This window comes from Pseudomonas sp. BMS12, from assembly GCF_001592875.1.
GTDB lineage: Bacteria > Pseudomonadota > Gammaproteobacteria > Pseudomonadales > Pseudomonadaceae > Aquipseudomonas.
On sequence record NZ_LSOF01000005.1, the window covers coordinates 63,912 to 121,582 of the forward strand.

Consider the following 57,671-nt stretch of genomic DNA (forward strand, 5'->3'; position numbering starts at 1 on the left):
AGCGGGCGCTGCCGCCGCCTGCTGGGGCGCCGAAGCCGCGCCCGGCGGCTGGTTGCTCAGCGCCCCCGGCACTCCCTGCGGCGGCAGGCTGCTGGAGCGCTGTTCGTTGACCTGCTGCTCACTGCGCAGGGCCGGCTGGTCCGGGTTGAACATCTCCGAGGTGGACTCGACGGCGCTGAAATCGACATCGGCGGAAACCTCGGCCTTGTAGCGACCGTTGCCCAGCACCGGCTGCAGGATGTTGTGCACGCGCTGGGTGAACAGGCTCTCCATGCGCCGGGTGTAATCGAATTGCTTGCCGGCCATGGTCAGCTCGGACAGCTCCTGCTGATCCGACAGCAGATTGCCCTTCTGGTCGACCACGGTGACCTGCGACTTGGTCAGTTCGGGGACGCTGGTCGCCACGAGATTGACGATGGCCATTACCTGGCTCGGTTCCAGGGCGCGCCCTGGATACAGCTCAACCAGCACCGAAGCCGTCGGCTTGCGCTCGTCACGGACGAACACCGAGCTCTTCGGAATGGCCAGGTGCACACGAGCCGCCTTGACGTTGTTGAGGCTGGACACGGTTCGCGCCAGCTCGCCTTCCAGGCCACGGCGATAACGGGTGGCCTCCATGAACTGGCTGGTACCCAGGCTCTGCTCCTGGTCGAGGATCTCGAAGCCGACGTTACCGTCGCTCGGTGCAACGCCCGCGGCGGCCAGTTTCATACGGGCACGCCCCAGCTCGTCGGACTTGACCAGCAAGGCTCCGGAGTTCGGCTCCACGGTGTAGGTGATGTCGGCAGCGTTGAGCACCTCCATCACCTGATTGGTGTCCATGCCGGCCAGGTTGCCAAGCAGCGGCTTGTAATCCGGTTGTTGCGACCACAGGACCACGGCGAAACCAATCGCCACGCTGGCAGCCAGACCAACCAGCAGGCCGACCTGACGCAGCATGGTCATGTCGGAAAGGTTTTCCAGGAAAGACAACCCGAACAGCGGTTTTCTCTCTTCGGTGGCGCCAGTGGTGGCGGGTACGTTTGCAGCGACTGCCTCAGCCATGACTCAAATCCGCCCTGTTAAACCGGCATCTGCATGATGTCTTGGTAGGCCTGAACCAGCTTGTTTCGCACCTGGGTCATGGCCTGAAAGGAAACGCTGGCTTTCTGCGAAGCGATCATCACATCGGTGATGTCGACACCCTTTTGCCCCATCTCGAAAGCGGTGGCCAGCTGGGTGGAGGCCTGCTGAGTCTCATTCACCTTGCCAACTGCCTGACCGAGCATATCGGCAAAGCTCGGCGCGCCCGGCTGCGGCGCCTCGGCCACAGGCTGCTGCTTGGCCATGGCCTCCATTTGCATGGAACGCATTTCCAACATCAGGCGATTGAATTCGACACCCTGGCTCATGACCTTTCCTCCAACGACCGCAGCTTTTTGACGCTACGCGGTTCTTTGCGAAGGTGATTGCAACAAGGATGCCAAGCCTGGAGGCTCGGGATTCAGGCCTCTCCAGCCAGCAAAAGCCTGAGGTTATGAGTTCTCAAGCCGCGAAAGACACTCAGCACCCCGGGTCATTCGCGACCTGCCACCCAAGCAGACCACAAGGGCAGCGTTGTCTTGGCCCCACTTGATCAGGGGCAACAAAAAAGCCCGCCCGGAAGTACCGGACGAGCTTGTTGTTGGCGTGAGTCCCACCCCGTTCAACTGGCGTAGAGGTAAGCCTCCACATCCATGCCGGCATCGCGCATCTGGGCCAGCTTGTAGCGCAGGGTACGAGGGCTGATGCCCAGGCGCTCGGCGGCTTCCTTGCGCCGCCCGCGCTCGGCACGCAGGGTATCGATGATCATCTGGAACTCATGCCGGCGCATGTCCTCGCCAAGGGCGCCAGCACTTTCCGCCGTAGTCATTTCCTCGCGCGGCATGGGCGCACTGGATACCAGGCTCACGGTCGGCGCAGCCGGCGCCGGAGCCATGCCGATCGGCGCCGTCAGGCACAGGTCATGAGGCTGGATCAGACCACCCTGCTGCAGGATCAGGGCACGCTGGATGGCGTTATCCAGCTCGCGCACGTTGCCCGGCCAGGCATGTGCCAGCAGAGCGGCACGCGCCTGCGGCGAGAGCTGTACGGGGGAATGGTTCATTTTTTTGACGTGACTGGCCAACAGACGCTCGGCCAACGGCAGAATATCGGCGGGGCGCTCGCGCAATGCGCGCCAGGCCAGCGGGAAGACCGACAGGCGATAGTAGAGATCCTCCCGGAAACGCCCCGCCGCCACTTCGCCGGCCAGATCGCGGTTGGTGGTGGCCAGCACGCGGATATCCAGATTGATCGGCTTGCGTGCACCCACCCGCTCCACTTCGCGCTCCTGCAGCACACGCAACAGCTTGGCCTGCAGGCTCAGCGGCATCTCGGAAATCTCGTCGAGCAGGATGGTGCCACCATCCGCCAGCTCGAACTTGCCGGGCTGAGCAGCGATGGCACCGGTGAAAGCGCCCTTCTCGTGACCGAACAGCGTGGCCTCGAGCATGTTGTCCGGGATCGCCGCACAGTTGATGGCGATAAAAGGACCGTCGGCACGCGACGACTGCTGGTGGATGTAGCGAGCCAGCACTTCCTTGCCGGTACCGGACTCGCCGGAAATCAGCACGGTGGAGTCACTGCGCGCTACCCGCGCCGCCAGTTCCAGCAGTTGCTGGCTGGCCGGTTCGCAGGCGACCGGCCCCTGCCCTACGGCCAGCCGTCCCTGGGCATGCCGCCGCACCAGCTCCAACAAAGTACGGGGCTCGAAGGGCTTGACCAGATAATCGGCCGCCCCTTGACGCATCGCCTCGACCGCACGCTCGACCGCCCCATAGGCCGTCATCAGTAATACCGGCAACTGCGGGTAGCGCGTACGGATCAGAGCAAGCAACTGGTGACCGTCCATGCCCGGCATGTTGACGTCGCTGATCACCAGCCCGAACGCCTCCTCGCCGAGCGCGGCAACCGCATCTTCGGCGCACTCGACCGCGCGGAAGTCATGGCCACCGAGCAGCAGCGTGTCGGACAGGGCTTCGCGCAGCGCGCGGTCGTCTTCGACTAGCAGAACCTTGGCAGTCATGGGTTTACTCCTGGGGAACAGTTTGCGCCGCCTGGGTCAGCGGCAATACGAGGATGGCGCAGGTACCACGCCCGACCCGCGAGCGCAGACGCAGCTCGCCCTGGTGGGCACGCACTACAGCCTGAACCACCGCCAGGCCAAGGCCGGTGCCGGTGGTTTTGGTGGTAAAGAAGGGCTCGCCGAGGCGCGCCAGGGTGGCTTTGTCGATACCCGGCCCGTTATCGCTGACGCACAGATACAGATTGCGCTCGCGGACATACAGGTGAATTTTCAGACTGGCCTCACGCCCGCCGGCCTGAATAGCGTTCTCGATCAGGTTGAGCACTGTGCCGACCAGCGTGTCGCGGTTGCACAGCAACTCGCCCAGCCGTGCGTCGCACTGCCAGCGCACATTCATACCCAGCACATGGGGCTCCGCGGCGCTGCGTAGCGCGCTGAAAAGCGCTGTCGGCGCGATGAGATCCGGCAACGGCAGTTCGCCACGGGCGAAGATCAGCATGTCGCGCACCTGGTGTTCCAGCTCGTGCAAGCGCTCCTTGATGCGCCCGGCAAAGCGCTGTTGCTGCTCGAATGGCAGTTCCTGCTCGCTGAGGTGGCTGGCATAGAGCAGCGCTGCCGACAGCGGCGTACGCACCTGATGCGCCAGGGAAGCAACCATGCGCCCGAGCGCGGACAGACGCTCATGACGCGCCAGCTGATCCTGCAGGCGGCGGGTTTCCGTCAGGTCGGTCAGCAGAACCAGCTGCCCCGGCTCGCCCTGCAGGGAACGGGTCGCAATGGACAGGCGGCGCCCGTCCTTGAGGGAGATTTCGTGACCGTCATCTTCGCGTGGAGCAAAGTTGCGCGCGATCACTTCACGCCAGAGCATGCCGACCAGAGGGCGCCCGAGCAGGCTGCGGGCCACAGGATTGGCCTCGCGCACCACGCCCTGGCCATCGATGACGATGACTCCGCCCGGCAACAGATCCAGCAGGCTCTGCAGACGTTGCGCTAGGCGCTCTTTCTCCGCCAGCTCCTGCATGCGCTGGGCGCTGACCAGGGCCAGCTGCCCCTTGAGCTCGCTCACCCGGGCCTCGAGCATGCTATAGGAGCTGCTCAGCTGGGTGGACATCTGATTGAACAGTGCGAACGCCTGCTCCAGGCTGGCTCGACTGGCCTGCTCGACAGGCGCAGCAGGGCTGGCTTCGGGGATGTCGTGCTGGGGGGCTGCTTGATTCATGCTCTTCTCTCGCGTGTCGAACCGTCAGCAAACGGTCGGTCGAAAGAGTCATAGCAATCGCCGTGCCTAAAAAATAACCCTTATTATTCAGCAAGTTAAAAAACAAAGCCGGAGCTTGTGTCAAAGCTCCGGCTTTATTCGTAGTGCGCCAGCGAGATTCAATCCTCGTCGGGTGCCTCATCGTCACGACGGCTCATGCCGTACTTGCGCATCTTTTCCACCAGGGTGGTACGGCGAATGCGCAAGCGTTCGGCGGCACGTGCCACCACGCCATTGGCATCATCGAGCGCCTGCTGGATAAGCCCTTGCTCGAGATTGCCCAGGTAGTCCTTCAGGTCCAGGCCTTCCGGCGGCAGCATTGCAGTATTGGAGATGCCCGGCAGACTCGCGCCGATGGCCGCGCGCTCGTCGAGCTCCTCGCGCAGACTGATGGCCAGCTGCTCGTCTTCGTCATCGACGTGGCGGAACTTCTTCGGCAGCTCGCCAACACCGATCACCCCGTAGGGATGCATGATCGCCATGCGCTCGACCAGGTTGGCCAGCTCACGCACGTTGCCCGGCCAGTCATGCCGGCACAGCGACATGATGGCGGCGGAGTTGAAGCGGATGGAGCCACGCTTCTCGAACTCCATGCGCGAGATCAGCTCGTTCATCAGCAGCGGGATGTCTTCCACGCGTTCACGCAGCGGCGCCATCTCGATGGGGAAGACGTTGAGGCGATAGTAGAGGTCCTCGCGGAAGGTGCCCTCCTCGATCATCTTCTCCAGATTCTTGTGGGTCGCAGCGATGATGCGCACATCGACCGACTGGGTCTTGTTGCTGCCGACACGCTCGAAAGTACGCTCCTGCAGCACGCGCAGAAGTTTGACCTGCATCGGCAAGGGCATGTCACCGATCTCGTCGAGGAACAGGGTGCCGCCATTGGCCAGCTCGAAGCGCCCCGCGCGAGTGGTGATGGCCCCCGTGAAGGCGCCTTTCTCGTGACCGAACAGCTCGCTCTCCAGCAACTCCGCCGGAATCGCGCCGCAGTTGACTGGAACGAACGGCGCCTCACGGCGCTTGGAGTGGTAGTGCAGGTTGCGCGCTACGACTTCCTTGCCCGTGCCGGACTCGCCAAGGATCAGCACGCTGGCCTCGGTATCAGCCACCTGCTGCATCATCTGACGCACCTGGTGAATGGCACGGCTGGTCCCCACCAGGCTACGGAACAGGTTGGGCTCACGCTGGCGACCACGCTCGCGAGCCTGGTCGTACATCTCGCGATAGACCTGAGCGCGGTGCAGGGAGTCGAGCAGCTTGTTGTAGCTGGGCGGCATTTCCAGGCTGGCCAGCACACGGCGGCGCAGATCGTCAGCCCAGTCCTGCGGAATCGGCTCGCCGATCAGCAACAGCGGCAGATTTTCGTCCCAGGCACCAATGTGCTTGATCAGGTCCAGAGCACCGCCCTTGGCGGTGACATCCCCCAACAGGACATTGAGCACTTCGCGACTGGATTCCAGCTGGTCGACCGTCTCACGCCAGTCGTTGCTGCCACAGGAAAGGTGATCTTCACCGAGGAAACCCAGAATCACCGACAGATCGCGGCGACGCTCGGCATTATCGTCAATCAGAAGAATCTTGGTTTCGCGCCACATCTTGTTCTGGTCTGGCTCGTAGGCTGGAAAGAAAGGCCGCCAAGCGGCAACGGCAATTGGCCACTAGTAAAGTCAAAAAACAGACGAGAGTCAATTTTATGGCGTAACTTTTTCTACAGTTACCGAGAGAGTTTGAACGCCTGCGGTGTCAGGAAGACACTTCCAACCAGGTGTTTAGGTAAACAGCTGATATACCTTGGCGCCTTGCTGGGATTGGTTGAGCTGAACCAGCTCGCCAGCGAGACGGCGCTGCTCGGCCTGGCAGGTAGTGACCAGCTCGCGATAAAGATCCAGCAGCTCCTGCATACGCTCACGCAGCTGCCCTTCATCACGCACGGCCTCGACCATAGCCTCCTCGACAGCCTGACGGCACTGCACATCGAGTTCGCCAATAGCTGCCCAATCGCGGCGCACCAAGGCATCGCGCAAGGCAAAACCAGTGGTTTCGAGAAGCTGTACAGATGAACTCATGGAGATTCCCTCAGGGCCACAGCGGCCATCAATGGCTGATGGCGTCCCAGCCGGATTTCACATTGCGCAGCAGGCCTGCGACCTCATCGAGCATGTCCGCATCATTGGCGATATTTGCCTCGACCAGACGCGAAACCATGTACTCATAGAGGCGGTCAAGGTTGGCGGCCAGCTCGCCACCCTGCTGTAGATCAAGCCCCTCACGCAGACCGCCGATGATACCAATTGCCTTGCTGATCAATTCGCCTTTTGCAGCCTGCTGGCCATGCTGCATAGCACCCTTGGCCTGAGCCAGGCGCGACAAGCCACCTTCCATCAGCATCTGGATCAACCTATGAGGACTGGCTTCACCGACCTGGGCATGGGTATTGACGGTTTGATACTGCTTGAGGGCCGCCATCGCGTTCATGATCACTCCACTGGATATTGCCTAGATACAGTCCTTGTATCGGCAAACGGGAGTGCAGCTTTAGTCGATTGACGGGCAAATTACCGATTACTGCTCGGCAGCAGTCGGCTCGACCTCAGGACCGATAGCGTCCCAAGCCGACTTGATCTGCGACAGCAGCTTATGCACTTCATCCAGACCGCGCGGTGTATCGTCCAGCGCCACACCACCCAGACGGCGGGTCATGTAGTCGTAGAGCGCATCGAGATTCTCGGCGATCTCGCCACCCTGATCCTTGTCCAGGCTGGACTGCAGCACACCCAGGATGGTGATGGTGCTACCGACAGCCATACCACGAATCTCGACATTGCCTTCGCATTGCGCCTGACGAGCCAGCAGTACCCGCTCCAGAGCGCCGTCGAGAAGCATCTGCACCGCCCGATAGGAACTGACATCATGCGCTGTCTTGACCTGTTTGTAGGTGTCGATGGGTTTCTTGCTCATGGATCAGGAGTCCTTCTTCACAAAGCCTGGCAAGCTCGCCAGCTGGTTGGTCAATGCTTCACTGGTGCGCGTGAGGTTGGCTACCAACTGATCCATAGCTGTGTACTGAGCAACCAGACGCGCTTGAACCTTCTCAATGCGTAGATCAAGTGCCTCGCGCTGGTCGTCGATATTCGTCAACGTACCTTGCAGCGCCTTCGTGCGCTGATCGAAGACACCATCAGTTTTCAGATACTCATTAACGCTGGCATTCAGGCGTACCATCAAGCCATTGTCACCAGTGAAATACTCGGCTATGCCCTCGAAGTTGCCGTCCAGAGAGGATGTCAGCTTGCTGTCGTCGATCGCCAGCGTGCCGTCTTTTTGAGTGGTAATCCCTAACTCAGCAAGGGCTCTAGCACCCTCGCCACCAGTCATTTTTACCAGCTCATTACGCAGCCCGGAGAGCAGACCGCGTACAGTGGCATCACCAACCAGGGCTCCAGCGACGGGCTTCTCACCCTCGCCCACCTGAACCACCGCCGTCTGCTGGGCCGCAGTCTTGATCAGACCGTTATAGGCATCGACAAACTTCTGGATATTGCTCTTTACAGTGCCCTTGTCGACCCCGATGGTGATATCGACCGTCTTACCTGCAGCCAAATCGCTACCGCTCTGAACGCTGGCCAGATTCAGGGTAACGCCATCAATGGCCGAGCTGACCGAATTGCTGTCACTTACAACCTTGAGTCCATCAACAAACAGCACCGCCGATTGCGCCTTGTTGATGACCCCAGCCGCCCCCGTCGTAGAGTTAGGTCCCACGGAAGTGGCTGCCACACCACCCTCTGGATTGAGCGCCGTCAGAGCGTTGCTGCCAATAGTGCCACCGGATGCGGTCGCACTAGCAGTCAACGCAGTTCCGTTAGCGGAGCTAAGCACCAAGCGAGCACCTGAAGCATCCGTCTCGATGCTGGCGGAAACACCCTGACCAGCGCCGGCAGTGTTGATAGCGTCACGAATACTTTCCAGCGAATCACCGTCAGCTACCGCGATATCAAGATCGACACCGCCAGCCGAGATAGCCAGATTGCCACTTTGGAAAGTAGAGGTCGAACCACCAGCGAAAGTCGGCAGCGTTAGGCTGGCCGACGGCTGGAAGGCCTGAGTGACAAGAGCCACGGTACCGCTGGTAACGCCATCCTCACTGACGGCGACCTTGATGTCGTTACCCTCACCCGATTTGCTAGTGCTGAGCACCAAGCGCGAGCCAGAGGCGTCGGTTACTATGGTCGCACTGACCCCTTGCCCCTTGCCCTCAGCATTGATGCTGTCACGAATACCACTGAGGCTATTGTTGGCTGCCGTTACATCCACATCGAAGCTGGACGCCCCCACAGAGATGGTCATGGTGCCGCTGTTGAAGGTGGTCGAAGCATCAGCCGATACGGATTGCAAACCGATCTTGCTGCTGGTCGCCAACTGCTGAACTTGAACGCTGTACTTGCCAGCCACAGCAGTCGAATCCGCTTTAGCCGTCAAAACACTACTACTCGATGTCGCCGTGCGCGTAGTGAACATGGAAGGCTTGTTCAGATTCTGGATTGACGTCTGCAGGCTACTCAACGAGCCCTTGAGCGTACCAAGGGCCGAAAAGCGTGAGGTGGTAGACTTTTCCAGGCGATCCAACTGCAAAGTCTTAGGCGCTTTCTCGGCGTTAACCAATGCAGTTACGATGCTGTCGATATCGATTCCCGACCCGACCCCTAGTATTCCAGCCATGCTTCACCTCGCCAAAATTATGACTTTCAACGCTTTGTAAGCGCTTACCAGTCAAAAGCCATGCCAATGCCTCGGTCAGGCCTCGGCTTTGAATAGCAGGCTGCGCACGTCTTCCAGTCTTTCAGCCAGCTGCAATGCTTCTTCAGATGGGATCTGCCGAATTACATTCCCCGAGGAGCCATCTGTCACCTTCACCACAATACGGCCGGAGCCATCGTCAACGCTGAAGTTGACATCACGGCGAACCGATTGCACAAACTCCTGGATGGTCGACACTGCCGACTCGAGCTGCTCCCGGGTGGCAGCCTGAGTCTCATTGTCTACTGCATTAACTGCCTGCTCCTCAGCAGCATTAGCCTGTTGCTTAGGGACTTCTGCAGCTGCGGGACGCCCGGTTGCAAGCACCGGATTCAGCGAATTCTTGATTGAGCCGACGTCCATAATTTTCTCCTCACAAAGAGGTAGCGGGGAGAAGAGCTAAGCCCTTCTCCCCGCAGTCTAGCGCTTCTGACCTTAACCGAGCAGGCTGAGCACAGCCTGCGGCAGCTGGTTGGCCTGAGCCAGGATCGCAGTACCGGCTTGCTGCAGGATCTGATTCTTGGTCAGCTCCGAAGTTTCGGCAGCAAAGTCGGTGTCACGAATGCGGCTACGAGCAGCAGAGGCGTTCTCGGAGATGTTCTGCAGGTTCGAGATGGTGTTCTCAAAGCGGTTCTGCACCGCACCAAGTTGCGCTCGCTGGGAATCGATGTTGGAAATTGCGCCGTTGATGATACCCAGAGCATCCTGTGCACCAGCGGAGGTACTGATATCAATGCTAGCCACAGAGTTCAGCGAACTGAAGCCAGCATTGCCGAGAGATGCATCGATACCGGAGATCGAGAAGGCGTCTGCTGCTTCGATCTGCACCCCACCATCGGCGCGTGCACTGCCGCCGGAGAGAGCCGCACCAGAGGCAATTTCACCTGCATCAACGTCGAAGCCCCAAGCATAGAGCGCCGCAGCAGTACCCGAGCCTGCCGAGTCAGTATAGCCATCGATGATCACAGTCTCGCCACGATCGCTGACCAGTTCGATGTAAGACCCGTTGGACTTGGCCGCGATACCAGTGGTGCCTGTTTCCTTGTTGATAGCGTCAGCCAGACTGGACAGATCGCTGGCGTCGGTAACGTTGGCCGAAATTGCCACGCCAGCACCGGCTGTATCGTTGGCACCATAAAGAGTGAAGGACACGGTACCGGTAGCAACGCCATCCAGGCTAGCAACGTTGCGGGAGTTGGCGGTCACGCCAGTGCTATCCGAAACCTTGTTGATGGCGTTAGCTACATCACGAGCAGAAATCGCGCCACCAGAGGCACTGTTGTAAGTAAAGTTTGCAGTACCCAACTTACCTACAATCGTACCGCTAGTACCTTGATAGCCCTGAGTACCGGAGCTCAGCTCGGTGAAACCACTAGTGCCAGCAACCGAGGCGATACCGCTGGTATCGAAACGGTTGATACCAATACGGCTGGCATCGGAGGAACCGATAGAGACGTTGATGGTTTCGTAAGCGTTAGCACCGACCTGGAAGCTCTGCGAGCCAAAGGTACCGTCAAGAATCTTGCGACCGCCGAAGCTGGTGGTATCAGCGATACGATTCAGTTCCTGCTGCAACTGAGCAACTTCGCCTTGCAAAGCAGCACGTTCGGTAGCGCCATTGGAACCGTTGGCAGCTTGCAGGGACAGGTCACGCATACGCTGCAAGATACCGGTGGACTGTTGCAGGGCACCTTCAGCGGTTTGCGATAGAGAGATACCATCGTTGGCGTTGCGAGTCGCCACGTTCAGACCGTTGATCTGGCTGGTCAGACGGTTGGAAATCTGCAGACCAGCAGCGTCATCTTTGGCGCTGTTGATACGGAAACCAGTGGACAGGCGCTGGAGGGAGGTATCCAGGCCTTTGGACGAGGTATTGAGGTTACGCTGAGTGTTCAGCGAAGCGACGTTTGTGTTGACTGTCAGGGCCATGGTGTTTGCCTCCAAAGGACCGTGCTACTGAGTTTGTCTGAGCCTGCGAGCTTCGGGCCTGCTTTGCTCAGACGCCCCATAAAGTTCGCATTCGGTATTTGTATCGGCGTACCAGCTTGGACCTTTAGAGTTTTTTAGAGCTTAAATGAGATTTTTTTTCTACAACAAAAACAAACACTTGAAAAAATGAAAAGCTCAAAAAAAGGCGGCTGCCGGATTTCCGCCAGCAAGCCAACCTGCCGAGGGAGCTAGTTCAGTGCCCAGGCCTGTCGCCAGCGCTCGAGATTCTCGCCATCGAGCATCCACTCCGCCTTAACCTTCGCATGTAACTGGTCACCAAGCTTGGCGGTAGCATCCAGATCGCTGATATGCATGCGAATGGCGTCCACCCAGTCCTTGAAACGATTCTTCACCCGGGTTACTGGCAAGTCACCCTGGTAGCAACGGATGTCACTGCACACCACGGGAAAGCCACAGGCGCCATATTCCAACAGACGCAGGTTGCTCTTGCATTCGTTAAACAGGTTCTGCTCGACCGGAGCCAAGGCCAAATCCAGATCCAGCCTGGCCAGCGCTTGTGGATATAGATCGATGTCTACCCCCGCGTGGATCTCTTTGACATAGGGAAGTATCTCCGCTGGGCACATGCCGAAGAACACCCACTCCACTTCATCGGCCAGCTCTTTGACCACATCCACTATCAGCCCCAGATCGCCTGTATGACTGCTGCCTCCGGCCCAACCAATACGGGGCTTCTGTCCGCGTCGGCGCTGACTGGAAAGATTATCCCACCACTCCTTGGGCAGGCAGTTCTTGGCGACAACGATATCGTCGTGCAACCCACCAAAAGCCTCGGCCAGAGCATCAGTGGACACCACGAAGCGATCCACATAACCAAGCCCTCGACGCAGTGAGCGAAGAATATCCTTCGGCATGTTCTCCCGATGCACGCTCTTCATCGGCAGGTTGGGCAGGTAGTCGTCCAACTCGTAGACCTTAAAAGCCCTAGAGAATGCCTTGATACGACGCATGGCCTCCAAGCGATCATCGCCAATCTGGCGCTGCAGGATGATGACATCCGGGTCGTACCTCTGCAGGTCTACAACCTGCAACAGACCGTGGGACAGCATGCCGTCGATCTGCCCACTGTCGCGCAAGGCTCGAAACGGGCGCATCACACGATAGTTGCCGCAGCCCCAGGGATCAGCAGGATGAGCAAGAACCACAGGCACGGGACGCCAAGTCAGCGGCCGCCAAGTCAACTGGACATCGGGCTCTAGCTCGAAAGCCCGGCCATTGAGCGACAAATTGCGGTTGTACGCCGGGTCATTCGCCAGGGCCGGCAGCCATTTCTCGTACATGAGATCCTGCTCACCAGCAAAACGCTTGCGTTTGGCATCGGCGGCCTTGGGGTCGATGCGCGTCTGGCTGACACTACCTTCGTGCATCACCACTGCGTGCGGTGTCCAGACGATGAGATGACCAGCCTCGCGCACTTTCAGGCACAGGTCCACGTCGTTATAGGAAACCTTGAAGCTCAACTCATCCAGGCCGTCGACTTCTTCATAGACAGACTTGCGGATCATTAGACAGGCCGCGGTCACCGCGCTGTAGTTCTGATCAACCTGCAAACGCTGCATATAGCCAGGCGCATCCATTGGCTCGCCGATAAAGGGGTGATCCGCCGGTCCGCGCAGCCCCAGCACTACACCAGCATGTTGAATTTTGCCGTCCGGATAGAGCAGCTTGGCTCCGACCACCCCGACCTCAGGACGCTGGGCATGGTTAAGCAACTCATCCAACCAAGTTTCACTGATGATTGCCGTATCGTTGTTCAGCAGCACCAGATACTCGCCACGCGCCTCACGCGCAGCCATGTTGTTGATCGCGGAATAGTTGAATGGGTGCGGATAACGCAGCACCCTGACCTTGTCCTCACCCATCTGCTCGACGGCTGCTAACCAAGACAGAGCCTCAGGAGTCTGACTGGCGTTATCGACAATCAGAACCTCATAGTTCGAGTAGTGAGTCCTCTCCAGCAAACTCTCCACACAACGCTGCAATACCGGCAGCTGATCCTTAGTCGGAATAATGATGGAAACCAACGGCTGCTGTGGATGCCCATAACTCACACGATAACGGCCTGGAAGGCTTGCACGCAGCTCAGCGTTGACATAGCCGCGTCGTTGCAGATGCTCCAACAGAGCGTTCTGCTCATCCACGCTGTCGACCAGAGCCGGGGCCGCTGTAATCAACAGCGGCTCGTCAACGTGACCCAGCCCGCTCATGCCTTCACGCTCGATCAAGCGCAACAGCAGCTCGAACTCTAGAGCCCCAGCGAAGCGCGAATCGAAGCCTCCCGCCTCGATAAATACCTTCCGGCTAAACAGCCAGTGACGCGCCATCAACGCTGGGAAGCTGAGCAGCAGATCCAAGTTGAAACCTGGACGGAACGCAGCACCCAGCGAGCCATCTGGTAGACGCTGCAGCTCGTCACCATAGACAGCCCGGCATCCGCTGCCGCCTAACAACTCCAGAGCCATCATCATCAACCCACTGGGGGCAAACTCCTCGCCCGCATCGACCAGCATCAGCCAGTCCCAGTCTGCACTTGAGACCAAGCTGTTCATGGTGGTGACATAACTGCAGGCATCCACACATACGAAATGCAGCTTGGAATCGGAGTGAGTCACAGGCACCTCGCCGACGGTCAGCACGACTATCTTCAGCGTGGCGTACAGTCCTCGTTCCAGTCCCAGACTACGTATGGTGGCCATTAGCTTCTGGGTGTCACCCTGCAGATCAAGCACCATGATACCTAGCCTGGGGCCGCCATCATGCCGACAGAGATAGTCGTTAATCATCCGATTCTGCACCGGTGTTGGTAGCCGTGCCTCGAACCAGCGCTGCAACTCCGGCTTGGCCGGTTCAGGCAGAGGAACGCCGCCTGCATCGCATTGCGACGGAAAAGCTTCTACCGATGACTGTGGCGCTTCCTCCACCAGCTTGAGTCGCTCAGCTTCTTCGGCCAGGCGTAGCCGCAAAGGGAACAGATTCCAGTCTTCATCCGGCCCAGAGAGTGCACGGCAGAGCACCTGCCCCTCCGATTGTGGGCGGTAGAGCCCCATGCTTCTGATCTGGGAAGAGAAGACCTGCACACCCTTGCGCCACAACGGTAACATATCGCCCTGCTGCTGACGTTGCTCAGCATGTTTGCGGAAACAGGACAGCGCGTCGCATAGATAGGCCATGTCGCCGTGTCGCAAGACATTGACATACATAGCAAGGTCATTGATGGCCCGCACCGTCTGTCCATCAAGGCAACAGACGTTGGGTGTGATATCAGCAAGATGCTCACGGCGGAACATCACAGTACTAGGCTCGCCGATGAAGTTCATGGGCGAATTAGCCAGGTAGGAGATCAGGTCGCTTCCGCGGACCACAGTATCCTGCTTGAACGGGTTACAACTGGCGGGCATGTCCGGTAGCGGTAGGCCGGACTCGTCGATCAACAGGCGGCGAGATGTCACCAATGTGACTCCGGGGTTCGCCAGAAACACGTCGATCATGCGCTCAACGCAGTCGCCCAACAGTATGTCGTCGTCGTTGAGAAACTTGACGAAGTCCCCTCTGGCCTCCACGACACACTGGGTGTAGTTCATCAACCCACCTAAACCCGGTTGATTGCGAATTACCCGGATATCTCGATTATTGCGGCCGAGATGACGCGCCAGGATCCGCTGAATATCGTCCGTTGGGCAGTCATCGCTAACCAGAATTTCCAGTGCCTGATAGCTCTGGCTGACTGCACTGAGCAGCGCGGCCTCAAAGTGGCGGGGCTTGAAGGTAGGGATGACGATGCTGACGAGTGGCAGTTTGCTCACGTGGCGATTCCTGAAGAGTCGGCGAGATGGCTATACATGCTGGCTCAAGCCTCAATGATTCGGGCATTGCGGAACAGTGCTTCACGCACTGTCTGTGGGGGATTCCACATCAATACATCCAGGATTGATAAACCCGGTTCGTAAACGTAGGGCGCCGTGTCATAACGAAATTCGGAAAACTCCAGGAATTGCAACTCCACGCTATGCAGGGAGAACTCCTTCGAATCAAACAGAGCTCGCCCCCCCATGGGGTTGATATAGGTATCAGCCCCGAGCTGTCGACTAATGGCCGGTGCCCATGCTCCCGGATGGTCAGGCACCTGCGGATCCAGCGCCAATTCCGAACAGATCGAATACTCGAATGGCAGCTCGAGATAGCGGCAAACTGCGGCCAAACCACGAGTATTCAGCCTAACCAGTGAGTCGTCACCGGCCGAGGAAAAAACGTCACTTACCAGACCAGTCACCTGCTGGTAGAAAGGAGCCTTGCGTCGATAGTGAGTGAGTTTGCCGAGGATGCTGGTACGACTTTTTTCCATACTCTGAACGCGAGCTTCCCTGGTCAGGATGGAAATCGAAGAGTTGCTCAGTGGCAGGTTGACATAGTTCCAGCCTGATTGCGGATGCAGTACCCGATTACGGCTCATCCAGGATTTTGGCGTGTATTGCGTAACATCGAATACCACCCAGCGATCTGTATGAGCGATGAGCGAAAAATGCCCCAAGTAAGGGAAGAAATAAGGCTGCATGATCCCTAGCTTCACGCCTGCCCCTCCAGCACAGCACGTATCTTGGCAGCACACTCTCTTGCCAGCCTGATCAAGCTGGCGATATTACGAGCAGCCTGGGGATCAACCAACTGGCCGATAGGTAACTGCAGTACCTTGCCACATAGCGCCTCGGTAACCGGCAAGTGCTCGGAGACTGCAGGAAACATTTCGATATAAGGTGGACAGCGATGGATTCCTGGATAGAAATAACGCCGAGCCAAGATATTTTCCGCCCGCAAGACGGTCTGTAGCTGGTCTCGGTTGAGACCGAACTGCTCAGCGTCCACTTCACACACCACATACTGATAATTGGTGACGCTAGCCAAACGCGGCTCGAGTAAACGCAAGCCGGGCACCCCCTCGAGACCCTCCTTGTATTCCGCATATATCTCTTGGTTACGCTCGATGATTCCAGGAAAAGCTTCAAGGCTAAGCAAGGCTATTGCCGCCTGCGCCTCAGACATTCGGCCATTGGCCGTACGGCTGACCGACACAAGTCGACCCGCACCATAACTGCTACGAATGTTGCGCAGGCGAGCCGCCAACTCGTCATCGTTGGTGCAAACGCACCCCCCTTCTGCGGCACTAAGCACCTTGGTCGCATGGAAAGAGAAAACTTCTACGGTGCCGATTGAGCCCACTGCCCGCCCTTCCAGCTCGCAGCCGAACGCATGTGCAGAGTCGTAGTAAAGAGGCACACCGCGCTGCTTGGCCAGCGAGCTCAGAGCCCGGTGATCGCAAACATCTCCCCACAAATTAACAGCCAAGATCGCACTGACACGATCATCGTCGAGGAGTAACGCAACCTTCTGTGGATCAAGCTGATGGGTCAGCGGATCGACATCACAGAAGAGTGGTTCGAGCCCCGCCCAAGTCAAGGACTGAGAGGTCGCCACAAAAGAAAATGACGGAGTAATTACCCGCCCACTGAGCTCCAAGGCATCGGCAGCCATGAGCAGGCCGATGGTTGCATTAGTGACACAAATGGCATGGCGGACGCCAAGCCGCTCCTGCAACACAAGCTCAAGCTGTTGGGTCAATGGCCCTTGGTTGGTGTAGTACTGGCGCTCGAAAATTCCACGCATGGCAGTCTCGTAAGCCGACCATTCGGGAAAATACAGCTGCCCTACCGGCAAAGGATCAGAGAAGTTCGCCGCCCCTCCTAGAATGGCAAGTTGAGCAGTGCTCATGCACCCCTCCTGTTATTAAGCTCGACGGCGTTGTCGTGAAGGAAGCGCATGAGCTGGGCGACCTGACTGATATCACTCTCGTCGACGAAGTGTCCGCAAGGCAAAAGCATGAACTGCTCAGCAAGATGCTCGGTCAGCGGCAACGGCCCAGAAATGGTTGGATAGTCACAAGGCTTAAGATGCAAAGGTGGAGAATAATAGGCTCTGGCCAGCACCTTCTCGGCATTCAAGACGGCAAGAGTCTGGGCGCGGGAGAGCGGCCAGTCATCAAGCAGTTCAACTAGAATATTCTTAAATCCGCTACGCTCGCTTTCATCGAACGGCACCAGACGCACACCCGGTAAGCCCGCTAGCTCGCGCTGATAGGTACGATAGCGCTCAGTATTACGAGTGACTTGCGTACCAAGCTCGTCAAGTCCAGCCAGAGCCATAGCTGCATGCACCTCATTCAACTTGGCGTTCATACCGAGCTCTTGGACATTATCAGGGGTGTAAAAGCCAAATCCGCGAATCTGTACCAGACGTGTTGCCAACTCCGAGTCGTTGGTAGTGATGTAGCCTCCCTCGAAGCCATTGAGTAGCTTACTGGCGTGCAGGGAGAAACACTCGGCTCGTCCGAAGCTGCCGACCTTGCGTCCAGCATAGGTCTCATAAACCGACTCAACCGCATCGATGAACAATGGCACGCCGCTTTCTGCTGAAAGCAGCTCAAGGGCTGAGACATCACAACAATTGATAATCGGATGAACCCCCAGGAGCAAAGCTGTGTGCTCGTTGACATGTTCACGCATAGTTTCAGCACTGACGGCCAGACTCTGCCGGTCGACCTCGCAGAAGCGAGGTACCAGGCCTGCCCAAGCGGCTACATCAGCCATCCGTCTATAGGTGAGCGAAGGCATCAGTAGCTCACGCCGACCCGGTAAGGCCAGAGCCTTGATGGTTAGCACCAGTGCCCAGAATCCGCTGCAGAACGTGACGCAGTGTTCGGCACCATGGAACTGAGCCAACCGTTGCTCCAACTGTTGAACCAAGGGACCGCTATTGGAGAATTGATGCGCGTCGAAGAAAGTGCGGGAGTACTCGAGGAAACGCTCGAACGATGGTCGCACCAAACTTGACGTTGATTTGGGAGCAACAAACAAGGGCTTGCCACCGTACAGAGCCAGATCATCACAACCCGTTTTGACAGCCATAGTCAGCTCGCTCGAACCAGCAGTACGTCATAGCGATAGTGCGCAGCATAAAAACCTTCCGGCATACGCTGGATCTGCGCTTGCCAGCCGCAATCGGCGGCCAATTGCATGAACTCGTCCTGACTGCGCCAGATACCTATTTTGGAGTTGTGTTCTTTGAGCTCGGCAGAGTGATCCAAACCATCGGTATAAAACTCTGTATTCCGTTCGATATCCGGCAGGTTACCGATAAACACCCGCTGTACATTTCTAAAATCAGTGTTGAGCGTACTCAGCACCAGACGGGCAGTTTGTTCGGGAAAATAGGGGAAACTTCCATAGCAAAGCACCTTGGTGAATCGCATCGGATCGCCCTCCGCCACGATGTAGTCACCCACATCGGCCACGTCGAAACGGCGCGCTGGAGGCTGTTCGAAGTAACGCTTGGCTACATCGATCAAAACCGGTGAATAGTCCACACCATAAAGCTCGTCGCAACAGTCGAAAAAATAACGGGAAAGAGCGCCATTACCACAAGCTAGATCAAGCAAACGATCTCCCACCTGGAACTGTAAGGCCTGATGAATGGTGGCGACGATCAGTTGGATCTGCTCCTCGGATACGGGCTGCCCATTGACCGTTCGCTTTACTTGCCCCCAGAAGTCATCCGAGGCAAGCGTTTTCGGGTATTCCTTGAAATCTGATTCCACGACGAATGGCTCCTGCTCGATATCTTTAGATTAGCCCTTGCGGTGCTGGCACAGCTACTTGCGAGCTATATACAGAATGCTGGTGTCCTTGAGTCCCAGAGAGGAAAAAACCTCCTCCCCGAAATAGTCGATGCCCAGTTGCTCCACGCTGAATCCGTTGTCCTCTATGTTGCGCACATAGTCATCGTGCGCATACAGACGCACATGATCGTTCTGCCCATACAGACGCCAACGTCCCGCTTCATCGACCACACTAGGGTCCTCCAGTGTTTTTTCTAGGTCGACGATGATCGGTGCCATGAGGATTCCACAGCCGCCCGTCCGGGTAATCCTGCAGAGCTCTCGCACGGCTCTTGAGTCATCCGGCACATGTTCCAACACATGGCTGCAGATGAAGAAATCACAGGACTCATCGGCGAATGGAATGTCCATCAGATCGACCTGAAAGTCGACGCCCTTCATTGCCAGATCAGCTGTCGAATAGTCGAAGAAACGGCTACCTCGTATCAGGCGAGACAGCGCCGCCTCGGGGGCAAAGTGAATCATTCTGCTGCCTTTACGCAGACGACCTGCACCGACCTCCTGCTCAAGCCAGTGGACATACAGACGCTCACGGTCAGATGAGCCGCAGCGGCTACAGGAATAGGTGTCATGGGCAGTCATCTCACCTTTTCCATAGTGCACAAAGCCATGCCGGCGGGCATTCTCCCGATAGAACTCGGGAATCGGCAGGAACTGCACATCAGGCTGCTTGCAAATCGGGCAGTAGTTGGCCGGCGAAACGACTTTCGGCTGCGGAGTTGGGTCGACCTTGTCCAAGATGGGGGCAGATGGTGCCACTTGGGACTCAGGACGCTGGGACTGCTGTTCGAGAATATCCAGCAAGTTGTTGGCTATGAGATGCTCGGCCTCCCCTTGCAGGGCCAAGGCCTTGCGGAACAGCTGCAACGCCTGGTCGAGATGTCCGAGCTTGTAGTTCACCACCGCCAGATTGTTGGCCAACTCGGCGTGCAGGCCGATCTGTTGCTCCAACTGTTCCAGCAGTGCCAACGCCGTGGCGAAATCACCGTCACCAAAGGCCTGATAGGCCCCGGCTTGCAACGCCTGCATCTCAGATTTCATCGAACCCCCGAGCTTGCCTGCCTGAAACTGCTGTTCAGGCATAGAAGGATGGTGTCAAAGACTTGGCTACAGAACCGCCTTTACGCAGTTCAGCAAGAAGCCGGCCAATCCGCCATCCCACCAGCACGACGGTCAACGCAACTGGTTGAACAGATTCAACCCGGCGATCTTCACATAGCTCTGCTGCGCGGCTTCGAGGATGATGGTCTGAAACGACAAGCGTGACAAAGCCTCGGCGTAGTCAAGCTCGCTCAGATCAGCCTGCACAGCCTTGTTCACCAGGGTGACGTCCTCGTTATCGATCTCGGTGGTTTCGACCAGGTTAAGGCGCGCGCCGATCTCGGTCTGCACCTCCAGTACCTGGCCTATACCGTTATCGAGGTTCTTCAGCGCGATGGACACTTCATCACGAATCGCCAGATTTCCGACGGGTGATGTCGGCGAAGACTCCAGCGACTGGCGCAACTGGGAGATGGTGTTGAGGATACTGCGCTGTTCCTGGAACTGCGGCTTGACGCCAAACTCGTCTCCGGCAGCTGCGGCAGCACTGAGGCTGAAGTCGACACCGAACACGGTGAAGTTGGAGGGATAGGGCCCCGCCGCTGTGCCCGTGGCGATCGGCGTGCTGCTAGGGCCGACCGGCTGGGCATAAACGTCATAGTCGGTGGCGTTGGTAAAGCGCAGCACCACGCCTGATGTAGGGAACTGCGAATTGAAGGTGGCCTGGTTGCTGATGGTGCCACCACTGACCACCGCCGTAGAGGCGTTGGTCGAGGAGCGGGTTACCGCGAACTCAGTTGGAGAGGCCTGCAACGTGAAGCTATGGGTACCGATGCCTGGAGTGCCTGGGGTTGCAGTATCGGCCAGTAGAGTGTCGAGGTCCTGCTCGTTGTCACCCTCCTGCAGCACCACATCCAGTTGAAAGCGCATGCCACGGAAGTTGATGGTATTGCCGCCATTGGCCAGCGGATCGATCTGCCCACCTCCTGGGATCTCGGACGTCACGTCGGCGCCGGCGCCATCGTAGAGGCGGAATTCGTTGCCGCTGACAAACACCAGCGAGTAAGGTTCGCCCGCACGAAAGTTGCTGTTGAAGGCATCCTGGTCTTCAACCAGGCCCTGAGACATGAACACCCGCTGGTCAGCAGCGGCTACCGGAGGAATGGTAGTAGCCGGCAGCGGCGGTACCTGCCCGGCGAGCGCCGCATTGTTGACGCCGGCGGTTTCCAGCACGCGGTCGGCGTTGGTCACATCCTCGAACAGCCGCTTGCCATTGTCATTGATCGGCACGGTGGTCGAGCCTGCCACCTGCAGGCTGCGCTGCCCCTCATCGCCAAAGTAGGAATAGGTGCCGTCGGGGTTGCGAGTAAAGGGCTCGGTCTTGCCGAGAAAGCCCGCGAACAGGTACTCACCCCGCGCGTTGCGGCTGTTCATCAGGTTGAGCAACTCACCTTCGCGCTCACCCAGTTCCTTGGCGATGGACTTGCGGTCCTCCGCAGAGAGGGCGCCACCGCCGGCCTGCACCGCCAACTCGCGAATGCGCTGCAGCACGGTATTGACCGAGTTCAGGGTGGTCTCTTCCTGGGTCAGGCTGTTCTTCGCCGCGGTCAGGTTGTCCTTGTATTGCCCAAGCAGGGCCTCCTGCTGGGACAGTTGCAACAGACGCACGGACGCCACCGGATCATCAGCAGGCGTGAGGATGCGCTTGCCACTGCTGATCTGCTCCTGGGTGCGGATCACGTTGGAGTAGTTGCGACCGATGCCATTCACGCCGTTGTTGAACGCCTGGATGGAGGAGATACGCATGACCATGTTGGCTGTCCGGCTTAGAAGGTGTTGATAAGGGTATCGAACAACGAACGGGCGACTTGAATGATCTGTGCCGACGCCTGGTAGTACTGTTCGAATTGAATGAGCTTGGCCGCCTCCTCATCGAGGTTCACCGCCGAGATCGAATCGCGGTTGTCGGTCGCTTGCTTGAGGATGGCGCCAGTGGCCTCACTATCGACCCGCGCCTGGCTGGTCAAGGTGCCGACCCGCTCCACCAGGTCGCCGTAGGAGTCAGTGAAACTCGCGCCGGTGGTGTTGGGGAAGTTCGGGTCGATACCGATCGTCGCCTTGTTCTGCAGTTCAGCCAGCTTCAGGGCATTGCGGTTGTCCGACACGCCATTGGTGTTGAAGGCGATGGTGAAGTTGTCGCCCGTGGTCGGACGGCCACTGATGGTGAACTCGAAGGTGAAATCATTCGGAGGCGTACCGGCCGTGATCTGCTGAGTGTTGTTCTGCCCCGGCACTATGGTGTTGCTGCTCAGCACCGCGCCCGAGGTATCGACCACGTCGTAATCAGTGGCAGACGTAAACACGATACGCATTGGCGGCGCAGTGCGCAGACTGTTTTCCATGGCGGCTTGAGCCACGGGATCATAGATATCGATCTGGGTGATCATGCTCGGCTGAGTAATCACGCCAGTACCGATATTGCCTGGACTGGTCTCGCTCTTGAGCGGCGAGGCGAAGGCCAGCTCCTCGGCGTTCTTCAGGTCGGCGCGAATATCACTGCCAGCGGTACGGGTCGGCATGATGCGGAAACGATCACCGGCGGCAAAGGTGCCGGAGGCGACATTCATCGAGAATCCGTCGAACACCAGCGGCGTGCCGCTGGTGATGTCGTAGGGCGACGGTGCGGCTACCAGCGGGGTGTCAGGATCGCCATCGTCGTCATACAGCGCCGACACCGTCTGCCCATCGGAAACCCGACGCACGGTGTACTCGGTAGCACTGGTGAACTCAACCTCGTAGTCACTGGTGGTCAGCGCCGTAGTGTTCTCGATCAACACGTTGAGATTGGCCAAAGGGTCGCTGTTGCCAACCCGGGCCAGGCTACGCTGGCCGATCAGCAGCGGATCGTTGATATCGCGAAACAGCGGCTTGCCGAAGTTGCCCTTGAGGTCCAGACCCTGACCCAGCTGGGAGTTGATCTGGTCGGAGATGGACAGCGCCAGGCGCCCCACGGCATTGAGGGACTCGTCCAGCACATCTTCGCGATAGCGGATCAACCCGCCCATTTCGCCGCCGGTGATCAACGAGGTGATGCCCTGGCGCGAGTTGCCGCTGACAAACTGCACTTCGGCGCGCAGAGGATCGGCGGTGCCGGGCACCACCTCCAGGCGCGAGGCCGTGGCGCCCACCACCAGCGGTTGGCCGGAGCCGATGAACAGGTTGTAGGTGTTGTCGTCCTGCGCCACCACGGTCACGCCGATGAATTCGGAGAGCTGGCGTACTGCTTCCTCGCGGGCATCCAGCAGGTCATTCGGCTGCTGACCATTGGCGCCGGCGATGGCAATGGCGTTGTTGTAACCGGCAATCGAGGTCGCCAGTTGGTTGACCTGGTCAGTCACCGCCTCCAGCTGTTTGTTGATGAAGGAGTTCTGTTCGTACAAGCGGTCATAGATGGTGTTGAAGCGCTTGGCCAGCCCCTCAGACTCGGACAGCACCAGTTGCCGCGCCGGGATATTGGCCGGGTCTTCGGCGGCTGTCTGCAGGGCCGCGAACACCTTCTGCAGGCCCGGAGTGACCCCTGTGGTATCACCAGCCAGCAGCGAATCAAGCTGGCCGATCTGGCTGAGGTAGGCCGACACGTCGCTGTTCAGTGCGGTGCTGCTGCGCACCTGGGTGGTGAGGAACTCGTTGTAGATGCGCCGTACGTCGACCAGGGTGGTTCCCGAACCGATATAACCCGCCCCACTGAACTGCGGGATACGCGTGGCCTGCACCGTGTCCTGCCGGCTGTAGCCCGGTGTATTGACGTTGGTGATGTTGTGGCCGGTAACCGCCAGCGACGTCTTGTTCGCTGCCAGGCCCGACAGGCCAATACTCAGAAGGTCAGCCATGATTCAGCTCTCAGGTCCTTGTGGTCGGGCTATCGACCGCGGCGATGGCCTGATAGGTCTGCATCTTGCGGGCGATCTGACCGATCTTGCGGGCATAGTTGGGATCGCTGGCATAGCCGGCCTGTTGCAGCTCACGCACGAAGCGCTCCGGATTCTCGACCGAGGCCAGTGCCTCCTGGTAACGGCCGTTGCCCTGCAGGAAGTTCACGTAGTCGTTGAAGCTCTGCTGATAGGAGTCATAGGTACGGAATGCCGCCGCCTCCTTGACTGCCTTGCCACCCTTGTACTCGGTAGTCAGCACTCGGGCGGACTCCCCATCCCAGCCACGATGGGCCTTGATGCCGAACAGATTGTGGCTGCTGGAACCATCGGACTGACGGATGATCGACTTGCCCCAGCCGGTTTCCAGCGCGGCCTGAGCCACCAGATAGCGGGCATCGACACCGATCTTCTGCGCGGCTTCCTCCGCCATCGGCAACATGGTCTCGATGAACTCGGCGGCCGAAGCGAATGCCGACTTGCCCTTGGCCAGCGGTGGCTGGGCGATACGCCGGCCAGTGCCGACCTCGTTCTCGGTGTCGGCCATAGACTTGCCGGTCTGTGGCGCACTGGCCACCTTGGCCGTGGCCGGCACCCAGTCGGCCGCCGCCAATGGCTGGCCTTCAGCGGCAGCAGGGACGATGCCGGCGAGCAGGCGGTCGGTCAGCTTGCTCGGCAGAGCCAGGCGACGCTGGTTGAGCAGCGCCGAATCGTCACGCACCGCCACAGCGCCCTCACCCGCCGCCTTGAAGGCGCCAGCCCTGGCAGGCGCCTCGACCTGGGCAAACGGATTGACCCGCTTCGGCCCGCTCTTCATCTGGCTGAGCTGGCGCTCCAGCACCGAGGCCAGGCCGATACCGCCATTGTTCTTCGACAGGGTCACGGCCAGCTGCTGGTCGTGCATGTCCTGGTAGGTCTTGCTCTCGTTACTGTTCATGAAGTTGCCTTCGCCGAACACTTCGTTCGCCTTGCGCATGGCCTTCATCATTTCGTTGAGAAACAGCGACTCGAACTCCTGAGCCACCTTCTTGATGTTACCTTCGCTGTCGCCGCCGACCTTGAACTGGTTGAGGCGGTTCAGGTCGGTATAGGCGCCGCTGTCGAGGCCGGCTGCGAGTCTGGAATCCATGGTCGCCTCCGTCAGATCACGATCAGGTCGGCCTGCAAGGCGCCGGCTTGTTTCAGCGCCTCGAGGATGGCCATCAGGTCAGAAGGTGCGGCGCCCACCTGGTTAACCGCACGCACGATTTCGTCCAGGGTGGTGCCCGGGCCGAACTTGAACATCGGCTTGGCCTCCTGCTCGGCATCCACCCGCGAGCGCGGCACCACCGCGGTCTGGCCGCCGGATAGGGCTTCCGGCTGGCTGACGATGGGGTCCTCGGTGATGGTTACCGTGAGGCTGCCGTGGGTCACCGCCGCCGGCTGCACGCGCACGTTCTGGCCGATGACGATGGTGCCGGTGCGCGAGTTGATGATGACCTTGGCCGCGGCCTGACCGGCCTCGATCTGGATATTCTCCAGCACCGCCAGATAGTCGACGCGCTGGTTCGGATCGAGCGGTGCACTGACACGGATCGAGCCACCATCGATGGCCTGCGCCACGCCTGGGCCAAGCATGCCGTTGATCTGGTCGACTATGTTCTTCGCCGTGGTGAAGTCCGGACGATTGAGGTTGAGCGTCAGGCTGTTGCCCTGGTCGAAGCCGCTCGGCACCGGACGCTCGACCGTGGCGCCGGCAGGAATCCGCCCCGCCGACGGCACATTGACGGTAATGCGCGAACCGTCGCTGCCACTGGCATCGAAACCGCCCACTACCAGGTTGCCCTGGGCAATGGCGTAGACGTTGCCGTCGATCCCCTTGAGCGGAGTCATCAGCAGGCTGCCACCGCGCAGGCTCTTGGCGTTGCCGATGGAGGAAATGGTCACGTCGACCACCTGCCCCGGCTTGGCGAAAGGTGGTAGTTCGGCATGAATGGACACCGCCGCAACGTTCTTCAGCTGCACGTTACCGGAGTTGGCTGGCACCTTGATGCCGAACTGCGCCAGCATGTTGTTGAAGGTCTGCAGGGTGAACGGCGTCTGCGTGGTCTGGTCACCGGTACCGTTGAGGCCGACGACCAGGCCATAGCCGATCAGCTGGTTGGAGCGCACGCCCTGGATGCTGGCCAGATCCTTGATCCGCTCAGCTTGCACGACAGCGCTGACGAGCAGCAGGCAGAGCATGGAAATCAGTCGTTTCATGATCGGCTACCTGCTCAGAACGGGAACAGCGGGCTGAGGAAGAAGCGATCAAACCAGCCCGGCTGACTGGCATCGGCGAAGGCACCGGTACCCGAATAGGTGATGCGGGCATTGGCGATACGGGTCGAGGCCACCGTGTTGTCGGTGGCGATATCGTCAGCGCGAACCAAACCGGCAATACGTACCAGCTCATTGCCAGTGTTGAGCGTCATCCACTTCTCGCCACGCACGGCAAGAATGCCGTTGGGCAATACCTCAGCCACGGTCACGGTAATCGAGCCACTCAGACTGTTGCTCTGATTCGCAGAGCTGTCGCCCTTGGTCGAGCGAGTGCCGCTGTAGCCGACATCCAGGCTGAGGTCATCTGTCTGCAGCGGATTGAGGCTGCCGTTGGGGTTGTTCAGCGACACGCCGCCACCAAACAGTGAAGTCAGGCCCAGATTGGCCGTACTGTCCTTGGCCATATCCGAACCAGCCGATTTGCTGGCCTGGGTGCGTTCGCTGAGCGTGATGGTGATGATGTCACCCACCCGGTAGGCCTTGCGGTCGTCGTACAGATTGGTTTCGAAGCCAGCCTGATAGATCGCGCCGTTATTTTGCGCAGCCGGCAGCGGAGTGCGCGGCAGGACCGGGGCGTAATAGGGATCGTCCGGCTTCGGCGGGGGCGTGACGCAGCCGCTCAGGACCACGCTCCCCAGCAGGGGAAGAATCATCATCAGCCGGTTCATAACCACTACCTCACGGCGTTCTTGTTGCTATTGGCCAGCGCCTGGGGCGCCCGCGAAATTAAAGGTTCTGCGTAATGAACGAGAGCATCTGGTCCGAGGTGGAGATCACCTTGGAGTTCATCTCGTACGCACGCTGGGTAGTGATCATGTTGACCAGTTCTTCCACCACGCTGACGTTGGAGTTTTCCAGGGTGTTCTGCAGTACGGTGCCGAGTCCGGTCAGGCCCGGAGTGCCAACCTGCGGCGCACCACTGGACGCGGTCTCGAGGAACAGGTTGTTACCAATGGCCTGCAGACCGGCCGGGTTGACGAAGTCGGCGGTCTGGATGTTACCGATCACCTGCGCGGCCGGGTTGCCAGCGGTGGTTACCGAGACGGTACCGTCCTCGCCGACGGTGAAGGTCTGCACCTCGGCCGGAAGAACGATGGCTGGCTCCAGCGCGAAGCCCTGGGAAGTGACGATCTGGCCATCGGAGTCGAGATGGAAGCTACCGTCGCGGCTATAGCCGATGGTGCCGTCTGGCAGCAGGACCTGGAAGAAACCGCGGCCGTTGACGGCCATGTCCAGCGGCTGTTCTGTGGTTTGCAGGCTGCCGGCGGTAAAGATCTTCTGGGTGCCGACCACCCGTACACCGGTACCCAGCTGCAAACCAGTGGGCAACTCGCTGTCCTGGCTGGACTGGCCACCGGGCTGGCGACGGATCTGGTACAGCAGATCTTCGAACTCGGCACGATCGCGTTTGAAGCCGGTGGTCGAGACGTTGGCCAGGTTGTTGGAAATGGTGGTCAGGTTCATGTCCTGAGCGGACAGGCCAGTCTTGGCGACCCACAGAGCCGGAAGCATATTCTTTCTCCTCGAGCGCCAGTTTCATGGCGCTTCGCGTTGGTGATTAGCTAAGTTGCATGACCCGTGCCATGGCCGCCGCATCGTCTTCGGCGGTGCGCATCATCTTCACGTGCAACTCGAATTGACGGGACAGGGAGAGAATCGCGGTCATCTCCTCGACGGCATTGACGTTGCTCGACTCGAGAAAGCCCGAGGTCAGGCGCACATTGGCATCGACCAGTGCCGGCGCTTCGCCTTCCTTCACGCGGATCAGGCCGTCGGTGCCCTTCTCCATCGTTTTCAGATCCGGGTTGACCAACTTGATGCGATCCACCTCGGCCATCACGCTCGGCGCCTCGCCAAGCGCACGAATGCTGATGGTGCCATCCTGACCGATCTCGACTTTCTGCTCCGGCGGTATCGCAATAGGCCCGCCGTTGCCCAGCACCGGCAAACCGTTGCCGGTACGCAGCTGCCCCAGGGCATCGATCTGCAAACTGGCGGTACGCACATAGGCCTCACTGCCATCGGCGGCCTGCACGGCAACCCAGCCCTGCCCCTCGACGGCAACGTCCAGCTCGCGGCCGGTTTCCTGTAGGGATCCAGGAGTGAAATCGGTGCCGGGGCGCTCGCTCATGGCATAGACCCGCGCCGGGTAACTGTCGCCGAATACCGGCATGGAACGCGCCTGCTCGTAATCCCGGTGAAAACCGGTAGTCGAGATGTTCGCCAGGTTGTTGGCGTGGGCGCGCTGGGCCAGGGTGTTCTGGCTGGCTCCGGTCATGGAGATGTACAGCATCTTGTCCATGGTCTGCTCCGCGGGGTCGGCAATCTGCCGCTCTTGACTCTGTTGCTGGATATTCAGCAAACCCCGTGCCAGCCCTTAAAAATCATCACAACCAGTTGATTTAAAAGAACTTTAAAAACAATAAAAGCTCCCAGAGGAGCTTTTCCAAACAATGAACGGCGAGGCCTTGCCGCCGATGGCAAGGCCCCTCCTCCGGCATTAACGCAGGTTGATGATGGTCTGGGTAATGGCGCTTTCGGTCTCGATGGTCTTGGCGTTGGCCTGGTAGTTGCGTTGGGCGACGATCAGGTTCACCAGTTGATCCGAGAGCTCCACGTTGGAGTCCTCCAGCGCGCCGGCCTGCAACGCACCCAGGGTGCCCGAGCGCGGCGTGCCAACCACAGGCTCGCCAGACTGGAAGGACTGTACCCAGGCCGTCTTGCCCACCGGCGTCAAGCCCTGCACGTTGGCGAAGTTGGCCAGCACCACCTGCCCCTGGATCAGCGACTGACCGTTGGTGTAGCGCGCGAAGATCACCCCGGTATCGTCGATTTCCAGGCCTGACAGCTCGCCAGTGGTGTAACCGTCCTGACTGACCGCCGTCACGGCGAAGGCACTGGCGAACTGGGTGGCATCACGCAGGTCGAGAGTCACGCCAGCCGCAGCAGCCGTGGCCCCGTTAGCGGCCCACACCGGCGGTACCGAGCTATCTGCGGCAGCCGGCACCCAGTTGGTCAGGCTCAACGTGCCATCGGCGTTCACGGTGAAGTCGGTAGAGGCCAGCGCAGCGGTATCCAGCTGCCCAGCTGCAGTGAAGCTCAGGTCTACAGCATAGGGCGTGGTCAGGGTCGGGTCGTTGGGGTTACGCCCGTCGATCAGCACGTTCATGGTCCAGGTGTTCGCCGCAGTCTTGACGAAGTATTGGGTGAACACGTGGGCATTGCCCTGAGAGTCGTAGATGTTGGTCGAGGTTGACGAGTTGTAGGTGGTCGGATCGGTCGGGTCGAACGGCACCGTGGTCGGCACCGTATTGTTCGAGTTGAGATTGAAGGTCTGCGTCATCTCTTCGGTAGCCCGCGGCGACTGGGCGGCGGTGCGTATCTGGATATCGTCGACAATGCCGTTCTGCAGGTTGCCGGCAGCATCCACGGCATAGCCCTGCAGCCGATAACCGAAGTTGTTGACCATGTAGCCGTCACGGTCGGTGCCAAAGTAGCCGGCACGGGTGTAGCTGATCTCGCCGTTGTTACTGGTGACGAAGAAGCCGTTGCCGTTGATGGCCAGGTCCAGGGCGTTCTGGGTGTAGTTGATATTGCCCTGGTTGAACAGCTGCGACACATCGCCCAGCAGCACGCCACTGCCCTGCGGGTTGGAGCCGGTACCAAGCACCGAGGCCGCATAGACGTCGGCAAACTCCGCGCGCGACTGTTTGAAACCCGCCGTACCGGCGTTGGCGATGTTGTTGCCGGTGACGTTGAGGTCGCTGGTGGCTGCCCGCAGACCGCTGAGACCGATATTGAAAGCCATGGAATACTCCTTTGCCGCTACTGCCGGCGCTTACAGTCTGGGGTTACTGACCGATGATCTGGACCTGGGACAGCGCGACACTGCCCAGGCCGGCGAGGTTGAGCATCATCTCGCCACCGTTCTGGCCGAGCGAGACACTGTCGACGTTGGCCGGCAACAAGGTGTACAGCCCCTTGGTGCCATCGGCATACGTGGCCTGCGCCTCGAACTTGTACGTGCCGGGCGGCAACAGCTTGCCGCTGGAGTCTTTGCCGTCCCACATGAAGCTGACATTGCCGGCGGCCTGCTGGCCGAGGTTGACACGGTTCACTACCGAGCCGGTGTTGTCGTAGATGTTGACGTAGACGTTGCTACTGGTGACCGGCAACAGCAGGCTGCCCTTGAAGGTTTCGCTGGTATCCACCACTGCCTTCTCGGTCGGCACTATCACCTTGCGACCGACCAGGGAGGAGGCCTGCAGCGCCTGGGACGACTGGTAGCCAGAGAGCAGCGACTCCATACTGGAGTTGAGTTTCTCGATACCTTCGACCTGACTGAACTGCGCCAGCTGGGCGATAAACTCGCCATTTTCCTGGGGTTCCAGCGGGTTCTGGTTGTTCAACTGGGCCACCAGCAGTTCGAGGAACTCGTTCTTGCCGAGGTCCTTGTTCTGGGTGCTGTCCTGCTTGATCTGGTACTGGTCCAGTACGGAACTGACGCCACTGACACTCATTGTCTCGCTCCTCGTTAGCCGCTTACTGGCCCAGGGTCAGCACGCGCTGCATCATCTGCTTGGCGGTGTTCATCATTTCGACATTGGTCTGGAAAGCACGGCTGGCGGAGATCATGTCGGCCATTTCCTCAACCACGTTGACGTTCGGGTAGTAGACGTAGCCGTTCTCGTCGGCCGCCGGATGGTTTGGCTCGTAGCGCGGGGTCAGGCTGCTCTGATCCTCGACCACACCCAATACCTGTACACCGCGACCAGACTGATCCTGGTCGGCAAACAGCGAACCGCGATCACCCTCCATGCTCGACTCGAACACGGTGGCAAACACCGGATGGCGCGCACGGTAGGTCTGGTCGATGCTCGAGGAGACCGTCTCTGCATTGGCGATGTTGCTGGAGATGGTGTTCAGACGAGTGCTCTGGGCGCTCATGCCGGTACCGGCGATGTTGAAGACACTGGCGAGTGACATGACGGTGATCTCCCTTATTCGCCGCGCAGGGCGCTGACCAGCCCTTTGAACTTGCTGTTGAGCAGCGTGAAGCTGGCCTGGAACTGCACCGCGTTCTCGGCGTAGTTGGCCTGTTCCTGCTGCATGTCGACGCTGTTCTGGTCGATGGATGGGTGGAACGGAGTGCGGAAGCGCAGTGCCGGGTCGGCCAGTTGGATGCCGTCGGCCGCGATGTGCTGGCTGTCGGTACGACTCAGGGCAAACTGCTTGCCACTCTGCCGCTCGCTCTGTTCGGCGAGTACCGCGGAGAAATCCAGATCACGGGCCTTGTAGTAGGGGGTGTCGGCGTTGGCGATGTTATTGGCCAGAACCTCTGCACGCTGGGCACGAAATGCCAGTGCTTCTTCGTGAATGCCAAGTGCTCTGTCGAAACTGATGCTCATGATCTGAAACCTTTGCCGCCGTTGCGTCGTGCAAGACATATAGCAAAGGCTGTGCCATTTTTGTTTTTACATATAAATCAACACTTTATGAGATATACGACACGGCAGAACGCGGCAAGCGGCAAAGCTTTTCCGCTCCAGAGCACGGCAAGCGGCAAGGCCTGCAACAGGATTTGCCACCCCAAATGAAAACGGGAGGCCAATGGCCTCCCGTTGCTAACCTTCGATAACGATCACTTCACTTTGTAGATGATCCCGGGGCTGCATTGAACCATCTGGTAAAGGTCCGGCAACGCGTTGAGTGCCTCCGAAGCGCCCAGAAACAGGTAACCGCCCGGTTTCAGAGTGGCGTGAATGCGGGTCAGGATGTCCTTCTTCACCTCAGCCGAGAAATAGATCAGCACGTTGCGGCAAAACACCACGTCGAACTTGCCAAGCGCCGCGTAGCTCTCCAGCAGGTTGAGCGCACGGAACTCCACCCGACTCTTGATCGGTGCCTTCACCGCCCAACGCCCCGGCCCCTTGGGATCGAAATAGCGCTGCAAGCGTTCCTGGGACAAACCGCGACCCATAGCGAGGCTGTCGTACTCACCGGATTTGCAAGCGGTCAGCATCGAGCCCGACAGGTCGGTCGCCACTATCTGCACGCCGGCCTTGAGCTGGCCCAGGTTGGTTTTCTCGAACTCATCGATGGTCATCGACAAGGAATAAGGCTCCTGCCCCGAAGAGCAGGCTGCCGACCAGATGCGCAGCCGTTGGTTGGGGTTGGCCTTGATCAGCTCGGGCAGCACCCGATTCTTCATCACCTCGAAAGGGTAGGTATCGCGAAACCACAGGGTTTCGTTGGTGGTCATGGCGTCCACCACCTGCTCGCGAAGCCCGCCACGAGGCTGGGCCTGCATCTTTTGCACCAGTTCGCCAAGCGACTTGATGCCCTGCTGCTCCATCAACTTGTTGAGGCGGCTGGATACCAGGTACTGCTTGTTGCTCCCCAGCAGAATGCCGCAAGCCTTCTCCAGAAAGACCCGGAACTGCTCGAAATCCAAATTACCTGAAGACACTAATGCCGCCTCACCAAACATAGTCTTAACCAAAGGCCAGGCCTTTAGCCCCCATCAGCTATCCGGATACGCTCGACCACTCGGGAAGCCAGCTCGTCCGGACGGAACTTCGCCAGGAAGTCGTCCGCACCAACTTTCTTCACCATCGCCTGGTTGAATACGCCGGATAGCGAAGTATGCAGAATCACATGCAGATTCTGCATCCTCGGATCGGCACGAATCTCGGCCGTCAGGGTATAGCCATCCATCTCCGGCATCTCGATGTCGGAGATCAGCATCAGGAACTCCTGCGCCGGGCTCTTACCCTCCTCGACTAACTTATGCAGGTAGTCATAGGCCTCACGCCCATCGTTGAGCGCCACAACCTCCACGCCGACACTTTCCAGGCAACGTGACACCTGCTTGCGCGCCACCGAAGAGTCATCGCAGATCAGTACGCGCTTGGAAACGGCCTTGGCCTTGGTCTCGACATCCACCACTCCGTCCGAGATTGCCTCGGACATCGGCGCCACTTCAGCGAGTATCTTCTCGACGTCGATAACCTCGACCAATCGATTATCCACGCGAGTGACCGCCGTCAGATAGTGATCCCGCCCCGTCCCCTTGGGCGGTGGATGGATCTCCCCCCAGTTCATGTTCACGATGCGTTCCACGGATCGCACCAGAAACCCCTGAACCTTGGTGTTGTATTCGGTGATGATCACGAAGCTATTGCTGATGTCATCCAGCGCCGAGCGGCCAGTGGCAAGAGCAAGATCGAGAATCGGAATCGTGCCCCCGCGAATGTTCGCCACACCGCGTACTACCTGGCTGGATTTGGGCATGATGGTGAGTTTGGGGCACTGCAGCACCTCCTTCACCTTGAAGACGTTGATGCCATACAGCTGCGGCCCATCCAGCCGGAACAACAGCAGTTCCAGACGGTTCTGCCCCACCAGTTGGGTACGCTGGTTAACCGAGTCCAATACTCCGGCCATGCCCAGACTCCTTATTCGTTCTGATCGCCGCGCGTTCTGCTAAGCCTAGCAGGCGGCACGGGCCTTGCTTCGTCGGGTGCATGAACGCACTTACGACATTTTCCCGACGCATGATGGCAAAACGCCTCGTCACTGTCGGTGTTTTACCTGCTTTGGGGCTGCTCGGCCACCACTCGTTACATGCTGCTGCCCAGACACTTCCCGAGGAGCTTATCGGCGCCACAGAAGGCTTTCTTGAGTTCATGGTCGAAGACTATCTAGAGCGTAGCGAAATCCAGGCTCGCCATGAGATTCAAGTTAACCCTCTCGACCCACGGTTGCGCCTGGCAGCCTGCGACACCGACCTGACGCAAAAACTGGAAAGCCCGGAGCAGCCGGTGGGGCGAGTCACCGTGAGGGTCAGCTGCGAAGGCAGTACACCCTGGAGCGTGTTCATCCCCGCCCAGGTCCGCATCTTCCGAGCGGTGGCCGTATTAAAAAACCCGCTCAAGCGCAACAGCATCATCGGCCCTGCCGATATCGCCATGATTGAACAGGACGTAGGCTTGCTCAATCGTGGTTATATCGTCGACCCGCAACAGGCTATCGGCAGAAAACTGACGCGACCACTACAAGCCGACCAGGTTCTGACTCCTTCGCAACTACAACTGGCAGAAAGCATCCGCCGTGGCGATCAGGTTGTAATCCTCGCCAGCAGCGGCGGCATCAGTGTACGCATGCAGGGCGAAGCCTTGTCGGACGGGACTCGCGGGCAGCAGATCAGCGTCCGCAACCTGAGCTCACAACGCGTGATTCGGGCCCGAGTGATAGGGCCGGGGCAGGTCGAGGTAGAAATGTAGGCATGATTCTTGTAGCGCAACTCGGCGACGTTTTCCTACACTGTTAAGCAATACACATATTGCGCCCTAAAGTTTCGACGGGACCGGCCGACAACCCAGTCAAGCGTCCAGATACCGTCCGAGGTTTACAACATGGTTATCGACTTCAACCGGCTGAACAGTGCCAGCACACCCGCCAATAGCGGGCGTACCGGCAATGCCCAGGCCAGTGGCCAGAATGAAGCCGTCAGCAACAACCCGCCGAGTGCGGCCAAGGTTGCCGGCGAGCAGGCCGCCACAGGCAAGAGCGGTGAATCTGTGCAGCTCAGCCGTGAAGCCCAACAACTGCAGAAAGCCAGCGACAAGCTGCGCGATCTACCAACCGTGGACAAAGAGCGCGTTGCCAAGCTGAAGCAAGCCGTCGCAGACGGTAGCTATCAGGTCGACAGCCAGCGAGTTGCCAGCAAACTGCTCGATTTCGAATCCCAGCGCTAGTCTCAGGGCTGCGCTGGGGGTGTTGGACGCCCGATCCCCAGAGCCCACAGATGCAAGATAACGATCTGCTACATCTATTCACTGACGATATCGGCACGGCCAAGCACCTACTTGAGCTGATCGATGCCGAATTCGAAGCTCTCGGCGAGCGTGACCTGCCACGCCTGGAAGCAGTGCTTGGTGAAAAACTCCCCCTTCTCAGCCTGCTCGACCAGCATGGCAAAGCCCGCAGCAAGTTGCTCGCCGAGCAACAGCTGAGTAGCGACCGCGCAGGCCTGGAAATATTCGCCAGCCGCCACAGCAATGGCCCCGAGTTATTGGCCCGCAGCGATGAGCTCGGCCTTCTGCTGGAGCGCTGCCGCGAGGCCAACCAGCGCAACGGTCGGCTGATCCGCGCCAACCAGGCCTCACTGCAAAGCGTGCTGGGTATTCTTCGCGGAGGCGAAACCCCTGGGCTCTATGACAGTCGCGGCGGCGCCGCTAGAATCGGCCAGCAACGCCCACTCAGCCAAGCCTGAAAACATAACAAGCACAGGGACATACGGGCACCATGCCAGTATGCTAGTGCCGTAGTATTTTGCGCCCCTGGAGACTTCCGGACCGTGTCCAACCCATTCCACGAGGAAGATGGCCCACAGCCACCCAAGGTACTCACCGCACCCTTGGAAATCTTCGCCAACTTACGCCTGCTGCAGCAGAGCCGCGATCCTCTGCTGATCACATTCAAGGACCGCAACCAGCGCTTCCAAAGCTACCTGGTGGAGGTCAATCGCGAACGAGGCCTGATCGCCCTGGACGAGATGATCCCCAGCGATGGCGAGCGCTACCTGCAGAACGAAGAGCCCTTCCGGGTCGAAGGCTTTCATGACGGCGTACGCATCGCCTGGGATTGCGAGGACCCGGTCAGTATCGGTGAGCTTGACGGCGCGCGTTGCTACTGGGGGCACATGCCCGAGCGCGTCATCTACCATCAGCGCCGCAATGCCTTCCGTGCCTCGCTGAGCCAGGGCCAACTGGTCGCCATCGAGCTTTCGGGCAGCCGCCTTACACCTGCGCTCAAAGGCCAGCTTCTGGATATATCCGCCACCGGCTGTCGACTGCGCTTTGCTGGCAATGTCTGCGAGCGCCTGCAGCCCGGCCAGGTTTACGAGCGCTTCGCCGCCATGCTGCCAATCGGCCCACTGACCACTGCCGTGGAGCTGCGCCACGCGCACTATGCTGACAAGGTCGACATGACTTTCGTCGGCCTGCGCTTCCACCGCATGAGCGGGCTGGAACAACGGCACGTCGAGCGTTTCGTCTACCAGTTGCAGCGTGAAGCGCGGCGCGACGACAAGGAATAACGAAAAAGCCACCGCGAGGTGGCTTCTCTCATTAGGCCTGGCTGCCTAGAACTCGCCGCTCCCAGGGCGTGATCTCATCCAGATAGCTCATCAGCTCCATGTTCTTGCTCGCGCAATACCCCTCGATAAATTCCGCACCAAACCACTGGCGCGCCAAAGCACTGCTGTGCAGGCGCTGCAGTGCAGCATGCAAGGTGCACGGCAGACTCAATCCATCCGGAACAGCAAACTCCCCCTGGATGGGCGCGCTGGGCTGCAGCTCATGCTGCATGCCGTGCAAGCCGGCCGCCAGACTGGCGGCGATGGCCAGGTAGGGGTTGGCATCCGCGCCAGGCAGGCGGTTCTCTACCCGCCTTGCCGCCGGGCCGCTGGCAGGAATACGCAAACCTGCGGCACGGTTGTCATGCGACCAGCAAGCGTTGTTCGGCGACGCATAGGGGTGGCAAAGACGCTGGTACGAATTCACATGAGGGGCGAACAGCAAAGTGAAGTCGGCCAAGGCCGCCTGCTGGCCGCCGAGGAAGTGGAAGAAGGCCGGCGTCGCCTCACCATCGGCAGCACTGAAGATATTGCGGCCACTGCCCTGCTCCACCACGCTCTGGTGGATATGCATGGAACTACCCGGCGTATGAGACAGCGGCTTGGCCATGCACACCACGGCCAGGCCATGCTTGAGACCGACTTCCTTGAGCATGTGCTTGAACAGGAAAGTCTGATCGGCGACCTGCAGTGGATCGCCGTGCAGCAGGTTGATCTCGAACTGGCTGACACCCATCTCATGCATGAAGGTGTCGCGTGGCAGGCCAAGAGCCTCCATGCACCGGTAGACCTCGGTAAAGAACGGACGCAAGCCATTGCCGGAAGATACGCCGAACGCCGAACAGCCACTCTCGCGACTGCCATCCAAGCCCAGCGGCGGTCGGAAAGGTTGCTGTGGGTCCTGTGGCCGCTCGAAAACAAAGAATTCCAGCTCGGTCGCCACCACCGGCTGCCAGCCCTGCTCGGCATAAGCCGCCACGACACGCTTGAGCAGACCGCGGGTCGACAGGCCAGAACTACTGCCATCCAGCTCATCCGCATCACAGATGGCCAGGGCCCGACGCGGCTCGCTCCAGGGCAAGGTGAAGACGCGCTCGGGAGCGCTAGTCAGCATCAGATCGCCGTCATCACTGCCGTAGAAACGAGCTTCCGGATAGCCACCCATGATGCACTGCAGCAGTACGCCACGAGCCAGTTGCAGGCGACGCCCCTCGAGGAAGCCGGCCGCGGTCATTACCTTGCCGCGCGGCACGCCGTTGAGGTCGGCGGTGACACATTCGATTTCATCTATACCGGTCAAGCGCTCGGCGAGCGAACTACAGCCGTCGGTGCTCATTGCTTGTTGTCCTTGTTAGCGCAAATGCCGCGGGCGCGGCGATTCGTACAAAATACGCATCAGCCGTTCAAAATATCAAGCAGATCAGATGCATGCGCTATTCAAGGAGGGGCAGACAACGGTACTCAGCGTAAAAACGCCACCACCTGCTCGGCATCGAAGGGCCAGTCAAGTTCTGCGCCACTGTCGCAACGGCGCAACACGGGGATACGCAAACCGTAGTGCTCGACCCAGTCCTCGCGTTCGGCGATATCTACCAACTCGACCAACAGGCCGTGTTCGACGAAGGGCATGAGTAGAGCTTCCGCCACCTCGCAGAGGTGACAACCAAGGGTGCCGAAGAGCTGGCATTCGGGGAGCATGGCAAAAGTCTCTGGCTACGCACAGAAACGCAGTCTAACACTGCCCTCAGGCAGCGGCCGGCAACAGCCCCTGCAGGCCGTCGAGCAGACGCTGGTTGAGTGCCTGGGCCTTGTCCAGGAGATCCTCGCCAAAACGCTCATCCAGGGCGAAGCCACCGTCGAGCAACTGCTCCAGCGTACCCTTGGCGTCATCCGAAACCTTGTCGGCACTGCGCAGGGCATCCAGCAACCCACGGGCGTAATCCACCAGGCTGTCATTGACCGCACTCGCCGCCTGGCCGCCCTGCTGCGCCACGGAGCTGTAAGCATCGGTAGCCTGGCGCACGGTAGTCTGGGTCAGACGCAGAGACATCGAGGCCAGCTGTGAACCGTCCATATCCAGCTGCATGGCACGGTCGAAGGCGCCCGCCAGATCACCAGCATAGAACTGGTTGGACAGGTCCTGGACCTGACCGAACAGATCCTCCAGCGCGGCGCGCTCGTCGTCATCCAGCTCGCCATCGACCTGCACCAGAAAACCACCAATCTGCAGACTGCCCGAGCTACTGGAGGAAGCCGCCAGCGACGTATTACCGTCGCTGGCCAGCACGGCGGCGCTCTGCGACCAATTGGCCGAGGCGGCGGCCACGGAGATGCGCAGGCGATCGCCATCGCGGGTGGTGACCTGCAGATCGAAGGTTTCCGCGCGCGCAGAGAAGCGCTCGCTATAGGCCGCGGCGGCGAGCACACCAGAACCGCTAGCGCTGGCCGGGGACTTGTCGGTATAGCTTTGCTCAAGCCCTTTGAGGCCGTCCTGAATCTTGTCGTAGGTCGCATCGATGTCGTCTGCGACCTTACCCTTGAGCGCACCCATGCCGTCGAGAATCTTGCGTGCCTCGGCAAAGCCTTTCTCCACGCCTTCGCGGGCCTGGGACAGCAGGCTCTCCAGCTTGGCCGGATCGGCACCGGCGGCGGCTTCGCTCTGCAGTCGCTGCTCGATAAAGCCCAGCACTCGATCAGCCACCTTGTCCGGGGTGAAGTCTTCGCTCTTGCCACGCAACGCACCAGGCTCAAGACCCAGGCGCTCGGCCAGGCGATTGGCCAGCGCGTTCTGCGCATCGACCTGAGTCCGCGGCGCGTTGAAACCGGCCGGCAGAGAGGAACGGGCTAGAGAGGGAGCGAGAGAGGCCAAAGCATTCATGGCGGCATACCTGAGCGGGACATCTGTTCAGTTGACGGCCTTTGGCCGAGAAACTTGAGCGAACACCGACCAGCGGCCATGGTTGTCTCAGATCAAGGTCATCGCCCCTGCGCATGGACGACCACGGCACAGTTCGGCATTCTCGCCCCCTGCCCCAGGAGAAAACCTTTGTTCACCGACCTGCTGATCATCCTCGCCTGCTCTCTGCTGGTCATCGCGCTGTTTCGTCGACTGCGCTTACCGGCGGTACTCGGTTACCTGTGCGTAGGCCTGCTGATCGGTCCGGCGGCGTTGAACTGGATCAGCCCGGCCAACGACCTGCCCCACCTCGCCGAACTCGGCGTGGTCTTTCTGCTGTTCACTCTGGGCCTGGAGTTCTCCCTGCCACGCATGCTGGCCCTGCGTCGCACCGTATTCGGCCTGGGTAGCGCCCAGGTGGCATTCTGTGGCGCCGCGTTGGGTGCCACGCTCTGGCTGACCGGCATAGCGCCATTGACAGCGGTCTTGCTGGGCCTGGGCTTGGCGCTGTCCTCCACCGCCATCGTCGGCAAGGAACTGGTCAGCCTCGGCGAGGTGTTCAGCGAGCATGGACAGAACGCCATGGGCGTGCTGCTGTTCCAGGACCTGGTGGCCGTCCTGCTGCTGACCCTGGTGCCCGTGCTTGCAGGCAGCGGTGAAGAGCCCTGGTACTGGAGCATCCCCTGGACGCTGGGCAAAACCCTGCTGCTGTTCTGCGGCCTGCTGCTGGCTAGTCGCTGGCTGCTGCCCAAGCTGTTTCATGAAGTGGCGCAGTCCCGCTCGGCGGAGCTGTTCGTCATGCTCGCCCTGGTCATCGTCCTGCTCACGGCCTGGCTGACCCATCTGCTCGGTCTGTCCATGGCCCTTGGCGCTTTCCTCGCAGGGATGCTGCTGGGCGAGAGCCATTACCGACATCAGATCGAGGCCGACATTCGGCCATTTCGCGACATACTGCTCGGCCTGTTCTTTGTCAGCGTCGGCATGCTGATCGATCTACGCCTGTTCGCCGAGCAAGGCCTGGGCATTGCCCTGGTCACGCTGCTCCTGCTCGGTATCAAGGGCGGAGTGGTCGCGCTGCTGGTACGCCTGCGGGGCGAGGATGGCGAAACCGCCTGGCGCACCGGCCTGGCTCTGGCGCAGGCCGGCGAGTTCTTCTTCGCCCTGGTTGCCCTGATGCGCCAGCACGAGCTGCTGGCGCCAGAGATGGCCGGTCTGCTATTGGCCGCGGCATTCTGCTCCATGGCCCTGACCCCGCTGCTGCTGCGCATCGCGCCGCAACTGGCAACACGCCTGCGCCGCGCACCAGGCCCGGAGAGCCAGCTGGAGGACATTGCCAGCCGTAGCGCCGAACTGCAGGGCCATGCAGTGATTTGCGGCTACGGTCGGGTCGGCCAGTCCATCGGGCGCTTCCTGCAGCGCGAAGGGCAGGAATTCGTCGCCCTCGATGACGATCCGGTCCGGGTCGAGGAAGCCAGTGCCGGCGAAGACAACGTGCACTTCGGCGACTCGCGCCGCCGTGAGTTGCTGGAAGCCGTGGGGATTACCCGAGCACGCCTGCTGGTGGTGGCCGTCGACAAGACCGACGTGGCGCTGGCCATTGTCGCCGAGGCCCGCCGGCACTGCCCGCACCTGCAGATTCTGGTACGCACCCGCGACGACAGTTGGTTGGCCGAACTGCAGGCAGCGGGTGCCAGTGAAGTCGTGCCGGAAGTATTGGAATCCAGCCTGATGCTGGCCTCCCATGCGCTGGTCATGCTCGGCGTTCCCGAGCGGCGGGTGCACGCTCACCTGGATGAGGTGCGACGCAGCCGTTATCGCCTGCTGCATGGCTACTACCATGGCGCCCAGGCCAACCTGCTGGATACCCAGGGCCAATCGCGACGCCTGCTGCACGCGGTCAACCTGCCGGAAGACGCACATGCCTGTGGTCACTGTGCAGCCGATCTGGACCTGGAGGAACTAGGGCTCGAAGTCCAGGCGATCCGCCGCGAGGGCGTCGACCTGCCGATGGAGGCGCTCGCGCAGCTACAGGCTGGCGATACGGTGCTGCTGTCGGGCCCGCTGCAGGCCATCGAAGCGGGTGAGGCACGCCTGCTGAGCGGCTCCTGAGTCAGGCGCAGGCAGCCTCCAGCAGCACCTCAGCCGCCGCCTTGGCCTGCAACGCCTGATCACCAGCGCCCTGCACATGCGCCATGCTCAAGGCGCCCTCGAGAAGGAACTGCAGCTGGGCGGCCAGTGCCTTCGCCTGCGCCTGTGGGATGTCCAGCGCCTGCAGCAACTCGCGGAAGTGCTCGGCGAACGCAGCCTTGAAAGCGGCCGCCTGGCGATGAATCGGGTGTTCGTGATCATGGAACTCGGCGGCCGCGTGGATGAAGCTGCAGCCGCAGAAGTCATTCTGGTGAATCCATGCGTGCAGGCCGTCAAAGCTTCTCAGCAAGGCCTCCCGTGGCGGCAACACAGCGCGCAGCTGGCGCAGGTCGTCCAGCGTCGCCTGCCCGCGTCGCTCAAGCACCGCCAGGATCAGCTCATCCTTGGAGCGAAAGTGCTTGTACAGGGTCATCTTGGCCACCCCGGACTCTGCCAGGATGCGGTCGATACCGGTGGCGTGATAGCCCTCCCGGGCGAATAGGCCCTGCGCGGTGCTGATCAGTTGTTCTCGTTTGCTCGATGCCATCTGGCCCTCCGTCTGCGGGGCATTATGCGTGGACCGGGGGTCGCTGCTCTAGCGCAGAAGTTGCGCTTGAAATATACAGACCTGTCTGTCTAATATCCACCGACACCCCGCAACGGTACTTCGCCATGCAACTCTACGACTTCACCCTCTCCGGTAATTGCTACAAGGTTCGCCTGTTTCTCTCCCTGCTCAACCGCGAAGCCGAACTGCTGCCCGTCGATCTGCCAGGCGGCGCGCAGAAAAGCGCCGACTTCCTTACGCTCAACCCGCGCGGGCAAGTTCCGGTCTTGGTGGACGATGGTCAGGCGCTGTTCGACTCCCAGGCGATCCTGGTGTACCTGGCACGGCGCTATGCCGATGTCGACTGGTATCCGCTGGATGCACTGAGCCAGGCACGTGTCGCCAGTTGGCTGAGTTTCGCCGCCAACGAGGTGGCCAAAGGCCCGGGGCAGGCACGCCTGCATGTGCTGTTCCGTCAGCCGGGCGACCTGACACAGGCCCTCCAGCGCGCCGCCCAGGTACTGGAGTTGCTCGATGCCCACCTGGCGCAGCACGACTGGCTGGCAGAAGGTGCCACGCCCACCATCGCCGATCTGGCGGTTTACCCTTATGTCGCGCTGGCCGGCGATGGTGGCATCGATCTGGCGCCCTACGCCCACCTCGCCGCCTGGTTCTCGCGCATCCGTGCGCTACCTGGCTATATCGGCATGCCCGGTCTCTGAGGCCCACCATGGACAGCCCTTTCCATCCCGGTGAACAGTACATCCAGAACCGCCTCGGGGTGCGCGCCAAGCTGGAGGAGATCGGCCGGCGAGTGATCCGCGACCACATGCCCGAACAGCACCGCGAGTTCTTCGCCAAGTTGCCCTGGTTACTGGTTGGCAGCCTCGATACGAATGGCCAACCCCACGCCTCGGTGCTCTGGGGTACAAGCGGCTTCGTTCAGGCACCGCAACCAGAACGCCTGCGCATTACCGCTCGGGCCGAGGCGGACGATCCGCTGGCCGCAAACCTGCACGCAGGTGCCGGCGTCGGTCTGCTCGGAATCGAATTGCCGACCCGCCGACGCAATCGTCTGAACGGTCGGCTTGCCGAAATCGATGACGAGGGCTTCACCGTCGCGGTACAGCAATCCTTTGGCAACTGCCCCAAGTACATCCAGGCGCGCCCCTGGCAGGTCGAGAGGCGCCAGCCAGGTGCGCTGGAACTCGGCACAGGGCTCGACCCGCGCTGGCTGCCGCTGGCGCTGGGCTGCGACACGTTGTTCATCGCCAGTCACCATGCGCAGGACGTTGACATCTCCCACCGCGGAGGCCCCACCGGGTTCCTTGGCCTCGGCTCGGATGGCCGCCTGTGGTTGCCGGACTACAGCGGCAATCTGATGTTCAACACCCTCGGCAACCTGTTGCTGGAGCCGCGCTGCGCCTTGCTCTGGATCGACTTCAGCAACGGTGATCTGTTGCACCTGGAAGCCCATGCCGAAGTGGTCTGGCCGGAACACTACCCAGAACCGGCACCGGCGGGTGCCGAACGGCAGATCGCCTTCACCCCAGGGCACTGGCACCTGCGCAAGAGTCGACTACCGCTGGCCTTTGGCCCGGCCGAGCCCTCCCCCTATCTGCCCACGCAAGGAAGCTGAATATGCGCCAAGCCCTGATCATCCTGCTGTTACTGCTCGGCACTAGCACCCAAGCCGCCGGCCTGCGCTTCGCCCTGGTGAAGACGGCCGAGACCGAAACCCTCGATGCCTTCACCGTCGAAGGTGGCGCCTGGACGGAAAAGGCGATTGCCAACCACGTCGCAGTGTTGATCGAGCACCATGCCGCCACCCTCTTGCTGGATACCTCGCTCGGCCGTCAGGTCGATGAACAATTCGAGACCGAGATGCCCTGGTACGACAAGCCGCTGCTGCGCTACGGCAAGGTCACCCCGGTGCGCGACCAGCTGGAACGTGCGGGCATCCAGATCGACCGCATACTCCTGACCCACAGCCACTGGGACCACGCCTCGGGCCTGGCCGACTTCCCCGAGGTGCCGGTCTGGGCGCCCTACGAGGAAATAGAGTTCAGCCGTATCGCCACGCCACCGGCGGTACTGCCCAGCCAGTTCAAGCATGCCCTGCGTTGGGTACCCTTCCTGTTCGATGCCCAACCCTTCATGGGCTTCGAACGCAGCCTCGACCTGTTCGGCGATGCCAGCCTGGTGCTGGTTCCCCTGGACGGCCATACGCCGGGCTCGATCGGCCTGTTCTTGACGCTGGAAGATGGTCGGCGCTTCTTCTTCACGGGGGACGCGAGCTGGCGCCTGGAAGGTTTCACCGGGCCAAGGGAGAAGTTCTGGATCAGCCGCAACATGGTCGACAACGACCGTGAAGGTACGCGCAAACAGCTGGAAAAGGTTAATCAACTGATGCGCCAGTACCCGCAACTGAGCGTGATCCCGGCCCATGACGAAGCGGCGCAGCGGCAGATCGGCTACTACCCTCGCTGGGTGCAATGACTAGACCAAAGTCTAGAAGCCTCGGGCCCTGTGGCGTGTTTTATTCACAAGGCTGCAACCAGACCGCCCGTTGGTCTGCCACCACCAGCCGAGGAAACTATAACAATGAGCAAGTCCCCCCTAGCCCGCGGCGTGGCCCTCGCCGCGCTGGGCACCAGCCTTACCCTGCCCACCATCAGCCAGGCCGCCTTCATCGAAGACAGCAAGGCCAGCGTGGAACTGCGCAACTTCTATATGAACCGCGACTTCCGTCAAGATGGCGCCAGCCAAGCTAAAGCCGAAGAGTGGGCCCAGGGCTTCCTGCTGCGCTTCGAGTCTGGCTATACCGAAGGCACAGTCGGCTTCGGCGTAGACGCCATCGGCACCCTGGGTCTGAAGCTGGACTCCAGCCCGGACCGTAGTGGCACAGGCCTGCTGCCTCGCGACCCAGGAGACAAAAGAGCTGTCGATGACTACAGCGAATTTGGTGCAACCGCCAAAGCCAAGATCTCCAACAGCACGCTGAAGATCGGCACCCTGCTGCCCAAGCTGCCAGCCATTTCGGCCAACGACTCGCGCCTGCTGCCGCAGACCTTCCAGGGCGGCTGGCTGAACTCCCAGGAAATCTCCGGTCTGACCTTCGACGCCGGCCAGATCAACAGGGTCAACAACCGTGACTCGTCCAACAACGAAACCATGGTTATGACTAATAGCTACAACGCCAAAACCGGAAGTTCTGGCGTACGCGGCATCGACTTCAAAACTGGGGCAGTGGGTGACAGCGACGAATTCAACTTCGCCGGCCTGAGCTACAAATGGACCGACCAGCTCACCACCACCTATAACTACGGCGCGCTGGAAGACCTGTACAAGCAGCACATCGTCAATCTGGTGCACGTACTGCCGATCGCCGACAAGCAGAGCTTCAAGACCGACTTGCGCTTCGCCCGCTCCACCGACGATGGTGACACCAACGTCGACAACAAGGCCTACGGCGCCATGTTCACCTACGCGCTGAGCGGCCACTCCTTCGGCCTCGGCTACCAGAAGATGAGCGGCGACACCGGCTACGCTTATATCGGTGGTACCGACCCGTTCCTGGTCAACTACGTGCAGATCGGCGACTTCGCCAACAAGGACGAGAAGTCCTGGCAGGCCCGCTACGACTTCAACTTCGCGTCCGTCGGCATCCCCGGCCTGACCTTCATGACCCGCTACATCTCCGGTGACAACATCGACCGCGGTGCAGCGGCGTCCGAAGGCAAGGAATGGGAGCGCAACACCGACATCGCCTACGTCTTCCAGGAAGGCCCACTGAAGAACCTGGGTGTGAAGTGGCGCAACGCCACGACCCGCACCAACTTCACCAACGACCTGGATGAAAACCGCCTGATCGTCAGCTACACCCTGTCGCTCTGGTAACAGCAGCCGCAATGAAAGAGCCCGCCAAATGGCGGGCTCTTTTTTGCTCGTACAACCAGCGCAGGCTCAGTCCTGACTGGTGGCGCCGATCTTGTGGATCGACAGGTCGGCACCGTAGTACTCCTGCTCCTGAGTCAGGCGAATACCTGTCGCCGCCTTCAGCAGGCCGTAGACCAGGAAACCTCCTGCCAGCGCGATTAGCACACCCAGCGCGGTACCGACCAACTGGCTGACCAGGCTGACGCCACCCAGGCCGCCCAGGGACTGCAGGCCGAAGATGCCGCAGGCGATGCCGCCCCAGACGCCGCACAGGCCGTGCAATGGCCAGACACCGAGTACATCGTCGACCTTCCATTTCACCTGGGTTGCGGTAAATGCCCAGACGAACAGCGCGCCGGCAACAACGCCGGTGACCAGCGCACCAACCGGATGCATCAGGTCCGAGCCGGCACAGACTGCCACCAGTCCGGCCAGCGGACCGTTGTGCAGGAAGCCCGGGTCATTGCGCCCCACCAGCAACGCCGCGACAGTGCCGCCAACCATGGCCATCAGCGAGTTGACTGCAACCAGGCCGCTGATGCCGCCGAGGGTCTGTGCGCTCATCACGTTGAAGCCGAACCAACCGATGATCAGGATCCACGAGCCGAGGGCCAGGAAGGGAATGTTCGACGGCGCGAACGCCACCAGGCGTCCCTCGCGATAACGCCCATCACGGCGACCGAGCAGGATCACGGCGCCGAAGGCCAGCCAGCCGCCCACCGCATGCACCACCACTGAGCCGGCGAAGTCATGGAAGGCGGCGCCGAAACGTTCGCTCAGCCAGTCTTGCAGGCCGAAGTTGCCGTTCCAGATCAGCCCCTCGAAGAAGGGGTAGACAAAAGCCACGATCAGCAAGGTGGCGCATAGCTGCGGGCCGAACTTGGCCCGTTCGGCGATACCACCGGAGATGATCGCCGGAATTGCCGCGGCAAAGGTCAGCAGGAAGAAGAACTTGACCAGGGCATAGCCGTTGCCCTCGGTCAGTACCGCAGCCGGCTCGAAGAAGCTGATGCCATAGGCCACCCAATAACCGACAAAGAAGTAGGCCAGGGCCGAGATGGCGAAATCCGAGAGGATCTTCGACAAGGCGTTGACCTGGTTCTTGTGCCGCACCGTACCCACTTCAAGGAAGGCGAAGCCGGCGTGCATGGCCAACACCATGATCGCGCCGATCAGGATGAACAGGGTGTTGGAGCCGTGAATCAGGGTTTCCACGGCGCTGTTTATAGTTTCCATCAGGTACTTTCCCCAGCAGGACAGGCACCAAAAACGCCCCTTCGATCAGTCTTGCGCACCAAAAACGATCAATATCTTCTGGTGTGCAGACCTCATCACGCCCCACCCCGGAGCAGTGAATTTTCCACAGGCGCGTCTTGGTAATTTTTAATCTTTGTTTTCAGTGAGATACCGACAAGGCGGGCAAATCCCTTGCACCTCGAACGCCCCAACAGCGAGCACTGATAACGCAGAGCGCACCAGCAGAAAGCAAAAGATGTACCAGCATGGAGCACGAAATTAACCTGAACCTTGTAGCAGCACCTGGCTCGAACCTGATGAGTCCATCGCAAAGACCCACAGGAGGGCACTATGTCCACCACCGCCAAGACCAGCAGCGCAACCGACAAGGAAACCCAACGCCGCAACCTGCACGATGCGCAGAATGCCCTTTCCGCCGAGTTCCAGAGCCTGATCGGTGACACCGAGAACCTGCTGAAACAGACATCCGAAGTGGCCGGCATCCAGGTCCAGGAGTTGCGCGCCCGGATCAGCGACAACCTCGACCGGGCCAAGGACATGCTCAAGAGCACCGAGCACAACCTCGAGGAACAAGGTCGCATCGCCGTCGAAAAGACCGAGCAATATGTCCAGCAGCACCCCTGGCAGACTATCGGCTGTGCGGCCGGTGTCGGCTTCCTTCTCGGCCTGCTGGCCGGCCGCCGCTGAACAGGGCCACTCATGGACGACATGCAGTCACAGTCCACTGCCGAGCCACCCAAGCCGTCCCTTAAGAAGCTCGGCGGCGCCCTGCTCGGCCTGGCGCACAGTCATCTGGAGCTGTTCGGCATCGAACTGCAGGAAGAGAAGGCACGTTCGTTTCGCCTGCTTATCCTCTCCGGGCTCAGCCTGGTCTTCGGCCTACTGGTTATGCTCGGCCTCTCGGCTGCAGTGCTGATCGTCTTCTGGGACAACTATCGCCTGCACGCCGCCATAGGTCTGAGCCTGCTGTTCACTGCAGCCCTGCTGGTGTGTGTCGCCAAAGCCAGGCGCCTGGCCCGCGAGGGCGAATCGCCCTTCCAGGCCACACGCGAAGAACTGGCGCGCAACAAGGAGCGCCTATTGCCATGAGTGAGTCACTGTCCGGTACCGCACGCCGCAGCATGCGCAAGGAGCTGGTTCGCCTGCGCATGGAAATGCATCGGCAGCAACTGCGTCACCATGCGCAACCGCTAACCCGCCCACTCAACTACCTCGGTCAGCTGCGCCGGGACAGTCCAGGCAGCCTGGAGCCGCCTCTGCTGCTGACGGCCGAAGTGCTGCTGACCCTGTTCGGCAGCCGCCTCGGCCGCTTCGGCAAGCTGGCCAGGATAGCGCTGCTGTTCTACCCCCTGGCCCGTGGCGCGCAAAAGCCGGGTGGCGTCCCGTCACGCCACTGAGACACCTGGCCGCATTCTTGCAAACGTGATGGCTCTGCGACCGATCCAGACGGTCAAGTTTTCCATCACTTCAAGGAATCGGTTCGTGATCGACGGGCAGCCGCTAGCAGTCTTCCAGCCCTTTATCGACACCGCCACCGGCCGTATCGCCGGTATCGAGGCCCTCGGCCGTTTACGCCAGGCCGACGCCAGCCTGCGTTCGGTAGGCCCGCTGTTCACGGACCCCAAAGTGTCGCCGGCCAGCCTGCGCCGGCTGGATCGCCAGGTGCGCGAAGACGCCCTCGCACGCCTGCAGGACGCCCCCGAGGACTGGTTCCTCAGCCTCAATATCTCGCCGCGCTGGATCAGCCGGCTGCGCCCCAACCAGCCGCTCCCCAGCCTCAAGCAACTACAAAAGCACGGGGTGGACCCGCGCCGCGTGGTCTTCGAGATCACCGAACTGGGTGGCGGCAGCCAGAAGCTCGGCGAAGTGGTCGCCAGATACCGTGAAGCCGGTGCGCGCATTGCCATCGATGACTTCGGCGCCGGCTATTCGCAACTGGATCGGGTCCTGCCCCTGCAGCCGGACATCCTCAAGCTGGACATGCGCCTATTCCAGGAAGCGGCCCGCGGCGGCCCCAGTGGCGAAGTGGTCAAGGCCCTGGCGCAAATGGCGGAAAAGACCGGCTGCTGGATTATCGCCGAAGGCGTCGAAACCGAGGCCGAACTGCACTTCGCCCTGGAGTGCGGCGCACGGTACGTGCAGGGCTACCTGTTTGCCCAGGCGGAGCTGGAGTTCTTTGCCAGCGATGCCTTCGTGCCCCGCTTCGCCTACCTGCGCGACCAGTACGTGCAACGCAAGCTGGCCGAACGCGCACGCCTGATGACCTTGCGCCAGCAACTGACCGAACTGATGAATCTGGTGCGCCACTGGGTGGAACGCAATGGCAGGCTGGATTCGCTACTCAACCCGAACGACTATCCCTGGCTGCTGCGCATCTACCAGTGTGACCGCCACGGCACGCAGATCAGCCCGAACCTGCAATGGGATGGCCAGCGCTGGGGCGAGGACGCCCGCTACCTGGGGCACAACTGGTCCTGGCGCCCCTACTTCTATCAGTTGCTGGCCGAAGGTTGGGAGGAGCGTCGCCTGACGCTTTCCAGCACCTACCGCGACGCCACCAGCAACCAGTATTGCCTGACCGCCGGGCAGTTCATCGACAATGGCCGACGCCTGCTGCTGCTCGATATCGACGCGGCCGGCTTCTAGCATTCCACACGCCCGGCAGGCAGACCTCAGGTAAGGAAAACCGGTTGCTGGAACGGTGCCAGCTCCATGCGATTGCGGCCGTTCTGCTTAGCCCGATAGAGTGCCTTGTCGGCCCGCTCGATCAAGGTCGCGACACTTTCCGGCAAGTAGTACTGCGCCACTCCGATGGACGCGGTGATCCGCATCTCCTCCGGTAACCCTTGATACCGGGCGGCTGCCAACGCCTCCTGAATGCGTACGATGCAGTGCTGAGCCATCTCCAGGGAGGTCTGCGGCAGGAACAGGAGAAACTCCTCACCGCCGTAGCGGGCGAAGAAGTCGGTGCTGCGCAGCAGCGGCTGCACCACCTCGGCAAAGGTCTTCAGCACCTCGTCGCCGACTGGGTGGCCGTAGTTGTCATTGATGCGTTTGAAATGATCGATATCTAGGATGCACACACAGAAGCCGGCGCCGCCACGGTCGGTCCGGTTCTTCTCGTGACGCAGCATCTCCAACAGGTAACGCCGGTTGTAGACCCCAGTCAGCTCATCGTGAGTCGCCAGCTCGGTGACCTGCTGCAACACCTCCTGCAACTGGGCATTGCTCATCATCAGCTTCTTGCGCAGGTCGCTGATATTGCCGCCAAGGACGGAGATAAAGGGCAAGAACACGGAAAAACTGCACCACAGCACCATTTCCACGGCCAGGTTGAACTTCTCGCCCTCCAGGTGCTGGATCAGTGGCAGGGTCAGCGCGTAGGTGACGATGGTACCCAGGCTGAGCCACAGCAGCTCGCGGGTGCGTAACTTGAAGCAGCCGAACACCATGATGATCAGCAGTACCACCAGATAGGCGCCACGCGCCTCGCCCGCGTAGATCTGCGTGCCCATCACCATGACGATGGCCGCCACCATCTGCAGCATCGTCATGCTTGGGTCACGCAAGCGCAGGTTGAGGCGCAAGCGGAACAGCAGATAGAACGTCAGGTTGGTCAATACCGCAACGGCGACCCAGGCCATGGTCACCCAGGCGGGGAAAATACCGTTATAGAGAGAGACAAGCTGGGGAACGCTGGCCAGGAAGTACATCGCCACGCTCATCATGAAGCGGCGCATGCGCAATTGCTGCTGCGAGTCCCTGGATAAGGCAGCTTCTGAAATCACGTGCTGACTACTCTTGTTGTTATGGGCTTGGATCAAGACACGATGGCCAGACGATATCACTGTGATCACAAAAATGACCAGGTGCCCCGCCGCCGCCCGTCGCCTGCTCGGCGGCTGGCCAGGCTCGCTGCACCGATACTTGCAGGCATCGCTGCGAACGTCGAAGCTAGACGCAACTTGGCCTGACGGAGCGTCAGGCCCTACCACCGGCGAGGACAGCCCTTGGATTGGCAAACCCTGCTCACCCGCGAACGTCTCGGCAAACCTGTGCATAGCTCCGACGAGCTGGGCCGCAGCCCGTTCCACAAAGACCACGACCGCATCATCTTCTCCGGCGCCTTCCGCCGCCTGGGGCGCAAGACCCAGGTGCACCCGGTCTCCAGCAACGACCATATCCATACCCGCCTGACCCACTCGCTGGAAGTCAGTTGTGTCGGTCGCTCACTGGGCATGCGCGTCGGCGAGATGATTCGCGACGAACTGCCGGACTGGTGCGACCCGGTCGACCTCGGCGTGGTCGTGCAATCGGCCTGCCTGGCCCATGACATAGGTAATCCGCCCTTCGGCCATTCTGGCGAAGACGCCATTCGCCACTGGTTCCAACAGGCTGCCGGGCGCGGTTGGCTGGACGCCATGAGCGAGGCCGAACGTGGCGACTTCCTCAACTTCGAAGGCAATGCCCAGGGTTTTCGCGTACTCACCCAGCTGGAATACCACCAGTTCGACGGCGGCACCCGCCTCACCTATGCCACCCTCGGCAGCTATCTCAAGTACCCCTGGACCGCCCGTCACGCCGACGCCCTGGGCTACAAGAAGCACAAGTTCGGCTGCTACCAGAGCGAGCTACCGCTGCTGGAACAGATCGCCGCCAAACTCGGTCTGCCACGCCTGGAAGAACAGCGCTGGGCGCGCCATCCGCTGGTCTACCTGATGGAGGCGGCGGACGACATCTGCTACGGCCTGATCGACCTGGAAGACGGCCTGGAGATGGAGCTGCTCGATTACAGCGAAGTCGAGGCATTGCTGCTCGGGCTGGTCGGTGACGATCTGCCGGAAACCTACCGCCAGCTGGGCCCCCTGGACTCCCGCCGGCGCAAGCTGGCGATCCTGCGCGGCAAGGCCATCGAGCACCTGACCAACGCCGCCGCCCGGGCCTTCGTCGAACAACAGCCGGCGCTGCTGCGCGGTGAGCTGGCCGGCGACCTGGTCGAACACATGCACGGCCCGGCCAAGCGTTGCGTACAACAGGCCAAAGCCATGGCGCGGCAGAAGATCTTCCAGGACAAGCGCAAGACCCTGCACGAGATCGGCGCTTACACCACCCTGGAGATACTGCTCAATGCCTTCTGCGGCGCGGCCCTGGAACAGCATGGCGGGCGCACACCGACCTTCAAGAGCCAACGCATCCTCGACCTGCTCGGCGGCAATGCCCCCGACCCCAGCTGGCCGCTGCATCGCTCATTCCTGCGCATGATCGACTTCATCGCCGGGATGACCGACAGCTATGCCACCGAAATGGCCCGGGAAATGACCGGGCGCTCCAGCCCGGTATGAAGCGATGAAAGACAGGCACAAGTGGATCAGCTGGCATGCCGGCCCACCCAATCTGGGGCCGGCGATCATCGCCGGGCTCGGCTGTGCCCTGCCCTTGCTGCTCGGTCTGCTCAGTGGCCATCCCGGTTTTCTCTGGGCATCGGCCGGGGCCTTCCAGGCGGCCCAGGCCAATCCCCTGCACCGTTTCGGCATGTTGCGCCTGCTGCTGCTCACCCTGCTTGGCGCCTGCAGCGCCGGCCTGGGGTTCTGGGCTGCCGGCCAGGCCTGGACGAGTGCGCTCATGTTCGCGGCCTTCGGCTTGCTGCTGGCCTGGTTGCAACGCTTCGGTAAAGAAGCCGGCAAGCTCGGCATGGGCCTGGCAGTGTGCCTGTGCCTGGGCCAGGGTCATACTGCAGTCGGCGGCCTGCACAATGCCGATGCCGTGGCCGCGCTGTTCATCCTCGGCGGCCTCTGGGTCGCCCTGCTCGCTTTCGGCCTGCGCGGCCTGCACGGCCTGCGCACCTGGCCTTACATGCCTCGGCTGATGGCGGTACTGCGCGTACTGCGGCGCCACGCCAAACGCCTGCCCGAACGGCGCTGGCGCCTGCATGCTCTCGGCTGCGCCCTGGCCCTGGGCGGGGCCGGCCTGATCGTCGAACTGGCCCACCTGCAACGCGGCCACTGGCTGACCCTGGCCCTGGTCGGCACCCTCCAGCTGCGCGCCCGCAGCAGCCTGGCGCGAGCCCTGCAGCTGTGCATGGTGAGCCTGGCCAGCGCTATGTTGCTGCTGGCGCTGGGCTACGGCCTGCAGAGCCCTCCGGCCATGGTCACGCTGGCGCTGCCGCTGATCGTGCTCGGCCGCGCTTTTCAGGCGCATCGTTATGGTCTGTATGTGCTCCAGGTCATCGTCAGCTTTCTGCTGCTCAGCGAAAGCCTGGCGCAGGATTGGCAAGAGCCCCAGCAACGCCTGCTCAACAGCCTGATCGGCGTGGTCCTGGCCATGCTGGTAGCCATGCTGATACATGCTCTGGAGCGGCGCCTCGGCAACGCAAAAGCCTAAAAAATTCGCCCGACAGCCGGCGTGGCGCAGAGTGCTTCACTATGCTTGGGGCTGACCCCCAACGCCTGTCATGGAGTGAGCACATGCAGGGCAAATTGCAAAGCAAGGAACGCCGCTTCCCACTCCACGTTCACATCAGCGTGCTCTTCACCCTTCTGCTCCTTGGCAGCGGCGCAGTGCTCGGCCTGTTCAACTATTACCAGACCACCCAGGTCATCCTTTCCAGCAGCAAACAGCTGTTCGCCCAGATGCGCGAGGATGTCGACTCCGATCTGCAGCGCACCTATCAGCCGATCCGCCACCTACTCAGCCTGCTGGCCCTGCAGGAAAAGAACCAGGCCACCGACCGCTACCAGCGCATGGACCTGCTTCCCTTGCTGGCCCAAGCCCTGCGTGACAACCCCAAGCTGGCCGCGCTCTACCTTGGTTATGAAGATGGCGATTTCTTCATGGTGCGGCCGCTGCGCAGCGCACGTCTCAGGCAGATATTCGACGCACCGGACAACGCCGCCTTCCAGGTCTGGACCATCGATCGCACCGGCTCAGCCCGAGCGGTCTCCGAGTCGCAGTATTTCGACAAGGACCTGCAATGGATCAGCCGCCGGCAAAACCTCAAGGAAACCTATGACCCACGGACTCGCAACTGGTATCAGAACGCGGTAAGCGACGGCCGCCAGATCACCACCGACCCCTATGTGTTCTTCTCCACTGGCGATGTCGGCACCACCCTGGCACGCCTCAGCCATGGCCGGACAGTACTTGCCGCCGACCTGACCCTGGCCGACCTGTCGGCGACCCTGGCCCGACATAAGGTCACCCCCTCCACCGAAGTGGTGCTGTATCGCCCCGATGGCACCGCGGTTGCCTATCCCGACATCGAGCGACTGATCATCAACAACGGCGAGATGCAACTGGCAAAGGTTGAGCAGCTCAGTCCCGCGCTCGGGGAGTTGTTCCAGCGCGGCCTGGACAAGGACCGCCAGGGTGCCATGAAGTTGGCCGGCAAGCGCTGGCAGGTGTCCTACAGCCAGCTGGAGGAAGGCGGGCCGAGCGGCCTGCGCCTGGCCCTGCTGGCACCGGAAGAAGAGCTGCTGGCCGATGCCTACCGCATCCGCTGGCAGGGCGCGATGTTGACCATCGCCATTCTGCTGCTGTGTGTACCACTGGGTTGGCTGATGTCGCGAATGCTGGTCAAACCGCTGCGCGCCCTGGTCGACGAAGCCGAAGCCATTCGCAGCTTCAACTTCAGCCACCCCGCCAGTGGTCGCTCACCGGTGCTGGAAGTGGACCAGTTGGCCGTGGCCATGGGCAAGATGAAGGACACGCTGTCCAGCTTCCTCGATATCACCGCCAGCCTGTCGGCTGAGACCCGCTTCGATGCCCTGCTGCGCCGCGTACTGAAGGAGACGGTGGACCTCAGCGAGGCCAGCGCCGGCCTGCTCTACCTGCGCGATGGTGACAGCGGCCGCCTGGAACCCCATGGCCTGTTCATCAACGACGAACAGCACAACCTCGATGAACACCGCATCCCCACCTACCAGCCGGGCGAATCGAACATCCCCGCCTGGATTCGCCAACCGGCCGAAGGCGGCGCCAGCACCGTGGCCTCGATCGGCTTCGACCAGGCCGAAGGCCTGCAGAGCCTGCTGCATACCCTCGACAGCCCGCGCGTACACCTGGTCGGCACCGGCCTGCACAATCGCCAGGGCGAGACCCTCGGCGTGCTCCTGCTGCTGCACCGTGATACCGGCGAGGAGCCGGCAATGCTGAGCCCACAGCGCATCGCCTACGTCGAGGCGGTCTCCGGTGTGGCCGCCCTATGTATCGAAGGCCAGCGCCTGCTGGAGCAGCAGAAGAAGCTGCTGGACGCCTTCATCCAACTGATCGCCGGCGCCATCGACGCCAAGAGCCCCTACACCGGCGGCCACTGCCAACGGGTGCCTGAGCTGACCCTGATGCTGGCCAAGGCCACTGCCAACAGCACCGAGGAACCTTTCCGCGACTACCAACCAGGCGAGGAGGAGTGGGAGGCCCTGCATATCGCCGCCTGGCTGCACGACTGCGGCAAGGTCACCACTCCGGAATATGTCGTGGACAAGGCAACCAAGCTGGAGACCATCTACGACCGCATCCACGAAGTGCGCATGCGCTTCGAGGTACTCAAGCGCGATACCTGGGTCAGTTACTGGCAGGGACTGGCCAAGGGTGGCGAAGAGCGTGACCTGGCGGCCCTGCGCGACGAGGCGCTGGCAGCCCTGGATGACGAGTTCGCCTTCGTCGCCCGCTCAAACCTGGGCGGCGAGGCCATGGCCGATGCCGATCTCGAGCGCCTGAGCCAAATCGCCGCGCGGACCTGGACGCGCACCCTCGACGACCGCCTGGGCGTGTCCTGGGAAGAGAACCAGCGTCAGGCACGCAGCCCGGCGCCCGAACTGCCGGTGCAGGAGCCCCTGCTGGCGGACAAGCCCGAGCATCTGTTCGAGCGCCCGCCGAGCGAGTTGATCCCGGTCGACAATCCCTGGGGCTTCAAGCTCGAAGTGCCACACCACAAGCACAACCGCGGCGAGCTGTACAACCTCGGCATCGCCCGCGGCACGCTCACGGCCGAAGAGCGCTACATCATTAACAACCACATCGTGCAGACCATTCTCATGCTCGAGCACCTGCCCTTCCCCAAGCATCTGGCCAATGTCGCGGAGATAGCCGGCGGGCACCACGAGAAGATGGATGGCAGCGGCTATCCGAAGCGCCTCAAGCGCGAGGAAATGAGCCTGCCGGCACGGATGATGGCGATTGCCGACATCTTCGAGGCGCTGACCGCCGCAGATCGCCCCTACAAGAAGGGCAAGACCCTCAGCGAGTCGCTGAACATCATGGCCGGCATGTGTCGGGGTGCCCATGTCGACCCCGACCTGTTCGGCCTGTTCGTGCGCAGCGGTATTCCGCAGAGCTACGCCGAGCGCTACCTGCGCCCCGATCAGTTCGACACGGTGGACACCGCAGCCATCCTCAGCAAGGCGGGCCTGGCCTGATGACAGGCACAAAAAAGCCCGGCAGCGGGCCGGGCTCTTTCGTTGCGCAGAAACGATCAGGCTTTGCCGATCGGGTTCTCCGGGTACCACACGTCCAGCAGCGGGCTCAGGTTGAACTCGACTACTTCGTTACGGCCCTTGAGCCAGGCTTCCAGCTGGCTACGCTGCTCTTCGCTGACCGAGCCGCGCTTGGACAGGCAGACGAAACCGTAGTCTTCGCCACCGACATAGCCCAGGCCATTGCCGTCGATAGCCTCAAGCAGAAACTGGTCGACAAACTGATCCGCCTCGGCCTGGCTCAGGCCCTCACGGAAATTCATGGTCAGTTCGCAGCCCAGCTCCTGGAACTCGTCGACGCAGAGTTTCTTGCGCAGACGGCGGGAACGGTTAGTGGCCATAGACACTCCTAGATACTCAATGATTTGCACGGGCGGCACTCTAGCAAATTGCCAGGCCAGTTGCCCGTCCGTTCAGAAAAAATGCTCGTGCAGCCCAGGCGCCAGCGATAAGCGCCTCGGGCATAATGCGCGGCAGTTTTTGCCCCCTCTTCAACCCGGGCCCTGCCAATGATCCGATCACTGCACCACGTTCTCTTCGCTGCCCTGCTGCTCCCGCTCTCACTGCCACTTGCCGCCGCTCAACCCAGCAGCATCTTGCCCAGCAAGGTTACGCAAGCTCTCAAGGCCAATAAGCTCAAGGCCAGCAGCCTGTCCCTGGTGGCCCTGCCCCTGGATGGCGACAGCGGCGGCATCATTCATAACGCCGACATTTCGGTTAACCCGGCCTCGACCATGAAACTGGTCACCACCTATGCCGCCCTGGAACTGCTCGGCCCCACCCACCAGTGGCAGACCGAGTTCTATGGCGACGGCCCACTGCAGGGCGGCGTGCTCAATGGCAACCTTTACCTCAAGGGCGGCGGCGATCCCAAACTGAACATGGAGAAGCTCTGGCTGATGATGCGCGACCTGCGCGCCAACGGCGTACAGCGCATCACCGGCGACCTGGTACTGGATCGCAGCCACTTCCACCAGCCGCAGCTGCCGACCTTCAATGACGACGGCGGCGACCCCAACAAGCCCTTTCTGGTCGGTCCCGACTCACTGATGGTCAACCTCAAGTCGGTACGCATGATCAGCCGTACGGACGGCGGCAAGGTCAGCGTGATGATGGAACCACCGCTGACCAACGTGCGCATCGACAA

Annotated in this window: 54 protein-coding genes (1 of these 54 only partly in view); 17 read left to right on the forward strand and 37 right to left on the reverse strand. The window is 60.7% G+C overall.

The genetic code is table 11. The features are described from left to right. The 30 genes from fliF to AYB31_RS03895 form a co-directional block, all read right to left on the reverse strand. The coding region (gene fliF, locus AYB31_RS03750; RefSeq protein WP_068825935.1) for a flagellar basal-body MS-ring/collar protein FliF at positions 1 to 1,044 on the reverse strand (1,044 nt) is incomplete at its 3' end. A gap of 17 nt (positions 1,045 to 1,061) precedes the next feature. Beyond that, entirely contained in the window at positions 1,062 to 1,391 is a 330-nt protein-coding gene (gene fliE, locus AYB31_RS03755) for a flagellar hook-basal body complex protein FliE (protein WP_068825937.1), read from the reverse strand. A gap of 293 nt (positions 1,392 to 1,684) precedes the next feature. Continuing rightward, positions 1,685 to 3,085 carry a sigma-54-dependent response regulator transcription factor FleR gene (gene fleR, locus AYB31_RS03760; protein ID WP_068825940.1) on the reverse strand — a complete coding sequence of 467 codons (1,401 nt, stop codon included), beginning with the start codon at positions 3,083 to 3,085 and terminating at the stop codon, positions 1,685 to 1,687. A gap of 4 nt (positions 3,086 to 3,089) precedes the next feature. Further along, entirely contained in the window at positions 3,090 to 4,304 is a 1,215-nt protein-coding gene (locus AYB31_RS03765) for a sensor histidine kinase (protein ID WP_068825942.1), read from the reverse strand. A 158-nt stretch (positions 4,305 to 4,462) separates the two neighbouring features. Beyond that, positions 4,463 to 5,938: a sigma-54 dependent transcriptional regulator gene (locus AYB31_RS03770; RefSeq protein WP_068825944.1), complete on the reverse strand. Its 1,476-nt coding sequence runs from the start codon at positions 5,936 to 5,938 to the stop codon at positions 4,463 to 4,465. Between the two features lie 174 nt (positions 5,939 to 6,112). Then, entirely contained in the window at positions 6,113 to 6,409 is a 297-nt protein-coding gene (locus AYB31_RS03775; protein WP_068825946.1) for a flagellar protein FliT, read from the reverse strand. Positions 6,410 to 6,437: 28 nt separating this feature from the next. After that, positions 6,438 to 6,818: a flagellar export chaperone FliS gene (fliS, locus tag AYB31_RS03780; RefSeq protein ID WP_068825948.1), complete on the reverse strand. Its 381-nt coding sequence runs from the start codon at positions 6,816 to 6,818 to the stop codon at positions 6,438 to 6,440. Between the two features lie 87 nt (positions 6,819 to 6,905). Beyond that, entirely contained in the window at positions 6,906 to 7,301 is a 396-nt protein-coding gene (gene fliS, locus AYB31_RS03785) for a flagellar export chaperone FliS (protein WP_068825950.1), read from the reverse strand. Between the two features lie 3 nt (positions 7,302 to 7,304). Then, positions 7,305 to 9,062 carry a flagellar filament capping protein FliD gene (gene fliD, locus AYB31_RS03790; RefSeq protein WP_068825952.1) on the reverse strand — a complete coding sequence of 586 codons (1,758 nt, stop codon included), beginning with the start codon at positions 9,060 to 9,062 and terminating at the stop codon, positions 7,305 to 7,307. Between the two features lie 75 nt (positions 9,063 to 9,137). Beyond that, positions 9,138 to 9,503 (reverse strand): flagellar protein FlaG, encoded by a 366-nt coding sequence (locus AYB31_RS03795; protein WP_068825954.1) that lies wholly within the window; start codon positions 9,501 to 9,503, stop codon positions 9,138 to 9,140. Positions 9,504 to 9,575: 72 nt separating this feature from the next. Continuing rightward, positions 9,576 to 11,069, reverse strand: a complete 1,494-nt coding sequence (locus AYB31_RS03800; RefSeq protein WP_068825956.1) for a flagellin — start codon at positions 11,067 to 11,069, stop codon at positions 9,576 to 9,578. 248 nt (positions 11,070 to 11,317) lie between these two features. After that, positions 11,318 to 14,953: a glycosyltransferase gene (locus AYB31_RS03805; RefSeq protein ID WP_068825958.1), complete on the reverse strand. Its 3,636-nt coding sequence runs from the start codon at positions 14,951 to 14,953 to the stop codon at positions 11,318 to 11,320. A gap of 44 nt (positions 14,954 to 14,997) precedes the next feature. Further along, the gene (locus AYB31_RS03810) at positions 14,998 to 15,717 is read right to left on the reverse strand and encodes a WbqC family protein (RefSeq protein WP_236715501.1); all 720 of its coding nucleotides are present in this window, start codon (positions 15,715 to 15,717) and stop codon (positions 14,998 to 15,000) included. Next, positions 15,714 to 16,913, reverse strand: a complete 1,200-nt coding sequence (locus tag AYB31_RS03815) for a DegT/DnrJ/EryC1/StrS family aminotransferase (protein WP_068825960.1) — start codon at positions 16,911 to 16,913, stop codon at positions 15,714 to 15,716. Before AYB31_RS03815 ends, AYB31_RS03810 begins: the two co-directional genes overlap by 4 nt. Beyond that, a complete protein-coding gene (locus AYB31_RS03820; protein ID WP_068825962.1) occupies positions 16,910 to 18,106 on the reverse strand; it encodes an aminotransferase class I/II-fold pyridoxal phosphate-dependent enzyme in 1,197 nt (398 codons plus the stop codon). Before AYB31_RS03820 ends, AYB31_RS03815 begins: the two co-directional genes overlap by 4 nt. A 2-nt stretch (positions 18,107 to 18,108) precedes the next feature. Then, positions 18,109 to 18,795 carry a class I SAM-dependent methyltransferase gene (locus AYB31_RS03825; protein ID WP_068825964.1) on the reverse strand — a complete coding sequence of 229 codons (687 nt, stop codon included), beginning with the start codon at positions 18,793 to 18,795 and terminating at the stop codon, positions 18,109 to 18,111. Between the two features lie 54 nt (positions 18,796 to 18,849). Next, the gene (locus tag AYB31_RS03830; protein WP_068825966.1) at positions 18,850 to 19,959 is read right to left on the reverse strand and encodes a class I SAM-dependent methyltransferase; all 1,110 of its coding nucleotides are present in this window, start codon (positions 19,957 to 19,959) and stop codon (positions 18,850 to 18,852) included. Between the two features lie 90 nt (positions 19,960 to 20,049). Then, positions 20,050 to 21,729, reverse strand: coding sequence for a flagellar hook-associated protein 3 (locus AYB31_RS03835; protein WP_068825968.1), 1,680 nt, complete (start codon positions 21,727 to 21,729; stop codon positions 20,050 to 20,052). 14 nt (positions 21,730 to 21,743) lie between these two features. Beyond that, positions 21,744 to 23,807 (reverse strand): flagellar hook-associated protein FlgK, encoded by a 2,064-nt coding sequence (gene flgK, locus AYB31_RS03840; protein WP_068825970.1) that lies wholly within the window; start codon positions 23,805 to 23,807, stop codon positions 21,744 to 21,746. A 10-nt stretch (positions 23,808 to 23,817) separates the two neighbouring features. Next, positions 23,818 to 24,975, reverse strand: coding sequence for a flagellar assembly peptidoglycan hydrolase FlgJ (flgJ, locus tag AYB31_RS03845; RefSeq protein WP_068825971.1), 1,158 nt, complete (start codon positions 24,973 to 24,975; stop codon positions 23,818 to 23,820). A gap of 11 nt (positions 24,976 to 24,986) precedes the next feature. Next, on the reverse strand, positions 24,987 to 26,087 hold the full coding sequence (locus AYB31_RS03850) for a flagellar basal body P-ring protein FlgI (protein WP_068825973.1): 1,101 nt from the start codon (positions 26,085 to 26,087) through the stop codon (positions 24,987 to 24,989). A gap of 14 nt (positions 26,088 to 26,101) precedes the next feature. Next, the gene (flgH, locus tag AYB31_RS03855; protein WP_068825975.1) at positions 26,102 to 26,815 is read right to left on the reverse strand and encodes a flagellar basal body L-ring protein FlgH; all 714 of its coding nucleotides are present in this window, start codon (positions 26,813 to 26,815) and stop codon (positions 26,102 to 26,104) included. Positions 26,816 to 26,873: 58 nt separating this feature from the next. Continuing rightward, positions 26,874 to 27,659: a flagellar basal-body rod protein FlgG gene (flgG, locus tag AYB31_RS03860; protein ID WP_068825977.1), complete on the reverse strand. Its 786-nt coding sequence runs from the start codon at positions 27,657 to 27,659 to the stop codon at positions 26,874 to 26,876. Between the two features lie 46 nt (positions 27,660 to 27,705). After that, positions 27,706 to 28,449 carry a flagellar basal body rod protein FlgF gene (locus AYB31_RS03865; protein ID WP_068826790.1) on the reverse strand — a complete coding sequence of 248 codons (744 nt, stop codon included), beginning with the start codon at positions 28,447 to 28,449 and terminating at the stop codon, positions 27,706 to 27,708. Between the two features lie 198 nt (positions 28,450 to 28,647). Continuing rightward, the gene (flgE, locus tag AYB31_RS03870) at positions 28,648 to 29,955 is read right to left on the reverse strand and encodes a flagellar hook protein FlgE (protein WP_068825979.1); all 1,308 of its coding nucleotides are present in this window, start codon (positions 29,953 to 29,955) and stop codon (positions 28,648 to 28,650) included. Between the two features lie 43 nt (positions 29,956 to 29,998). Then, entirely contained in the window at positions 29,999 to 30,667 is a 669-nt protein-coding gene (gene flgD, locus AYB31_RS03875) for a flagellar hook assembly protein FlgD (RefSeq protein WP_068825981.1), read from the reverse strand. Positions 30,668 to 30,689: 22 nt separating this feature from the next. Then, positions 30,690 to 31,133 carry a flagellar basal body rod protein FlgC gene (flgC, locus tag AYB31_RS03880; RefSeq protein ID WP_068825983.1) on the reverse strand — a complete coding sequence of 148 codons (444 nt, stop codon included), beginning with the start codon at positions 31,131 to 31,133 and terminating at the stop codon, positions 30,690 to 30,692. A 14-nt stretch (positions 31,134 to 31,147) separates the two neighbouring features. Next, positions 31,148 to 31,555: a flagellar basal body rod protein FlgB gene (gene flgB, locus AYB31_RS03885; protein WP_068825987.1), complete on the reverse strand. Its 408-nt coding sequence runs from the start codon at positions 31,553 to 31,555 to the stop codon at positions 31,148 to 31,150. A 233-nt stretch (positions 31,556 to 31,788) separates the two neighbouring features. Continuing rightward, positions 31,789 to 32,616 (reverse strand): protein-glutamate O-methyltransferase CheR, encoded by an 828-nt coding sequence (gene cheR, locus AYB31_RS03890; protein WP_068825989.1) that lies wholly within the window; start codon positions 32,614 to 32,616, stop codon positions 31,789 to 31,791. Positions 32,617 to 32,660: 44 nt separating this feature from the next. Continuing rightward, positions 32,661 to 33,593 (reverse strand): chemotaxis protein CheV, encoded by a 933-nt coding sequence (locus AYB31_RS03895; protein WP_068825991.1) that lies wholly within the window; start codon positions 33,591 to 33,593, stop codon positions 32,661 to 32,663. 80 nt (positions 33,594 to 33,673) lie between these two features. Here AYB31_RS03895 and flgA point away from each other — a divergent pair, with 80 nt between their 5' ends. From flgA to AYB31_RS03915, 4 genes are all read left to right on the forward strand, one after another. Further along, a complete protein-coding gene (gene flgA, locus AYB31_RS03900; protein ID WP_082805188.1) occupies positions 33,674 to 34,432 on the forward strand; it encodes a flagellar basal body P-ring formation chaperone FlgA in 759 nt (252 codons plus the stop codon). Positions 34,433 to 34,564: 132 nt separating this feature from the next. After that, positions 34,565 to 34,906: a flagellar biosynthesis anti-sigma factor FlgM gene (gene flgM / locus AYB31_RS03905; RefSeq protein ID WP_068825993.1), complete on the forward strand. Its 342-nt coding sequence runs from the start codon at positions 34,565 to 34,567 to the stop codon at positions 34,904 to 34,906. Between the two features lie 50 nt (positions 34,907 to 34,956). Further along, positions 34,957 to 35,424 carry a flagella synthesis protein FlgN gene (locus tag AYB31_RS03910; protein WP_068825995.1) on the forward strand — a complete coding sequence of 156 codons (468 nt, stop codon included), beginning with the start codon at positions 34,957 to 34,959 and terminating at the stop codon, positions 35,422 to 35,424. An 84-nt stretch (positions 35,425 to 35,508) separates the two neighbouring features. Further along, complete coding sequence (locus AYB31_RS03915; protein WP_068825997.1) at positions 35,509 to 36,249, forward strand: flagellar brake protein; 741 nt, start codon at positions 35,509 to 35,511, stop codon at positions 36,247 to 36,249. Positions 36,250 to 36,280: 31 nt separating this feature from the next. Here AYB31_RS03915 and AYB31_RS03920 read toward each other — a convergent pair whose 3' ends face one another. From AYB31_RS03920 to AYB31_RS03930, 3 genes are all read right to left on the reverse strand, one after another. Continuing rightward, a complete protein-coding gene (locus tag AYB31_RS03920; protein WP_162492998.1) occupies positions 36,281 to 37,522 on the reverse strand; it encodes a glutamine synthetase family protein in 1,242 nt (413 codons plus the stop codon). A gap of 227 nt (positions 37,523 to 37,749) precedes the next feature. After that, positions 37,750 to 37,986 carry a glutaredoxin family protein gene (locus AYB31_RS03925; protein WP_068826001.1) on the reverse strand — a complete coding sequence of 79 codons (237 nt, stop codon included), beginning with the start codon at positions 37,984 to 37,986 and terminating at the stop codon, positions 37,750 to 37,752. Positions 37,987 to 38,032: 46 nt separating this feature from the next. After that, the gene (locus AYB31_RS03930; protein WP_068826003.1) at positions 38,033 to 39,166 is read right to left on the reverse strand and encodes a DUF5610 domain-containing protein; all 1,134 of its coding nucleotides are present in this window, start codon (positions 39,164 to 39,166) and stop codon (positions 38,033 to 38,035) included. A gap of 168 nt (positions 39,167 to 39,334) precedes the next feature. Between AYB31_RS03930 and AYB31_RS03935 the strand changes: the two genes are divergently transcribed. Then, positions 39,335 to 41,293, forward strand: a complete 1,959-nt coding sequence (locus tag AYB31_RS03935; protein WP_068826005.1) for a monovalent cation:proton antiporter family protein — start codon at positions 39,335 to 39,337, stop codon at positions 41,291 to 41,293. A 1-nt stretch (position 41,294) separates the two neighbouring features. On the opposite strand, the gene AYB31_RS03940 is transcribed toward AYB31_RS03935, so the two are convergent. Continuing rightward, complete coding sequence (locus tag AYB31_RS03940; protein ID WP_068826007.1) at positions 41,295 to 41,858, reverse strand: TetR/AcrR family transcriptional regulator; 564 nt, start codon at positions 41,856 to 41,858, stop codon at positions 41,295 to 41,297. Between the two features lie 125 nt (positions 41,859 to 41,983). Between AYB31_RS03940 and AYB31_RS03945 the strand changes: the two genes are divergently transcribed. From AYB31_RS03945 to AYB31_RS03960, 4 genes are all read left to right on the forward strand, one after another. Beyond that, entirely contained in the window at positions 41,984 to 42,580 is a 597-nt protein-coding gene (locus tag AYB31_RS03945) for a glutathione S-transferase family protein (RefSeq protein ID WP_068826009.1), read from the forward strand. Between the two features lie 8 nt (positions 42,581 to 42,588). Beyond that, on the forward strand, positions 42,589 to 43,497 hold the full coding sequence (locus AYB31_RS03950) for a pyridoxamine 5'-phosphate oxidase family protein (RefSeq protein ID WP_068826011.1): 909 nt from the start codon (positions 42,589 to 42,591) through the stop codon (positions 43,495 to 43,497). Positions 43,498 to 43,499: 2 nt separating this feature from the next. Further along, entirely contained in the window at positions 43,500 to 44,357 is an 858-nt protein-coding gene (locus AYB31_RS03955; RefSeq protein ID WP_068826013.1) for an MBL fold metallo-hydrolase, read from the forward strand. Between the two features lie 105 nt (positions 44,358 to 44,462). Next, complete coding sequence (locus AYB31_RS03960; RefSeq protein ID WP_068826015.1) at positions 44,463 to 45,758, forward strand: OprD family porin; 1,296 nt, start codon at positions 44,463 to 44,465, stop codon at positions 45,756 to 45,758. 66 nt (positions 45,759 to 45,824) lie between these two features. Here AYB31_RS03960 and AYB31_RS03965 read toward each other — a convergent pair whose 3' ends face one another. Further along, a complete protein-coding gene (locus tag AYB31_RS03965; RefSeq protein WP_068826017.1) occupies positions 45,825 to 47,033 on the reverse strand; it encodes an ammonium transporter in 1,209 nt (402 codons plus the stop codon). Positions 47,034 to 47,384: 351 nt separating this feature from the next. Here AYB31_RS03965 and AYB31_RS03970 point away from each other — a divergent pair, with 351 nt between their 5' ends. The 4 genes from AYB31_RS03970 (at position 47,385) to AYB31_RS03985 (ending at position 49,700) form a co-directional block, all read left to right on the forward strand. After that, positions 47,385 to 47,741: a DUF883 family protein gene (locus tag AYB31_RS03970; RefSeq protein ID WP_082805189.1), complete on the forward strand. Its 357-nt coding sequence runs from the start codon at positions 47,385 to 47,387 to the stop codon at positions 47,739 to 47,741. 12 nt (positions 47,742 to 47,753) lie between these two features. Continuing rightward, positions 47,754 to 48,143, forward strand: coding sequence for a phage holin family protein (locus AYB31_RS03975; RefSeq protein WP_442961789.1), 390 nt, complete (start codon positions 47,754 to 47,756; stop codon positions 48,141 to 48,143). Then, entirely contained in the window at positions 48,140 to 48,451 is a 312-nt protein-coding gene (locus tag AYB31_RS03980) for a hypothetical protein (protein WP_068826019.1), read from the forward strand. Before AYB31_RS03975 ends, AYB31_RS03980 begins: the two co-directional genes overlap by 4 nt. Before the next feature lie 85 nt (positions 48,452 to 48,536). After that, positions 48,537 to 49,700 (forward strand): EAL domain-containing protein, encoded by a 1,164-nt coding sequence (locus AYB31_RS03985; protein WP_068826021.1) that lies wholly within the window; start codon positions 48,537 to 48,539, stop codon positions 49,698 to 49,700. Between the two features lie 26 nt (positions 49,701 to 49,726). Here AYB31_RS03985 and AYB31_RS03990 read toward each other — a convergent pair whose 3' ends face one another. Further along, positions 49,727 to 50,794, reverse strand: a complete 1,068-nt coding sequence (locus AYB31_RS03990; RefSeq protein ID WP_068826023.1) for a GGDEF domain-containing protein — start codon at positions 50,792 to 50,794, stop codon at positions 49,727 to 49,729. A gap of 270 nt (positions 50,795 to 51,064) precedes the next feature. On the opposite strand from AYB31_RS03990, the gene AYB31_RS03995 reads away from it, so the two are divergent. The 3 genes from AYB31_RS03995 to AYB31_RS04005 all read left to right on the forward strand — a co-directional run bounded on the left by AYB31_RS03995 (position 51,065) and on the right by AYB31_RS04005 (position 56,467). Then, positions 51,065 to 52,396 (forward strand): deoxyguanosinetriphosphate triphosphohydrolase, encoded by a 1,332-nt coding sequence (locus tag AYB31_RS03995; protein ID WP_068826025.1) that lies wholly within the window; start codon positions 51,065 to 51,067, stop codon positions 52,394 to 52,396. A gap of 4 nt (positions 52,397 to 52,400) precedes the next feature. Next, entirely contained in the window at positions 52,401 to 53,435 is a 1,035-nt protein-coding gene (locus AYB31_RS04000) for an FUSC family protein (RefSeq protein WP_068826028.1), read from the forward strand. Between the two features lie 83 nt (positions 53,436 to 53,518). Continuing rightward, positions 53,519 to 56,467, forward strand: a complete 2,949-nt coding sequence (locus tag AYB31_RS04005) for an HD domain-containing phosphohydrolase (RefSeq protein ID WP_068826029.1) — start codon at positions 53,519 to 53,521, stop codon at positions 56,465 to 56,467. Positions 56,468 to 56,523: 56 nt separating this feature from the next. On the opposite strand, the gene AYB31_RS04010 is transcribed toward AYB31_RS04005, so the two are convergent. Next, the gene (locus AYB31_RS04010) at positions 56,524 to 56,865 is read right to left on the reverse strand and encodes a YggL family protein (RefSeq protein ID WP_068826031.1); all 342 of its coding nucleotides are present in this window, start codon (positions 56,863 to 56,865) and stop codon (positions 56,524 to 56,526) included. Positions 56,866 to 57,033: 168 nt separating this feature from the next. Here AYB31_RS04010 and dacB point away from each other — a divergent pair, with 168 nt between their 5' ends. After that, a protein-coding gene (dacB, locus tag AYB31_RS04015; protein ID WP_068826033.1) for a D-alanyl-D-alanine carboxypeptidase/D-alanyl-D-alanine endopeptidase crosses the window boundary here: on the forward strand, positions 57,034 to 57,671 show its beginning. Its footprint extends 796 nt past the window's final position; only the first 638 of its 1,434 coding nucleotides appear in the window; its start codon is at positions 57,034 to 57,036; its stop codon lies beyond the right edge, outside the window.

Bases quoted from the DNA above. Each gene is read 5' to 3' on its own strand.
- fliE (WP_068825937.1), bottom strand. From the start codon at position 1,391: ATGAGCCAGGGTGTCGAATTCAATCGCCTGATGTTGGAAATGCGTTCC.
- fleR (WP_068825940.1), bottom strand. From the start codon at position 3,085: ATGACTGCCAAGGTTCTGCTAGTCGAAGACGACCGCGCGCTGCGCGAA.
- AYB31_RS03765 (WP_068825942.1), bottom strand. From the start codon at position 4,304: ATGAATCAAGCAGCCCCCCAGCACGACATCCCCGAAGCCAGCCCTGCT.
- AYB31_RS03770 (WP_068825944.1), bottom strand. From the start codon at position 5,938: ATGTGGCGCGAAACCAAGATTCTTCTGATTGACGATAATGCCGAGCGT.
- AYB31_RS03775 (WP_068825946.1), bottom strand. From the start codon at position 6,409: ATGAGTTCATCTGTACAGCTTCTCGAAACCACTGGTTTTGCCTTGCGC.
- fliS (WP_068825948.1), bottom strand. From the start codon at position 6,818: ATGAACGCGATGGCGGCCCTCAAGCAGTATCAAACCGTCAATACCCAT.
- fliS (WP_068825950.1), bottom strand. From the start codon at position 7,301: ATGAGCAAGAAACCCATCGACACCTACAAACAGGTCAAGACAGCGCAT.
- fliD (WP_068825952.1), bottom strand. From the start codon at position 9,062: ATGGCTGGAATACTAGGGGTCGGGTCGGGAATCGATATCGACAGCATC.
- AYB31_RS03795 (WP_068825954.1), bottom strand. From the start codon at position 9,503: ATGGACGTCGGCTCAATCAAGAATTCGCTGAATCCGGTGCTTGCAACC.
- AYB31_RS03800 (WP_068825956.1), bottom strand. From the start codon at position 11,069: ATGGCCCTGACAGTCAACACAAACGTCGCTTCGCTGAACACTCAGCGT.
- AYB31_RS03815 (WP_068825960.1), bottom strand. From the start codon at position 16,913: ATGAGCACTGCTCAACTTGCCATTCTAGGAGGGGCGGCGAACTTCTCT.
- AYB31_RS03820 (WP_068825962.1), bottom strand. From the start codon at position 18,106: ATGGCTGTCAAAACGGGTTGTGATGATCTGGCTCTGTACGGTGGCAAG.
- AYB31_RS03830 (WP_068825966.1), bottom strand. From the start codon at position 19,959: ATGCCTGAACAGCAGTTTCAGGCAGGCAAGCTCGGGGGTTCGATGAAA.
- AYB31_RS03835 (WP_068825968.1), bottom strand. From the start codon at position 21,729: ATGGTCATGCGTATCTCCTCCATCCAGGCGTTCAACAACGGCGTGAAT.
- flgK (WP_068825970.1), bottom strand. From the start codon at position 23,807: ATGGCTGACCTTCTGAGTATTGGCCTGTCGGGCCTGGCAGCGAACAAG.
- flgJ (WP_068825971.1), bottom strand. From the start codon at position 24,975: ATGGATTCCAGACTCGCAGCCGGCCTCGACAGCGGCGCCTATACCGAC.
- AYB31_RS03850 (WP_068825973.1), bottom strand. From the start codon at position 26,087: ATGAAACGACTGATTTCCATGCTCTGCCTGCTGCTCGTCAGCGCTGTC.
- flgH (WP_068825975.1), bottom strand. From the start codon at position 26,815: ATGAACCGGCTGATGATGATTCTTCCCCTGCTGGGGAGCGTGGTCCTG.
- flgG (WP_068825977.1), bottom strand. From the start codon at position 27,659: ATGCTTCCGGCTCTGTGGGTCGCCAAGACTGGCCTGTCCGCTCAGGAC.
- AYB31_RS03865 (WP_068826790.1), bottom strand. From the start codon at position 28,449: ATGGACAAGATGCTGTACATCTCCATGACCGGAGCCAGCCAGAACACC.
- flgE (WP_068825979.1), bottom strand. From the start codon at position 29,955: ATGGCTTTCAATATCGGTCTCAGCGGTCTGCGGGCAGCCACCAGCGAC.
- flgD (WP_068825981.1), bottom strand. From the start codon at position 30,667: ATGAGTGTCAGTGGCGTCAGTTCCGTACTGGACCAGTACCAGATCAAG.
- flgC (WP_068825983.1), bottom strand. From the start codon at position 31,133: ATGTCACTCGCCAGTGTCTTCAACATCGCCGGTACCGGCATGAGCGCC.
- flgB (WP_068825987.1), bottom strand. From the start codon at position 31,555: ATGAGCATCAGTTTCGACAGAGCACTTGGCATTCACGAAGAAGCACTG.
- AYB31_RS03895 (WP_068825991.1), bottom strand. From the start codon at position 33,593: ATGGCCGGAGTATTGGACTCGGTTAACCAGCGTACCCAACTGGTGGGG.
- flgA (WP_082805188.1), top strand. From the start codon at position 33,674: ATGAACGCACTTACGACATTTTCCCGACGCATGATGGCAAAACGCCTC.
- flgM (WP_068825993.1), top strand. From the start codon at position 34,565: ATGGTTATCGACTTCAACCGGCTGAACAGTGCCAGCACACCCGCCAAT.
- AYB31_RS03910 (WP_068825995.1), top strand. From the start codon at position 34,957: ATGCAAGATAACGATCTGCTACATCTATTCACTGACGATATCGGCACG.
- AYB31_RS03920 (WP_162492998.1), bottom strand. From the start codon at position 37,522: ATGACCGCGGCCGGCTTCCTCGAGGGGCGTCGCCTGCAACTGGCTCGT.
- AYB31_RS03925 (WP_068826001.1), bottom strand. From the start codon at position 37,986: ATGCTCCCCGAATGCCAGCTCTTCGGCACCCTTGGTTGTCACCTCTGC.
- AYB31_RS03930 (WP_068826003.1), bottom strand. From the start codon at position 39,166: ATGAATGCTTTGGCCTCTCTCGCTCCCTCTCTAGCCCGTTCCTCTCTG.
- AYB31_RS03940 (WP_068826007.1), bottom strand. From the start codon at position 41,858: ATGGCATCGAGCAAACGAGAACAACTGATCAGCACCGCGCAGGGCCTA.
- AYB31_RS03945 (WP_068826009.1), top strand. From the start codon at position 41,984: ATGCAACTCTACGACTTCACCCTCTCCGGTAATTGCTACAAGGTTCGC.
- AYB31_RS03950 (WP_068826011.1), top strand. From the start codon at position 42,589: ATGGACAGCCCTTTCCATCCCGGTGAACAGTACATCCAGAACCGCCTC.
- AYB31_RS03955 (WP_068826013.1), top strand. From the start codon at position 43,500: ATGCGCCAAGCCCTGATCATCCTGCTGTTACTGCTCGGCACTAGCACC.
- AYB31_RS03960 (WP_068826015.1), top strand. From the start codon at position 44,463: ATGAGCAAGTCCCCCCTAGCCCGCGGCGTGGCCCTCGCCGCGCTGGGC.
- AYB31_RS03965 (WP_068826017.1), bottom strand. From the start codon at position 47,033: ATGGAAACTATAAACAGCGCCGTGGAAACCCTGATTCACGGCTCCAAC.
- AYB31_RS03970 (WP_082805189.1), top strand. From the start codon at position 47,385: ATGTCCACCACCGCCAAGACCAGCAGCGCAACCGACAAGGAAACCCAA.
- AYB31_RS03975 (WP_442961789.1), top strand. From the start codon at position 47,754: ATGGACGACATGCAGTCACAGTCCACTGCCGAGCCACCCAAGCCGTCC.
- AYB31_RS03980 (WP_068826019.1), top strand. From the start codon at position 48,140: ATGAGTGAGTCACTGTCCGGTACCGCACGCCGCAGCATGCGCAAGGAG.
- AYB31_RS03990 (WP_068826023.1), bottom strand. From the start codon at position 50,794: ATGCGCCGCTTCATGATGAGCGTGGCGATGTACTTCCTGGCCAGCGTT.
- AYB31_RS04000 (WP_068826028.1), top strand. From the start codon at position 52,401: ATGAAAGACAGGCACAAGTGGATCAGCTGGCATGCCGGCCCACCCAAT.
- AYB31_RS04005 (WP_068826029.1), top strand. From the start codon at position 53,519: ATGCAGGGCAAATTGCAAAGCAAGGAACGCCGCTTCCCACTCCACGTT.
- AYB31_RS04010 (WP_068826031.1), bottom strand. From the start codon at position 56,865: ATGGCCACTAACCGTTCCCGCCGTCTGCGCAAGAAACTCTGCGTCGAC.